The sequence below is a fragment of the Nocardia sp. NRRL WC-3656 genome (assembly GCF_000720265.1).
GTDB lineage: Bacteria > Actinomycetota > Actinomycetes > Mycobacteriales > Mycobacteriaceae > Nocardia > Nocardia nova.
Window position 1 is genome coordinate 115,343 of the sequence record NZ_JOJF01000012.1, and the last position, 57,671, is coordinate 173,013.

Genomic DNA, 57,671 nt, shown 5'->3' on the forward strand with positions numbered 1-57,671 from the left:
CTCGCCGAGCTGGCGCGCGAGGCCGTGGCCCACGGCTACACCCGGGTGGATTGGTCGGTGCTGGACTGGAATACGCCCTCGATCGAGTTCTACCGCGGGCTGGGCGCGGTGGCACAGGACGAGTGGACCGGCTTCCGGCTCGCCGGCGACGCGCTCGCGCGGCTCGCCGATTCCGGAAATTCCTGAGAATTTCTCGCGCCGGTGTCGATTCCGCGGCGGGGTGCGCGTCGAAGAGTTGAATGGCTCGAAAGGCGGGCCACCTACTCGGAGGACGAAACCATGTCGCAATATCTGATCCTCATCTACCAGGACGAGCGTGCCGCGGCCGAACCGGAGTCCGGCAGCGCGATGGCGGAGAGCCACCGGCAGTTCGGCGAGGACCACGCGGCGGCGCTGCGCGGCGGAAACGCCTTGCACCGCAGTCACACCGCCACCAGTGTGCGGCCGGACGGCGCCGGCGACTTCGTGATCACCGACGGCCCGTTCGCCGAGACCAAGGAGCAGCTCGGCGGCTACTACCTGGTCGAGGCCGAGGACCTCGACGCCGCGATCGCCATCGCCCGGCGGGTGCCGATGGAATTCGGGGGCGTGGAAGTGCGCCCGATCCTCGAATTGAGCTGAGCCGCACCGTGCTCGACAGCTGCTCCGACCACGGCTCGACCGATCGCGGCGGCCCCGACCGGGTCGCCGCGGCGGTGGCCGACGCGCATCGCCGGGAGTGGGCGTTCGTACTGGCGGCGACCGTGCGGGTGACCCACGACCTCGAACTCGCCGAGGAATGCGTTCAGGACGCGTACGCCCAGGCGTTGATGGTATGGGCCGCGGACGGAATTCCGTCCCGGCCCGCGGCCTGGCTGACCACGGTGGCGCGCAACCGCGCACTGGATCTGCTACGCCGCCGGTCCACCGCGCGCCGGGCGTTGCCGCTGCTTATCGCGGACGAAAAGGCCACCGAGACAGGCGTTTTCGATGCGATCGACCCGTACGACCCACAGTTTCCCGACGACCGTCTGCGACTGATCTGCACCTGCTGCCATCCGGCACTGGCCCCGCAGACCCAGGTCGCGCTGACCCTGCGCCTGGTCTGCGGACTCACGACGGCCGAGGTCGCGCGCGCCTTCCTGGTGGCCGAGCCGACGATGGCCGCGCGGATCACCCGCGCCAAGAAGAAGATCGCCGCCGCCCGGATCCCCTACCGCGTGCCGGGCCCGGCGGAATTGCCCGAGCGCATCGAGGCCGTGCTGGCGGTGGTGCATCTGCTGTTCACCACCGGGCACACCGCACCGTCGGGCGAGGACCTCATCCGCCGCGATCTCACCGAACGCGCCCTCGATCTGGCGCGGATGCTGCACGGTCTGCTGCCCGAGGATCCGGAGATCGCCGGCCTGCTCGCCCTCCTGCTGCTCACCGACGCCCGCCGCGCGGCGCGGGTGACCCCCGAGGGCGCCATGGTCGCGCTGGCCGATCAGGACCGCACGCGCTGGGACCGGGAGGAGATCGGACAGGGCATCGCGCTGGTCCGCTTCGCACTGGGACGGCGGCCGGGCCGCTACGCGCTGCAGGCCGCGATCGCCGCCGTTCACGCCGAGGCGCCCAGTTACGACGCCACCGACTGGCAGGAGATCCGCGGGCTCTACGACGTCCTGAGCCGGATCTGGCCCTCGCCGGTGGTGGCGCTCAACCGGGCCGTCGCGATCGGGATGGCCGGCGATCCCGCCGCCGGTTTCGCCGCGCTCGACGCACTCGCCACCGAACCGCAGCTGGCCGGGTACAGCTATCTCCCCGCCGCCCGCGCGCACTTCCTCGCCGAACTCGGACGGCTCGACGAGGCCCGGCTCGCCTACTCCGAGGCCCTGTTGCTGACCGAGAACGCGGCCGAGCGCGAATTTCTCGACCGCCGCCTGGCCGACCTCGACCGATAGGGTGGACCGATGGAGGTCACCGTTCGTCCCGTGACGGAATCCGAAGTGCCGGAACTGGCCCGGGTACTGGGTCTGGCGTTCGACGACGATCCGATCATGCAGTGGTGCATACCGGCCGGCCGCACCCGGCCCGCCCGCGCGGCGACCATGTTCGGCGCGCTGATCCGGCATCTGTACCTGGCGCACGGGGCGGTCGACGCGGCCTTCGACGAATCGGGCCGGATCGTCGGGGGCGCGGTGTGGTCGCCCCCCGGGCGGTGGGATTCGTCGGGTGGCGATCAGCTGCGGATGCTGCCCGCATTGGCACGTGCCTTCCGATTGCGACTGCTCGCCGTCGGGCGGATGTCGGACCGGATGAGCAAGGCGCATCCGCACGAACCGCACTGGTATCTCGCCATCGTCGGCACCGATCCCGCGGTCCGCGGCAAGGGGTACGGGCACGCCCTGCTGGCGCCGCGGCTGGCGCACTGTGACGAAACCGGCGCGCCCGCCTACCTGGAATCGAGCAAGTTCGCCAATATCGCCTATTACGAGCGCTACGGCTTCGATCTGCGCGGCGAACTCGACGCCACGGGCGGCGGACCGCTGCTGTGGCCGCTGTGGCGTCAGTCGGCGACGTCGTAGGCCTGGGCCATCCAGCGCACCGACGGCGGCGAGAAGATCAAGCCGAGGGTGACGAGGGCGACCAGCCCGACCGGGATGCCGAGTTCGAACCGATGCGAGCTGAGCATGTACCACGCGGCGGGCAGCAGCAGCACCTGCGCGATCACCACGATGGCCCGGCCCCAGCGCTTACCGCGCAACAGGCCGATACCGGCGGCCAGCACCGCGCCGGCCAGGATCACGAACCAGGCGGCGGTGCCGTAGGCCGCTTTCGCGGAGGTGTCCGCCGACGTGATGCCCTGCACCACGAGCACGATCGCGATGATCACCCCGATCAGGCCCTCGAGCGCGGCCAGCGCACCCGCGCCGCGCACCGTGCCGGGAGTCGGGTCGGCCGCGCCGCCGGTGGTGCCGCCGGTGCTCTCACTGTCCGCGTTCTGCTTCGCCACCCGCCCAGCGTAGAACCGCGCGAACCGGGCCTCGCACGCGTGGTCGCCTCCGCGGGCTCCGGTGGCGATCGCTCAGTAGGCTGCTGAGGGTGCGGACGCTGTTGATCGTGAATCCGAATGCCACCTCGACCACTCCGGCCACGCGGGATCTGCTCGCCCACGCGCTGGAGAGCCGCACCCAGCTCATCGTGGCCCACACCCAGCATCGCGGCCACGCCGCCGAATTGGCGCAGTGGGCGACCGATGCCGAGATGGACCTGATCGTGGTGCACGGCGGCGACGGCACGGTCAACGAGACCGTCAACGGATTCCTCCCCCTGCCGAAACAGGCCACGTCCGGGCCGGACTCGGCCGGCGCCGCGGAATCGGCCGCCGCGCAACGTTCGGGCACCTGGATCCCGCGACTGGGGGTGATCCCCGGCGGCTCGGCGAACGTGTTCGCGCGCTCGCTGGGTATCGAAGCGGATCCGGTGGCCGCGACCAATCAGCTCATCGATCTGCTGTCGCTCGACGACGGCGAGGCGCATGCCGGCGATCGCCGGATCGGCCTGATGGTCGCCGACGGCCGCTGGTGCGCGTTCAGCGCGGGCGTCGGGCTGGACGCCGACGTGTGCGAGGCGATCGATCGCAGCCGCGCCGCGGGCCACGCCGCGACCCCGGCCCGTTATCTGCGCACCACGGTCCGGCAATTCTTCCGGGCCAAGCGGCGCGAGCCCGCGATCACCGTGCGTGTTCCCGGACACGAACCGGTGCCGGGCGTGCATTACGCCTTCGTGACGAACACCAGCCCGTGGACGTATCTGGACAACACCCCGGTGCGCACCAATCCCGGAACGACGTTCGAACGCGGACTGGGTGTGTTTGCGATGCGGACGATGAGGGTATTGCCGACACTGTCGGTCGCCAGGCAACTCCTGGCTTCCGACGGAGATCCGAAGGCCCGCAATTTGTTTCGCGTCGACGATGTATCTTCGGTGCGAATCGAGGCCGACGACGAGGTCGGTCTGCAAATCGATGGCGACTTCATCGGCCGGCGCAACGTGGTGGATTTCACCTCGGTGCCGGAGGTGCTCGAAGTAGTCGCTCCCAAGCCGGAATCCAGCCGACACAACTGAGAAACATCGCAGTTGTGCTGCGGAAACCAGCACAAGCGAGTACAAAGGACTCCGCAGGCCCGGCTTTTCAGGGCTTTAGAGCGTGAGCTTCCCCACGGTGCACCCGAAGGCTATTGACATCTACGGTGTTCGTGAAAGCATTCACAAGCAACCGTGCGGAAACATTCGAGACGCACAAGTGAACGGACCACAAACCAGCGGCGCCTTGCGGCGCCCATGCAAAGGAGCAGAGGAATGGACTGGCGCCACAAGGCCATCTGTCGCGACGAGGACCCCGAGCTGTTCTTCCCGGTGGGTAACAGTGGTCCGGCGCTCGCGCAGATTGCCGATGCCAAGCTGGTCTGCGCCCGCTGCCCCGTGACCGCCGACTGCCTGTCCTGGGCCCTGTCCTCCGGACAGGATGCCGGCGTGTGGGGTGGTATGAGCGAAGACGAACGCCGGGCGCTGAAGCGGCGCAACGCCCGCACCCGCACTCGCAGCGTCGTCTGAGACGCGCGGCGTTACCGGCTCGTAGTAAACCGCACAGCCTCGACCGGTAACGCATTTCGGCCCGGCACCGGAAAGGTGCCGGGCTTCACTGTTTTTGTTGCCGGATTGTTTTCCCGCTCTATTTCACATAACCGTCCGACGGCGATTCGGACTTATCCGATTTCCGCGAGTGGCGGTGCTTGCGCGGGACGCTTTCAGCGTGAGTTGCGACGGCCCAGCGGCACCCGCAGCACCGCGTCGGTGCCGATATCGGCGCCCGGATGCAAACCGATCGAGCCCCCGAGTTCCGCGGTGACCAGAGTGCGCACGATCTGCAATCCCAGCCGATCGGAACCCTCCAGGCTGAATCCCTCCGGCAACCCGCGCCCGTCGTCGCTGATGATGACGTCCAGCCAGCGCGCCGAACGCTCGGAACGTATTGTGACAGTTCCGTTTTCGCCGGCATCGAAGGCGTGCTCGATGGCGTTCTGCACCAATTCCGTCAGCACCATCACCAACGGGGTCGCGCGTTCGGCCGAGAAAACTCCCAGCGAACCGTCGCGGCGGACCTTGATGCGGGCGGTGTGCACGGTCGCCACATCGGCCATGATCGGCAGCAGGCGATCCACCACCTCGTCGAGGTCGACCTCCTCGTCCACCGACATCGACAGCATTTCGTGCACGGAGGCGATGGAGGTGACGCGGCGCACCGATTCGGTGAGCGCCACCCGGGCCTCCTCGTTCTCGGTGCGGCGGGCCTGCAGGCGCAGCAGCGCGGCGACGGTCTGCAGGTTGTTCTTCACCCGGTGATGGATCTCGCGGATGGTGGCGTCCTTGGACAGCAGCGCCCGGTCGCGGCGCTTGACCTCCGTGACATCGCGGACCAGCACCGCGACACCCGCCAGTTCACCGTGCGGGCGCAGCACCAGCGTGCGCAGCAGCACCGTCGCACCGCGGGCCTCGACCTCCATCCGCCGCCCCGATTTGCCGGCCAACGCGGCCTGGATGTCGCTGACGACCTCCTGCGCGTCGAACGGATCGGTGATCAGGGAACGGGTCGACTGGGCCAGATCCTGTCCGGCCAATTCGCTCTGCAGGCCCATGCGGTGATACGCCGACAGCGCGTTCGGGCTGGCGTAGACGACCAGGCCGTCGGTGTCGAGACGGATGAAGCCGTCCCCGGCGCGCGGACTGGAATGTGAGCCGGTGCGGTCCTCCAGCGTGGGGAAGGTGCCGTCGGCGATCATCTGGCACAGATCATCGGCGCAGCTCATATAGGCGTGTTCGAGGCTGCCGCGGACCTTCGAGCGCTGCATATCGGTATCGCGGCCGAGCACGGCGATGACATCGGTGCCGCAGCGCACCGGAATACCCTCGCGGATGACTCGTGCGGGGGTCGGGTGGTAGACGCCGGTGGATTCGCCGTCGCCCTCCACGCGCACGATCTCCCCCGAACTCAGGGCCTGGAAGATCTGCGGATGATCCTGGCGGGAGGCCAGCGACCCGACCAGATCGTCGGGCTGAACCGTCGGGGCGGTCGTGGGCCGGCACTGTGCGACACACACCACATCGGCACCGTCGGTCACCGGGCCGATGCCGACCCACAGTTGCAGATCGGCGAACGACAGATCGGCCAGCAGCTGCCAATCCCCCACCACGCGCTGCAGATGATCCACCGCCGCACCGGGGAGATCGGTGTGTTCGGCGAGCAGATCACTAAGAGTGGACACGGAAACAAAGGCTACGGCACGCGCCCGCGGGCCGAAGTCGTGTCGCGGCCGAAGCTACGAGATGACGGCGATCAGATCGCCCTTCTGGAGGACATCGCCGGGTTTCACATTGATCGAGGCCACGGTTCCGTCCGATTCGGCCACCACCGGGATCTCCATCTTCATCGATTCCAGCAGGACCAGGGTGTCACCCTCTTGCACCGCCGCACCCTCCTGCGCGACGATCTGGAAGACGGTCGACACCATCTCCGCGAGCACTTCCTCAGCCATGACACCCTTCCGGTCGATCGGCCCGTATCCGCTGACGGTACAGCCAACCACATCCGTACCGAGAGCGTTCGATCGCTCGAAAGATACCGGGCCGTAGGCGCTGTCGCGCCGGCTATGCGGTGGCGCTCACCGTGACCCAGGTGTTGTTGACCGCGGCCGTGCCGGACAGCGGGTCGACCAGCGCCGGGTCGTGGAGGAGGTTGACATTGGCGCCCGGGAGGGAGGCGGCGACCCGCCAGCCCACGCCGGCTTCGCGGTGGCCCCAGCCGTGCGGGATCGCGACCGTGCCGGGGCGGATATCGTCGCCGACCTCGAGGGTCACCACGATCGAACCGCTCGGCGAGGAGACGGTGACCGGTTCGCCGTCGGTCAGCCCGCGCGCGCCGGCGTCGACGGGATGCATGAGCACGGTGCAGCGATCGCGGCCCTTCACCATGGCCGGGACGTTGTGCAACCAGGAGTTGTTGCTGCGCAGGTGGCGCCGGCCGATCAGGCGCAGATCGTATCCGTCGGCCGCGGTGCGCGGCGTGGCCGGCAGATCGGCGAGCAGCTTCGCGACCTCGGCACGGAAGTCCTGCGGCGCCAACCGGACCTTGCGGTCGCGAGTGCCGATCAGCGTGCGCAGGCGCGGGCGCAGCGGTCCGAGATCCACACCGCCCGCGGAAGCGCGCAGCTTGGTGATCGTCAGGCCCGCCCGGCCGCGGCGCAGCACGCCGTACGGACCGGCCGCGATGCCCAGGGCCGCCAACCGCAGGGGCGAGAGTCGTTCGAATACCGCGTTGAGCGCCTTGCCGGTGAGGCGTCGCGCGGGCAGCGGCACCACCTCGGTGACCAGCCGGGCCATGATCTGCCAGTCCTCGAGCCCGTCGGCCGGCGGCTCGAAAACCTTGGCGTCGTAGCGCAGGTTGTTGCGCACACTGAACACCGGGAACAGCAGATTGACGTCCTCGCGCTCGAGCTGGGACACCGGCGGCAGGATGATGTCGGCGTGCCGGGTGGTCTCGGTGACGTACATGTCCACGGCCACAAAGAAATCCAGCGATTCCAGCGCCGCGTCGAGGCGCCCGCGCTGCGGCGTCGACAGCACCGGATTGCCGGCGTAGGTGACCATCGCCCGGATCTGCCCGCGGCCCTCGGTGAGAATTTCGTCGGCCAGCGCCGCCACCGGCAGTTCGGATCGGAAGGACTTGTAGCGGCCCGACCGATCGGTCCACGCCCCGTGACCCATCGGCAGGTACTTGGCGTACCGGGCGGCGTCGACCGGCGCGGTCGCGAACATCTGGCCGCCCGCCCGGTCCAGATTGCCGGTCACCGCGTTGATCGTGTTCACCAGCCAGTGCGTGAGCGTGCCGGTCACCTGCTGACACACCCCGATCCGCGCGTAGAGCACGGCCGAGCGGGCCGCGGCATGGTCGCGCGCGAAACCGCGGATGGTCTCGGCGTCGACACCGGCGTGCGGGGCCGCGAGTTCGGGAGTGCACTGCGCGACGGTCTCGCGCAGCTCTTCCCAGCCCGAACAGCGCGCGCGCACCGCCCGCTCGTCGCACAGCTTCTCGTCGATCAGCACATGGAGCACGGCCAGCAGCAGATAGACGTCCCCACCGGGGACGACCGCGATGTGCTGGTCGGCCAGCCGCGCGGTCTCGGTGCGGCGTGGGTCGATCACCACGACCGTGCCGCCGCGCTCCCGCACCCGCTTGATGCGCTGTTTGGCGTTCGGCATGGTGGTCACCGACCCGTTCGACACGGCCGGATTGGCCCCCAGGATCACCAGCCGGTCGGTGCGATCGATATCGGCGACCGGCATCAGGACATTGGATCCGAACATCCGCCAGGCCGCGAACTCCTGCGGGAACTGATCGATCGACGAGGCGGAGAAGAAGTTGCGGGTCAGCAGCGCCACCCGCAGCAGCACGCCGTACAGCACCGAAGAACTATGTGCCGCAGGGTTTCCCAGATACATGCCGATCGCGCTCGGACCGTGTTCGGAGCGGATCCCGCGCAGCCGCTGCCCGATCTCCCGGAACGCCTCGTCCCATCCGATCGGCTCGAACCGATCGCCGACTCGGCGTACCGGCGTGCGGAGCCGGTCCGGGTCGTGGTGCAGTGCACCCATCGCCGTGGCCTTGGGACAGATATATCCCTGGGACAGCACATCGTCGGGATCTCCCTCGATCCGGACGACGCGGTCGTCCTCGACGGTGACCCGAATTCCGCAGTGCGCCTCACACAGGGTGCACTGCCGAGAAACAATGCGAGTATCCATGGCACATCCTCTCAGCGCGGCATCTCGCAGCGTACCGGCGCCCACGGCATCGGTACAGCCCCGCCGGATCGGCCGCTACCGCCCGCGGATCTCGTAGAGCAGGGTGCGGCCGTCGCGGACGACCGTGCGCACGGATTGCCGGTAGGTCGTGTGACCGCCGTCGGGCCGGTACTCCTCGATATCCACATCGAACAGCTCCGGCTCGCGTGTGGTGATGTGGACGCAGTACGTGGTCCCGACCGGGATCACGGTGTCGATCGCCTGCTGCAGCCCCACAGCGGGAGCGACGTTGACGGTATCCGGCGCGACGAAGGCCTGGGCGCGCTCGCCGCTGCGCTCGGTGTAGTACGAATATTCGAATCCCAGAATCGAATTCGGCCCGTCGGTGACGCCACCGGCGCCGTTGCCCACCACGATGCCGTCGTGCGCCTCCGCTGGGCAGGCCGACGTCTGCGGCCCAGAAGCGGGGGCGGACGTTTCGGCGGAGCCGGCCGGAGCGGAGGTCGTCGAGGTCACGATCGCGGCGGCGGTACCCGGTTCCTTTCGCGTGGCCGTGACGGCCAGCGCGATTCCGCCACCGGCCAGCGCGAGGACGACGACTGCAGCCGATGCGGCGATCCACCATTTACGGCCACGAGGCCGGCGCGGCGGACGAGTGGCCGGGCCCAGTGCGAGCTGGATGGCATCGGGATCGATCGCCCATTCCGGCGACTCGGGCGGGCGCCGGACGATCCGCGGCGGCGAGGACGCGGGACGCGAATCCCGCAGCGGAGGCGGCTGCGGCGGACGGGGCGGCGAATACCAATCGGCGGAGCCCACCGGCGGCCCGAACGGTTGCGGCGCGTGCCCGGGCGGCCGGTTGGATTCAGAACTCATCACATCCCTCACGCCCGCTGCTGTCCCGCGGGGAAGACGATGCCAGCACTTGCCCCGGCGCACAACCGGAAGCCACTCCCAGCAATGGGAGGCGCTACTTGCAATTCACGAGCGATCTTGGTTATCGAACCGACTCGGGCGCGTTCACGGCAATCATGCGGATAACGCATCGGCTATGACACTGCCGAACCGAAATAATGCGCAATAGCTATTACCGTACGGAAGGGTGCGGACGGCTCGGTGGCGCCGCCGGAATCTGCGCCGGCGGTCGCGGTCCCGGTTCGACGGAGTTCTCGCCATTCATCGCGGCGGTTGTGGCCATTGTTCGAAGCCCGCACATCACCGCGCCGGATATGCCGACCACCACCGCGCCGTATCCGTCGACGCGACGGTAGTATCCGCCGCAGAAAGAATTGTGCGGATCTATTCTCCATCGCCCGCACAATGTCCGGTCAGGAGTAATTCATGACGACGAAAACGAGCCGCGATACGAGCAGCGCTCCGCACGTCACCGCCGAACAGCTGAGTCCGCGCGATGCGGTATTCGTCTACGACGAGTTCGAACGGCATCCGTCGAATATCGTCGCCGCCTATGTTTTCGCCGGCGCGACGGACCCGGCCGGATCGGATGGGCGAGCGGTGAGCCGAGCACAGGTGCGGGCCTGGATGCGGGAGCGGCTCGGCTACGCACCGCTGTTCCACCGCCGGCTCGAACGCGTACCGGGCGATGTCGACCTGCCGTACTGGGTCCCCGACTCGGGCTTCGACATCGACCATCACGTGACGATCGAGGAACGCGCGTCGTGGCCCTGGGACGAGGTGCGCGGTCGCTTGGCCGAGATCGCCGCGGCCCGTATGGATCTCACCCGTCCGCCGTGGGAACTGCACCTGTTCGACCGCGTACACGGCTTTCCCGAGACCACCGAGCCGGTGACGATCGTGGTGCTGAAGTTCCATCACAGCGTCGGCGACGGTGTGGCCACCCGCGAACTCGAGCGGAAACTGTTCGGCACCGCGGACACTCATCCGCCACTCCCCACGATCGATCGCCGCTGGTCGCAGCCCTCCGCGCTGCTGCGCGCCGCCGCCGTCACGCCGTATCGGTTCGCACATTTCGTCTCCGGCGTGGCCCGCACGCGGGCGGCGGCCCGCACGGTCCAGGCGGAGGTCGCGGAAAACCTACTCCGCGAACCGATTCCGCTGCGCCCCGCCACCCGCTTCAATCGCCGCATCGGCGCGAGGCCCGCCTTCGATCTCGTCACCCTGCCGCTCGCACAGGTCAGGGCGGCTAAAGCGGCCTCCGCCGAGCGCATTACGGTCAACGACCTGCTGTTGGCCGTCGTCTCGGGCGCGCTCTCGGCCTATCTCACCGAGCAGGCCGAAACCCCGTCCGCGTCCCTGAGCGCGATGGTGCCGATCTCGATGCGTGGGCTGGCCCGGTGGAATTCGGCGAATCAGCTGTGCCAGATGTCGGTGGACCTGCACACCGATCTCACCGATCCGCTGGAACGCCTGCGCGCGATCCGGCAATCGGCCCAGGAGGAGAAGCGGCGCTGGGCCGACCCGGCGGTGATCGTGCGCGAGAGCCGGATGCAGACCTCACCCGCCTGGCTGTTGCGACTGGCCGGATGGGCTCGCGCGCAGCGGGTTTTCGACGACGTCGCCACAGTGCCGCTGTCCAACACCACCGTCAGCAATGTGCCGCCGGTCGCGGACCGGCTGGAATTTCTCGGCGCACCGGTGATCAGCGCCTTCGGCGTCCTCCCGGTCACGGACGGCGACGGCCTGCGGCATCTGATCACCTCCCAGGGCGATCAGGTGGTGATCGCGGTCAGCTCCGATACCGGCATGCTCCCGGATCCGGCGCGGTACGGGGAACTGCTGCTGCGCTCGTTCCGCGAACTGAGTGAACGGCTTACGGCACAGGGGTGATGGCCGCGCGGCGGCGCGGAGCGGCTCAGTTCGCGCCGATGGCCGCGGCCATCATCGGCCACGATTTGTGCAGGTCGTCCTGCCAATAGCCCCACGAGTGGGTTCCCGCCGGGTGGAAGTTGTAGGTGATGTCCGTGCGTCCGAGTTCCCGGGTGCGCTGGGCGAGTTTGGCCGTGCAGTAGTTCGCCGCCGATTCGATACCGCCGCCGAGGAGAACCTGATTCGCCAAAACCCCGGTGTCCGCCCGCACGCTCGGGTCGGCGAGACTGTCGTGGCGGCCGGGAAGTCCGCTGGCACTGGAGATGTACATCGGAATGCGCGGCAGCCGGTCGGCGTGCAGATAGGGGTCGTGCGCCTTCCAGCCCTCACCCCCGACCGGTCCCCACATATTCGTCGCATCGCCCTTGCCCAGGCTGATCACCAAGCTGATGAACGACTGGCCGATCGGATCGCTGGTCATCGCGCAACCGCTGTACGCGGACACGCTCCGATACAGCGCGGGCGCCTCGATCGCCAGATCCAGCACCGAGGTACCGGCCATCGAGATGCCGGCCAGCGCATTGGCACCGGTGGTGCCGAAGGCCGAATCGATCACGGGCGGAAGTTCTTCGGTGAGGAAGGTGGCCCACATGTTCCGGCCGTTGTTCTTCAACTTCTTCGCCAGGCCGGGGTCGTCGCGCTGCCAGTCGGTGTAGTAACTGAACGCGCCCTCCATCGGAATCACCACGTTGACGTGCTTGTCGGCGAAGAAGTCCGCGGCATCGGTCTGCGCCAGCCAGGTCGCGGCGTCCTCGCCACCGCCGGCGCCGTTGAGCAGATACAGCGTGGGCGCCGGGGTACCGGTGTCCTTCGCACGCAGCACTTGCAGCGGGATGTCGCGATCCATCGACGGTGAGTGGACGCTGATCTGGAGTACACCTCCAGGATCTGTGGTTTCGCTGACGATGTGCGCCGCCGGCGCGGCCGAGACGGTCGGTGCGACCGACGTCCACAGCAGGGCGGCCGCGCCGAGATATGCCACCAGACAGGCGATCGCGCGCACCACGCCGCTCCTCGTACCGCTCGACACCACTACCACCTCTACACACCACTGTGGGGGCGCACCCGGTTCGAGTGAGCCCCCACAATCGACAACTGGACTATTTTCCGGCGGCCGGGGTACCACCGCTGAGGGTGATGAGCGCGTTCACGATGGTGGTTCCGACGGAACCGGCGCTCTGTGAGCCCATTCCCAGAATGTCGATGAGCGATCCCATATTTTTCTCCTAAATATCCGTGCCTCGAGTCACCGCGCGCAACTCGATGAATACGAGCGGTTCCGCCGAATTACTTGACGATGCTCCCGAGCGAGCCGAGGAAGGTCTCCCACAGTCCGTCACCCGCAACTGCGGAGCCCAGGGCCGGAATCAACGCGATAAGCAAGTCTTCCATCGAACCCATCGATGAATCTCCTTTGTGAGCGTGTTCAATCGCCTCTCAGTCGCCGGAATCACGCCTGAGAGTTATCGGTCACGGCCGGTACCGGTTAGTGACCGAGGCAACATATCAAGCGTCCACTTTTCAAGCAAGCACCTCCTCTAAAACCAGAAGCCTCCTTCCTACTCGTTTATAGCTACTTTTCAGCAACTTCCGATCGGAATCGGTTACACCGAACCGGACCAGGGTCCGCGGCGCGAACCGCCCGCCGCCCGGCGAGTTACCTTGCTCGACAACACGTTTCACTTCCGGCCGGAAGTTTCGCCTCGCGCGGAACCGGGGTGCGGAGTTGTGCACGCACCACATCACCCGACGGGCTCGACAGCTCCTCGAGACCCTTCGTTTCGCTAGGAATTTTTTTTCGCACCCTCGCCGGAGACCCGACACACCCGGGAATCGGGCTCACACCGCTGCGCGAGACCGGTGATCCCGGCCGCGCGGATGGTGTGCGTGCGAACTGCTAGGAGTACCGGACGACGACAAGCACGACTTCCGCGCGTGGACGGCGGTGGTCGTCAACGATTCCGCGCCGATCGAGGAGCGCACCACCTGGCGTAGGAGTCTGCTGATTCGCGGGCTCGCGGCGCTGCCGGTGAGCATGGTGCCGGCGAACGAGCCGGAGTTGGAGTTCTCGGCGGTGTGATCGGCGGATGACGCCGGGCGGCCGGTCGGTCGCCCGGCGTGCGTCTCACCGCCGTCGCACCACGATCACCGGGCATTCGGACGACTGCAACAGGGCATGGCCGGTCGAACCGAGCAGCATTCCGGTGAATCCGCCGCGGCCGTGGCTGCCGACCACCACCAGCTGGGAATGTTCGGATTCGGCGAGCAGCGCCCGTGCCGGCCGATCGGCCCAGACCACCGGCCGCACATCGACATCCGGATACTGTTCCCGCCATCCGGCCAGACTCTCCGAGAGAGCAGCGCGCTCCGATTCGCGCACTGTGTCCCAACCGGCCACCGCGACCTCGGGCAGGCTGATATCGCTCCACGTATGCACGGCGATCAGCGGCACCTTCCGCCGCGACGCCTCGTCGAAGGCGACGCCGATCGCGGGTTCACTGTTCTCGGTGCCGTCGACGCCGACCACCACCGGCTTCGCCGCGGTCACCATGTCGGTCGCGGAATTTCCGGGAATCACCGCGACCGGGCAGTGTGCCCGCTGCACCACCGCCGAACTCACCGAACCGAGCAGCGCCCGCCGGACGGCGCCGCGCCCACGACTGCCGACGACCACGCGGTAGGCCCTTTCCGACCGTTTGATCAGGGTCGGGATGATCGGATCGAACACCAGCTCGGCGTTGATCTCCAGCGGCCCCTCGACCAATCCCGCGATCCGGCGCGCCTCGGCGACGATGCGCTCGCCATCCTCGCGCACCCAATCGGCCCCACCGGTCCATACTTCCGAGCCGAAACCGGTCGGCAGCGTGGCCGAGGTGACGATGTCCAGACGCCGCCCGTGCATTACGGCATCGACCGCGGCCCAGGCCACCGCCTGATAGGAGATCTCCGAGCCGTCGACGCCGACCACGATGGGCCGGTCGGGTTCGTCGGCGGTATGCGCGTCAGCTGATTCCGTCATAGTGGCTCCACTTCGTCTCGGCGAGCGGTATCCGCGCCGAGATTACCGGGGAGAGCGGGAGGCAGCATCGTTCGTTCCGAATGAACGACGGATTCGCGGGCGCACAGGCTAGTGGGATCACGCCGTCGCAGGCATCGACTACCGTCATGTCAGCAATTTTTCAGCGCATAGCGTCGCGCTTTCCGCCACGACCGCCGAACCGGCGAGTTGCGCGCAGGTATCGATATGCAGACAAGTTGAGCCACAATGATTCCGGCGCGGTGGTCGGTCGTCACACGGCCCGGATATGTTGGACTCATGTCTCGCGATTCGACACCGACCAAGATCGCCCGCAATCGCCGGGCACGTCACGGTCCGCTGGTGGTCGTCGCGGCATTGGCCTCGATCGCGGCCACGACCGCGGGCGCATCGGCGGACCCCACCGGCGCGACGGCCGTCCCGGAGGGGCAGGCGTTCTACAACGCACCCGCCGAGGCGATCGCCGGACCGCACGGCTCGGTGATCCGGGCCCGCAGTATCACCGGCGATCCGGGCCTGCCCGGGGCGCGGAATCTGCTCGTCCTCTATCGCTCGGTGGATCTGCAGGGCCATCCGGTCGCCGTCTCGGGAACGCTGGCGGTGCCCGGCGGCACACCACCACCGGACGGTTGGCCGCTCATCTCGTGGGCGCACGGCACCACCGGGGTGGCCGATATCTGCGCACCCTCGCGCGACACCGGTCCCGACTACCCCGACCACGACTACACCACGCAGGTGCGCGACGTACAGCAGCGCTGGCTCGCGGCCGGATACGCGGTGGCACAGACCGATTATCAGGGGCTCGGCACCCCGGGCCCGCACGGATACCTGATCGGCACCACCGAGGCCCGCGCCGTGGCCGATATGGCCCTGGCCGCCCGCGAACTCGACGCATCGATCGGCACGCGGTGGGCGGCGATCGGCCACTCGCAGGGCGGCCAGGCGGCCGTCTTCACCGATGCGCAGGCCCGCGCCTGGGCGCCCGGACTCGATCTGCGCGGTGTGGTGGCACTCGCCCCGGCATCGCAGGTGGAATTCGGCATCGGAGCGCAGCGGGTGGTGAGCACGGTCGGGGCGGGCGAAGTCCTGGCCGGCACGCTCGGCGACTCGAATGCGTTCCTGCCGTTGCTGATTCGCGGCGCGCAGACCGCCGAGAACATCGATCCGTCCCGCTTCCTGACCCCGCGCGCACTGAGCCTGCTGCCCGAGGCCGACACCGGATGCCTCGGCTCCTTGCGCGCACCGGACAGCTGGGGCGGCCTGCCCGCCGATGCGGCGTTCAGCCCGCTCGGCGACGCCGCACCCCTGCTCCGCGTACTGACCGACAATGACCCCAGCACACAGCGCGTCGACGTACCGCTGCTGGTGTTGCAGGGCAGCGCCGACACGACGGTGCCCCCGCGCGCGACGGATGCGATGGTCGCCCGCTTGCGCCTGGCCGATCAGCAGGTCACCTATCGGACCTACCCCGGCGTCGACCACCGCGGCATCCTGCAAGCCTCACTTCCCGACGCCCTCGCCTGGGTCGACGCGCGCTTCACATCCTGAACCCGCACGCGAATTCGGCTCGGCTCCACGTCGCTCGGACGCGCCGCCCGAGCCGTCGCCACCGTCTATTTCCCGGCGTACATCTCTCGCATGTTCTTGCCCATGAGGGCGACGGCTGTCCTGCGCGGCAGAATTCGGGACAGCAGTGTGCCGTTGAAGCGATTGGCCCGGCCGGGAATCACCGAGGGTTGTCTGCCGAGTGCGGCCAGGCCGGCGGCGACCACCGGGGCGACCGGCATCACCTTCGGGGAATTGCGGACCGTGCGCGGTTGGTCGGCGCGGTAGCCGGGGGTGTCGGTGGGGCCGGGAACGACCGCGACGACGTCGACACCGTGCGGACGCCATTCGTCCCACAGTGATTCGGCCAGATTCAGCGTCAACGCCTTGGTGCCCGCGTACGAGGCGTACATGGGGGTGCCGAGCAGGCCGGACATGGAGCTGAGCAGGATCACCCCGCCGCGACCCCGCTCGATCATCGGCGGCACGAATCGGTGCAGGACGGTCATCATCGCGGTCACGTTGATGTCGATCGTCTTCAGATGCCGTTCCAGCGGTGTGTCCAGCCACATGCCACAGACCGAGAGCCCGGCGTTGTAGACGACCAGGCCGAGTTCGACGTCGTCGACCAGCAGCGCCACCGATTCCAGCACCTCCGGCGCGGTGATGTCGCCGGTGACCGCGTGGGTGCGGATTCCGTAGCGGTCGGCCAGATCCGTTGCCAGCGTGTCCAGTTCGTCCTTCTCCAGCGCGACCATGACGAGATTCAGGCCGCGTTCGGCGAGCTGACGGCAGAATTCGGCCCCCAATCCCAGCGCGGCACCGACCACCAACGCCCACGGCCCGTACCGCTGCGGAAAGCTCATCTGCTGTCTCCTCGACCTCGATCAGAAACGGGTGCGAGTCCGATCATTGCATCCAGGAGACGAACTCGCCTCCGGCGCGGTCTCGAGGCGTCGGCCGGGCCTTCGCGATCCGCCTGCGCGACAACCGGTTCAGGTGCGAGCGGGCAGACTTTCCCAGCCGCGCACCGTCGAGGTCGGCGACAGCCGCGCCTGCGACATATCGACCTCCCACTCCGGGAACCTCTTCAGGATCTCCTCGAGTGCGATGCGACCCTCCAGGCGCGCCAGCGCCGAACCCAGGCAGAAGTGGGTGCCGACGCTGAACGCCAGATGCGGTTGCGGTGCGCGCCGGATGTCGAAAACGTCTCCGTCCGGGGCGAAGTGGCGGTGGTCGCGGTTCGCCGCGCCGATCAGGAACATCAGCACCGCCCCCTCGGGCACCTTCTGCCCGTAGTACTCGACCTCGCGGGTGACGTAGCGGCAGGTGTGCGGGGCGGGCGATTCGAAGCGCAGCAGTTCCTCGATCGCCTGCGGGACGAGCGCCGGATTCTCGACCAGCAGCCGGCGCTGGTCGGGATGATCGGCGAGAACCTTTCCGGCCCAGCCGATCAGGCGGGTGGTGGTCTCGTTCCCGGCGCCGGACACCACATTCACGTACATGAGCAGTTCGTCGCGGGTGAGACGGCGCTCGGTGCCCGTCTCGTCGACGAATTCGACGTTGAGCAGTTCGGTCATGATGTCGTCGGAAGGATGTTCGGCGCGCCAGTCGATATAGGGGCCGAAGATGTCGCCGGACACCATGCCCTCGGAGGCGGCCTTCATCGGCTTGCCCTCCTCCGTGCGCATCTGCTCGTTGGCGAAATCGCGGATGGCCTCCTGATCCTCTTCCGGGATGCCGAGCAGCATGCCGATGGTCCGCATCGGCATCCGGGCGCCGATATCGGCGATGAAGTCCAGGCGGCCGGTACCGATCAGCGGATCGAGACTTTCGGCACAGAAGTCCCGCACCTTCGATTCCAGCGCCTTGATCTTGCGCGGCGTGAACATCCTGGAGAGCAGTTTGCGGTGAATCGTATGCACCGGCGGATCCTCGAAAAGCAATACGCCGGACGGTATTTCGATATTCGCCTTGATGAGCTCCAGGATCGCGCCGCGGCCGGAGACGAAGGTGTCCTTGTCGATCAGGCCGGCGTTGACGTCCTCGAATCGGCTCAGCGCGTAGAAGTCGTGCTCGGCGTTGTAGTAGATCGGCAGTTCGTCGCGCAGGCGCTTGAACATGGGATAGGGATCGGCGTTGAGTTCGACGTCGTACGGGTCGTAGTGGACGTCGCCGGCCGCGCTGATGGTCACTGGTTCACCCCTTGCGGAAATCTCCGGAATGCGGCTCGGCCGCGGACAGGCACACGGGCAGGCGGCTGCGGACCTCGGGTCATGGCGCCTCCCTCCACCGTGAGAGAAGGATATTCTCTAAAACTGTTAATGACAATCCCGCAGGTTACATGCAGATCCCGCTATATCTAGGGTGTTCGCTGCGCGTCGAAGGTAGAGTAAGGTTCTCAATGCGTGGAAGTATTGTTCTCGCAGGTCTGCCAGCCACCGGCCCGACGAACGGAGCGCGCAGTGACGTCCGGAACACACCCCTCGCCGCCGGATACCGGTGATATCTCCGATCGCGATCTGCTGCTGGCTGCCGCCGAAGCCGAGGCCGAGGCCGAAGCCGCCGAGGCGGTGGCAGCCGCTGCCCGCGCCCGAGCTCGCGCGGCCACGCTGCGCCGCCGCGCCGGATCCGCCGTACAGGCGAGCGCACAGCCGAACGCTGACGACACGCCGGACAGCGACGACCCCGCCCCCGGCCCGGAAGACAATGGCTCGGAAGACAGGCAAGCCCGGCAGCCCGCGACAACCGCCGAGCGGACCCTCGACGATGACCATGCCGACGCGGCCTCCGACGCGGCTACCGATGCCGAGCCCGAGTCGGATCTCGAACCCGCCGCAACGAACGATCCCGGCTCGAAGCCCGAAGGAAGCAGACGCCACAAAAGACCACGGCTGGGGGCCGTTCGGCACATCCGGCGGCGCACGGCCGGTGTGGCGGTCGCGGCGATCGTCCTGTGCGCCGGACTGGGCAGCAGCGGATACATGATGTGGCGGCATCACGATGTGACCGCGAAGCAGCATCGCGAAGCGGAGTTCGTGGCGGCGGCGCGGCAGGGCGTGACCACGCTGACCTCACTGGATTTCAATCATGCCGCCGATGACGTGAAGCGCGTGCTCGACGATTCCACGGGTGCCTTCCGCAACGATTTCCAGTCGCGCGCAGACGATTTCGCCAAGGTGATCCAGCAGTCCAAGGTCGCCACCCAGGGCAGGGTCGACGCGGCCGCGGTGCAGTCGATGACCGACGACTCGGCGGTGGTCCTGGTCGCGGCGACCTCCGAGGTCACCAATTCCGCCGGCGCGAAACAGGAACCGCGCGCCTGGCGGTTGAGCGTCACCGTGGAACGCGTCGACGGCCAACTCAAGATGTCGAAAGTGGAGTTCGTCCCGTGAGCACATCCTCCGATTCCCGGCCCGAGCACATCGACGAGCGCGAGAGCGCGCACACCGAGAAGACCGGAGCGCCTGCGCCTTCCGAGAAGGGCGCGCGAAAGCTCCCGCGCCCGCGCGCGGCGCTGACCTGGGTGCGCGGCCATCGCGCCGGGGTGGGGGCCGGACTGCTCGGCGGACTCGCGGCAGCCTCCGTGGTGGCGGCGACCAGCCTGTACTTCACGCAGTACCGCCCCGATCAGCAGACCGACGACGCCGCCCAGCGCGCGGCGATCGCCGCCGCCTCGAACGGCTCGGTCGCGATTCTCTCCTATGCTCCCGACACCCTCGACCACGATCTCACCGCCGCGAGGTCCTTCCTGACCGGAGACTTCCTCACCTATTACGGTCAGTTCACTCAGCAGGTGGTCGCGCCGGCGGCCAAGCAGAAGGCGGTGAAAACCTCAGCGGCCGTGGTGCGTTCGGCGATCGAGCAGATCCGCCCGGATTCGGCCGTGGTGCTGGTGTTCATCAATCAGACCACCACCACCTCCGACAAGCCCGATCCGTCGATGACCTCGAGCAGTGTCAAGGTCTCGCTCACGCACGTCGACGGCAAGTGGTTGATCTCCTCCTTCGATCCGGTGTGAGTCCGCACCGCGAGCGAGCGAGGTAGGCGTCGAATTCAGTGCGCCACCATGTCTTTCCAGCTCGCCGGGCGGGTACCGGCCAGATCGTCCTGCCGATACATCCTTCCGTCCGGCGCCAGGTAGTTCCCGGTGCGCGGGTCGTAGTGGGCGAAGCCCACCGACGGTGCGGTGGTCGAGCGCGATGCCGCGGGCGCGTTCAACCCGGGAATCCTGGGCAGCTCGATCTGCGGCAATTGCGGCAGGGGAACTCCCGGTGCGGCCGGTGCGGGTGGCGGCGCGTTCCACCGCGAATCCGGCGGGATGCCTTGTGCTTCCAGATTCGGATCGCGCGGATACGGTCCCACCACCGGCTGGTCCGGCGCCACCGGTTCGTACTCCTGGTCGCCGTTGCAGATCTCCGCTGTCGGCGCTCGCTTTCCCGGTTTCCCGGCACACGGGAAATTGCGCGCGCCGCGGACCGCGACGGGCGAATCCTGTGGCAGCTTGCAGTACAAGCCGTCGGGGGTGTCGATGGTGGTGGTGTCCGACGGCGGCCGCCATGCCGACGGCGGCAGGAAGCCGACCGTACAGGCCGGCGGATCCGAGACCCCGCTGATCCGGAAGTCTCCGGGCCCCAAGCCCTGTGCGTTCTTCGTGGGTTGCACCGCCTCCACGATCGAGACCTCGGGCGGCAGCAACACCAGCACCTGCTCCAGCCCGGCGTGATAGGTCACGCCCAGCTGCGCGACCGAGGTCAGATTCGACAGGAGCACGGGCAGTGTGAGCTTCACCGAATCCAGAAGTTTCGTCGCCTCCTGCGCCGCACCCGGCCCGGTGTTCAGCAGCGTCCGCACCTGCTCGTCGTCGGTGGCGATCTGTCCCGACACCCCGGCCAGGCTGCGCGCCCAGATCCGGATCGCGTCGGCCGAGCGGTCCTGCGAGTCCATCAGCGGCTCGGCCTTCGCCAGCAGGTCGCGGGTGGTGTCACCGGTCCGGTTCGCATCGGCGGCCACGGTCGACGCGGAGCTCAGCAGCGACTGCAGGTCGTATCGGGCGCCGTTCACGCCGGTGAACACCTCGTCGAGCATGTCGTGCAGCCTGTCCTTGGGAATGCTGCCGACGAGAGTGTCGAGTTCGTCGAGCATCGGCCCCACCGGTTGCGGAACGGTGCTGTCGCGCACGTCGATCACGGATCCGTCGTGCAGATACGGCGGTGCGTCGGTGCGCGGTTGCAGATCGACGTACTGCTCGCCCACCGCCGACACGCTGCGCACCTGCGCCCGCAGATCGGCGGGGATCTTGTGCCCGCCGTCGATGGACAGGGTCGCCTTCACCCCGTCGTCGGTCAGATCGACGGAGGTGACCTTGCCGATCTGAACGCCGCGATAGGTGACATTGCCGAATCGATACAGCCCACCGGAGGTCGGAAGTTCCAGCGTCACCTTCATGGTGCCGATACCGGCGAGGGTCGGCAGCCGCATGTACTGCACGGCCATCGACACCATGCCGATCACGGCCAGGATCGAGAAGATCACCAGCTGCGCTCGGACGAATCGGGTGAGGATCATCGGCCGCCTCCGTTCGGGTCGGGCGGGTTCACCGGCGCACCCAGCGGGTCGTTGGTCTGGGTGCCGTAGCCGGGGTCGCCGACCATCGCCTGCAGCACGGCGTTCGGGTCACCCAGCGGGGTGCCGAGCAGCAGTTCGCGCCGCAACCGCGGCACGGTGAGGTCGATGGTGGCGAACAGATTGACGTAGTCGCCGCGGATACCGTGGTCGATGCCGTATTGCCCGTACGGGAACACGGTGAGGAAGGAGACCGCGCCGTCGATCTTCGACCCGACGTCGGCCAATTCCCGCAGGGTCGGTTCGAGGTTGTGCAGATTCGTGAGCAGATCCGACTGCACCTGCGAGATCACCCCGGTCGCGGTGTCGCTGAAGGTACGCAGTTTGTCGAGTGCGGTGGTGATCTTCGGCCGCTCGGTGAGCAGCACCTCGAGTGCGGGCCCGACCTCGCGCAAGGTATCGCTGACCGTATCCCGTTGCCGGGCGAAGGTTTCCGCCATCCGGTTCAGCCCGGTCACCGTGGCGAGCAGATTGTCGCGCTGCTGATCCAGCACGGTCATGAACGCGTCCAGGCGCGGGATCAGATCGTGGATGGCGCCCTCACGACCGGAGAACGCGGCATCGAGATTGTGGATGATGTCGTTGATCTGCCCCATCCCGCCGCCGTTGAGCACCACCGACAGCGACGCGAGGGTCTGTTCGGTCGACGGATAGGTCGAGGTCCGGTTCAGCGGTACCGTGGCCCCGGGCTGCAGGCGCCCGCTCGGCGCCTGTCCGGACGGCGGATTCAACGCCAGATGAGTCGAGCCGAGCAGACTGGTCTGGCCGATCGTCGCCGCCACATTCGCGGGCACGACCACATCCGGCTTCACCGAGACGTCCACGACGGCGTGCCAGCCGTGCACGGTGATCGACCCGACGCTGCCGACCACCACGTCGTCGATCATCACGGGCGAATTCGACACCAGCGTCCCGACATTCGCCATCTCGACGTGATAGATCGCGGCGTCCGCACCGCGACCGGGGGCGCCCGGCAGCGGCAGTGAATCCACGCCGTGCCAGCCACATCCGGTGACGGTGACCAGTGCGCACGCGCACAGGACGAGCAACCGCGCGATCATGACGGTGGCCTCCCCCAGGGCTGGAGCAGTTCGGTGACCGATGTCGGCGCCGACGGGCCGGGCTGCTGTCCGACGATCTTCGGCACCAGGTCGGGTTCGCTGTAGATCACGTTGTTCGGGTCCGGCGCCGGCCCGGTCACCGGGCTCACCGGGAACGGCAGATAGTTGAAACTGAGCAGGGGCAGAATCGGCCCCAGATACTGTCGGCACTTCTCCCCCGATTCGGCGGCCGTGGCGTTCTCGATACTCGCCACCCCGGCGCAGATGAACTGCATCGGGTTGGAGAAGTTGTTGAGCTCGAAAACCCCTGCCTCCGTGCCGGTGTCGGGGTTGTAGATGTGATAGAAGTTCGCGATGCTGTTCGGCGCGATATGCAGCAGGTTCTCCAGATCCGCGCGATGATCCACCAGATTCTGGGTGACATTCGCCAGCCGCTGCACCTGTTCGCCGGCCTTCGCGCGGTTCTCGGAGACGAACCGCTGGACCTCACCGACCGCGACCGACAGTTCGCGCAGGGCCGCGTCCAGATCGGATTTACTGTCGTCGACGACGCTGGACAGTGTCGCCAGCCGATTCTCGAACTCGACGATCTGGGTACTGCTGCCCTTCAGCGCGTCCACGAACGTCTGCAGATTCTGCAGGATGTCGACGATATTGCCGCTGCCGTCGGCCAGGATGCGCCCGACCGCGGACAGCTGGGCCAGCATCTGCCGCAGCTTCTCCCCGTTCCCGTCGCTCAGTGCGGCGGCGGTACTGTCGACGAACCGGCCCATCGAACTTCCCGCCGCGTCGCCGTTCGGGCCCAAACCCGTTGCCAGCTTGGTCAATTGCGTCTTGATCTCGTCCCATTCCACCGGCACCGCGGTGCGCTCGACCGGGATCACCGCACCGTCGGTGAGCGTGGGGCCGCTGGTTCGATAGGCGGGAGTCAATTGGACGTACCGGGCCGCGACCAGGCTCTGTGCCACGATCACCGCCTTCGCGCCGGCGGGCACCCGAACGTCGCGGTCGACGGCGAGCACCATCCGGGTCGTCGTGCCCTGCGGCCGGATCGATTCGATATGCCCCACCTTCACCCCCGCGACGCGCACGTCGTCGCCGGGATAGATCGCGGTCGCGGTGGTGAACATCGCGGCGAAGTGCTTGGGCCCGAACAGTTCTCGATAACCGATCACGCCTCCGGTCACCACGACCGCGACGATCACCACGGCACCGACGATCCGGACCATCCATCTCGTACTCATCGCGGCGGCTCCGGATGCGGTAGCGGGAACTGGGCCGGGGGGTTCACGCCGAACGCCCGGTCGATGAAGGGCTGAATATCCTGGCCGTCGATCAGATTGGCGACGTAGGCGTTGTAGAAGCGGCCGCCGGAGACTGCTTCACCCTGGGTCAGAGCGACTTTCGCGTATCCCGGGATGGCCTTGCCGATATTGTCGCGATTCTTCTCGAGCATCGCGGCGATCGAGTTCAGCCGATCCAGTGTCGGCCCGAGCGCGGCCTCGTTGTCGGCGACCAGGCCCGACAACTGCTTCGCCACCGCCGAGGTGTTGGCGAGCAGGTCGACGATTTCCTGGCGACGCTGCGCGAGCACGTCGACCAGCGCATTCGCGTTGAGAATCAGCGTATTCACCTGCTCGCTGCGCTGGGCGAGCACCGAGGTGACCGTGCCCGCGCCGGTCAGCAACTGCCGTAGCGATTCGTTGCGGCTGTTGATCGTCTTGGACAGCTGTGTCAGCCCGTCGAAGGCCGGGCCCACCTGCGGTGCGATCTGATTCAGCGTCGAGGACAGCATGTCGAGGGAGCGGTTGAGTGAATCGATGTCGATCGCCGAGGTCTTGGTGCTCAGATCACCGACGGCGTCGGTCAGGGAATACGGCGAGGAGGTTCGCGAGGACGGAATGGTGTCGAGTGAGCGCATCCGGCCGGTTCCCGCGGAGACGACCGTGAGATCGCGTTTCCCCAGCAGCGAACTGGTCTTGATGTGCGCCGAACTGTCGGCGCCGAGCCGGATGGTCGAGTTCACCGAGAACACCACCAGCGCATCCCCGTTGTGCAGCACCACCTTCTGCACGGTGCCGACCCGCACGCCCGAGACGATCACGTCGTCGCCGACCGCCAGTCCGGCGGCCTCGCCGAACAGCGCCTGGTAGCGCACGGTGGTCCCCCATGCCATGAACTTCTGCGACTGCAGGCCGATGAGGATGACGCAGACCATCACCACGATCCCGACCAGTCCGGGACGTAACAGATGAGCGCCGCGATAATGCAGCATCTACGGTGCACACCTCCCCGTCTCGGTTTTGATCCAGGGCAGCTGGACGACCTGCCCGGACGGATCGCTGACTCGGATGGTCAACGCGCACACGAAGTATTGGATGAAGTTGCCGTAGGAGCCGGTCCGCACCATCTTCCGGAAGTTCTCCGGCGCCCGCTGCAATGCGTGGTCCACCTTGTCCTTGCCGTCGTCCACGGCGGGAGCCAGCCGCGCGAGCTGTTCGACGCTGTCGGCCAGGGGAGCCCGGGTCTGCGTGAGAAGATCTGCGACGGAAGCGGTTCCGCGGTCCAGCGCGTCGATCGCGGAGCCGATCGGATCGCGGTCCTGCGACAGCTGGGTCACCAGTTGCTCGAGGCGGCCGATGGCATCGGAGAACTGAGTGCCGTTGCTCGCCAGAGTCTCCATCACCTGGTTCAGGTTGTCGATCAGCTTGCCCACCACATCGCTGGTGTCGGCGAGCCGGGAGGAGAAGGAGGCGGTCTTGGTCAGCAGCGAATCCACCGTGCCCTCCTGCCCCTGCACGATCTGCACCAGCGACCAGGTGAGCGAATTGACCTCCTGGGCGTTCAGTCCCTGCAGCACCGGTTTCAGGCCGCCGAGCAGAAGATCGAGATCCAGTGCGGGCGTGGTGCGTTCGAGCGGAATCCGCGCACCGGGCCGCAGGGTCGCGGTGGATCCCGGACCGTCGGTCAGTTCGAGATAGCGGTCGCCGACGAGGTTCAGATAGCGGATGGCGGCCTTGGTGCCCCCCGTGAGCACGATGTCGCGGTCGGCGTCGAAGGTCACCACCACCCGCTGATCCGGGCGCAGCGTCACTCCTTGCACCCGGCCCACCTCGACACCGGCCACCCGCACACTGTCTCCGGAACGCAGTCCCGACGAGTCGGTGAATTCCGCCGAATAGCCGTTGGTCGCACCGGTGCGGTACTGACCGAAGACCAGGACGAGGAATCCGGAGAGAACCACCATCACCACCGCGAAGGCGCCGAATTTCAGCAGCGGCGTATCCCGTTGTCTCATCGCGGACCTCCGGCGGCGGGATCGACGGCCCCGAACAGCACGCTCTGCAGCAGATCCGGATTCACGCGCAGGGTCCGGTTGGTATTCGGGAACGGGACGGCGCCGTCGTCGACCACCACGAACTTGGGCTTGCCGTTGTAGGGCACCGGCAGCACCGAACACTGCGGGCCACCGGATGCCGCGACCTTGGGCAGATCGCGCGGATATCGGTACGGTTCGGCGCCCCACAGGAAGTTGACCGTCAGTCCCATGCCCGGAACCTGCACCGGTTTCACATTGTCCATGTAGTCCAGGCCCTCGATCGAACATTTCAGCGCCGGTGCGTATTCGGCGGCCAGACCGGTGGTGGGTACCAGCAGGTGCAGCATCGAGGCCAGCGGCGCGCCGTTGTCACCGAGCACCTGATTGCCGACATCGGCCAGGCCGATCGCATTGACCAGCAGCGCATCCAGATTCGTTTGTTCATCCACCACGGTCCGGCTGATCGTGGCGGCATTGCGCGCGGTCGACAGTAGGTCCGGCGCGGCATCGCCGTAGGAGGCGGCCACATTCGGTCCGGCCGCGATCTCGTGACTCAGCGAGGGCTGAGCCGGCTCGATCTTGGCCAGGAACGAGTCGAGATCGGTCAGCATCTGCCCGACCTGTTCGCCGCGGCCGTTGGTCGCACCGGCGATCGCGCCCAGCGTCTCGTTCAGCTTCTCCGGTTCGATCTGCCCCAGGACCGCGGTCAATCGTTCGAAGATGGTGTTGATCTCGACCGTCACGTGCCGGGAGTCGAAGATCTGGCCGGCGTGGATCGAGGACGCGGATTTCTCCGCCGGCGGCAGGAATTCGACGAATTTGGCGCCGAACACGGTGGTGGAAGCGATGTCCACGGTCACATTCGACGGAATGCGTTTCACCTGATCGGCGTCGATCGCCAGCTGGATCGCGGCGAGCCCGTCGGGCCGCTCGTCCACCGCGGCCACCCGGCCCACGGTCACTCCGCGCATCTTCACCTTCGCATCGGGGTACATGACCAGGCCCGCACGCGGTGACAGGACGGTGACCCGCACGGTGTCGGCGAATCCGCCGCGGAACATGACCACCGCCAGAGCGACCACCCCGGCGATCGCGGCGATCGACAGCAGACCCACGATCGGACGTAAAATGCTGCGCAACACGGCTTCTCCCCTAGCCCGACAGGTTGAAGTTGCCGTTGGAACCGTAGATGGCCAACGAGACCAGCAAGGTCACCGAGACGACCGCGATCAGCGAGGTCCGCACCGCGTTGCCGACCGCGGTACCCACTCCGGACGGCCCGCCGGCGGCGAAGAAGCCGAAATAGCTGTGTATCAACAGAATTGTCAGCGCCATCAGGATCGCCTGCACGAACGACCACACCAGATCGAGCGGATTGAGGAAGGTGGTGAAGTAGTGGTCGTAGAGCCCCGAGGACTGGCCGAGCAGGAAGACGGTGGTGACCCGGCTGGCGAGGAAGGAGGCCACCACCGCGAGTGAGTACAGCGGCGTGATCGCGATCATCCCGGCCACGATGCGGGTGCCGACCAGATAGGCGATCGGCTCGATCGCGATGGATTCCAGCGCGTCGATCTCCTCGTTGATCCGCATGGCGCCCAACTGCGCGGTGGCTCCCGCGCCGAACGTGGCCGCCAGTCCGATGCCGGCCACCACCGGCGCCGAGATGCGCACGTTGATGAAGGCCGACAGGAATCCGGTCAACGCCTCGATGCCGATATTGCCCAGGGAGCTGTAGCCCTGCACGGCCAGGGTGCCACCGGTGGCGAGGGTGAGGAATCCGACGATCACCACGGTGCCGCCGAAAACCGCCAAAGTGCCGGAGCCCATGCTGAATTCGGCGATGAGCCGGATGGTCTCCTTCTTGTAGCGCCACGCGGCGAACGGAGCGCCGAACAGCGCCCGCACGTAGAAGAGCGTGTGATCGCCGATGCTGCCGAGGCTTTTCACCGGCCGGCGCGCCCGCCGCACGGCACGCGGATATCTCGCTTCCAGTACCACAGCCGTTCCCCCTCATCTGGCCGTCATCTGGATGCCGATCGCGGTCACGACGACATTGATCACGAACAGCGCCATGAAGGCGTAGACCACGGTTTCGTTCACCGCATTGCCCACGGCTTTCGCGCCACCGGAGACGATCAGCCCGCGATAGCAGGCGATGAGCCCGGCGACGAGACCGAACAACAGCGCCTTGACCGCCGAGATCACGACTTCGTTCAGCCCGGTCAGCAGGGTGATGCCGTTGGCGAAGGCACCGGGGTTGACGTTCTGCACATAGACGGAGAAGACGTAACCACCGGCGATACCGATGATGCAGACCAGACTGTTCAGCAGCAGCGCGACCAGTCCCGAAGCGAGCATGCGCGGAGTGACGAGGCGCTGCACCGGATTGATGCCGAGCACCTCCATGGCGTCGATCTCCTCGCGGATGGTCCGCGAGCCCAGATCCGCGCACATCGCGGTCGCACCGGATCCGGCGACGATCAGCACGGTCACCATGGGACCCACCTGGGTGACCGCGCCGAATGCCGCGCCCGCGCCACTGAGGTCGGCAGCACCCAGTTCGCGCAGCAGAATGTTGAGCGTGAAGCTCACCAGCACGGTGAACGGAATCGCCACGAGCAGGGTCGGAATCAGCGAGACCCGGGCCACGAACCAGGACTGCTCCAGGAATTCGCGGGTCTGAAAGGGACGGCGGAAGGCGAACTTCACCGCATCGGCCGACATGGCGAACAGTCCGCCGATGGTCTGCAGTCCGCCCGCCGAACGGCGGGACATACTCCGGGACCAGCCCGGCAGAGTTATCGCCATGCCGCCACCTCCCGGAACCCCGCTACGTCGCGACAACCTGGCGGAAATCGCATTCTCGGTTTCGATAATGCTACATCCGCGAGACAAGAACGCAATAGCTATTGCGAGTAGGTAGCGTTTCGGATCACCAGCGGTTGCGCGCCTCTTCCGCCCAGCCGGTGAGGCCGTCGAGCTCCACCCATTCCCCGTCGTCGGTGCGGGCTCGGCCGGTGAAGTGCCCGAAGCACTGATGAGTGTCGTTGGCCAGCACACCCAGCGCCGTCCGGGATTCGCGCACATGGAAGGGCGTGAACTCGACGGCGACGCGCGGGCCGCGAATCTGCCACGGCCGCAACCAATCCCGGCGGTCGTACGCCCATTCCAGCTCATCGTCGATCTTGTGCAGCCGGCCACGCACGAACAGCGCGTTCTCGGTCGAACCGGTGCCGTCGGTCCATTTGCCGCCGAGTTGGATCGCCGTCTCCGGGCCGCAGCCGGCGGCCCAGTTCCACGCGATCGAGTACGGCCACTTCCCGCGGCCGTGGTCGAGCACGGCGAACCCGTCGGCGACCACGTAGGCGACGCCGTCCACGGTGAGGGTGCCCGTCACCGGACGGCCGAGATCCTTGACGGTGTACTGGAAGCGCTTCGCACTCCACGGCACCACGACACCGAGCGATTCGTGTCCCGCCGGCAGTCCGGCCGTCAGATCGAAATCGATGCGCGGGGTGGCGGCGTGAATCCTGGTGCCGGCCGGATCGTTTCGCAATTCGATCACCAGATCGCCGGCATGTCCGGTCGCGGTGCCGGCACCGCTGCGATCGGGAAGGTGCACACCGCGGGCGAACGGCGTCACCACATCCTTGACGATCTCGGTGCCGCTAGCCCGATCGAGCAGGTAGATACCCTGCAGGCCGGCGTAATCCAGCGACGTCAGCACGATTCCGATGATGTGGTCCGGGGTGACGATGCCCCAGTACTCCCACCGCTTGGTGCGACCCCAGCCACGCAGATTCGCCCGGTGCAGCGGACGGCGCGTCCAGCCCACCGCGTCGGGATTCAGCCGGCCCCGCGACGTGCACAGATCGACACTCGCGGTGATCTCGCGCTCGGTTGTCACCCGTTCGGCCATCGTATGGCCCTCCTTCGCTGCCGCGGTCGCCGCGACCGCGGTCGGTCCATTGTCGCGGGCGGGCCGGTCATCACGAACGGGCCACGCCTGCGACGAGGCCGGCATCCGCGCACGCGGCCGACGTCATGCTGGACGTGTTGCACTTCCGATAGCTCTGAGTATGCTCATTAATGAGCGCACTCATTCTTATCGGCCGATAGGAGGCGTCGGGTGGCAAGTACACAGCAGAGCCGGCAGGTCGGGCGGCGGGTGCGCAATATGCGCGAGAAGCAGAGCCGGATCTTCGAGGTGGCCGCGCGGTTGTTTGCCGAACGCGGTTTCGCCGCGGTCACCACCCAGCAGATCTCCGATCGGGCCGATATCGCCGCGGGCACGCTGTTCCGCTACGCCTCGTCCAAGGGGCAGCTGCTGCTCATGGTCTACAACGAGGACTTCCGGTCGGCGCTCGAGGCCGGCGCCCGCCGCGCCCGCGACATCGCCGATCCGGTGGGCGCGATCACGGCATTGCTGCGGCCGATCCTGGTCGCGGCGGCGCGCAATACCGAGAACACCATCGCCTACCAGCGCGAATTGCTGTTCGGCCCGCCCGAGGAGACCTACCGGGAACAGGGGCTGGCGTTGGTGGCGCAGCTCGAGTCGGTCCTCGCCGAGATTCTGCTGACCGCGGTCGCGAACTCCGGCGAGCCCACGGCCGCGCAGCGGGAGGCGGCCCGCGTGGCGGGCCGCAGTCTCTTCGCGGTACTGCACATGGCGCTGGTGCGCCCGTCCACCGGCGTCCACCCCCACCACGATCCGATCGACGATCTGCACGCCCAGATCGCTCAGCTCGTCGCCGGTTTCCGCAGCGCCGCGGTCACCGGAGCCTGAAAAACCAACGTGGGCCACGGCCCGCAGAACGGAGTCGACATGTCCGGCACGATTCGCAAGGTGAGCGTCCTCGGGACCGGCGTCCTGGGATCCCAGATCGCCTTCCAGACCGCCTTCAACGGTTTCGAGGTGACCGCCTACGACATCAACGACGAGGCGCTGACCGCGGCGGGCGAGCGTTTCGACAAACTCGCGGCCACCTACCGTGAGCAGGTACCGGGCGCGGGTGACGGCAAGGCCGAGGCCACCGCCGCGGGCATCGCGCTCACCAGCGATCTCGCCGAGGCGGCCCGGGACGCGGATCTGATCATCGAAGCGGTGCCCGAGGTGCTGTCGATCAAACAGGACACCTATCGCCGGCTCGGTGAGCTCGCGCCCGAGCACACCATCTTCGCCACCAACTCCTCGACGCTGCTGCCCAGCGACATGAAGGACGCCACCGGCCGCCCGGACCGATTTCTCGCCCTGCACTTCGCGAATCAGGTGTGGCACTTCAACACCGCCGAGGTCATGGGCACCGAGGACACCGATCCGAAGGTGTATCAGGCGGTGGTGGAATTCGCCCGGGCCATCGGCATGGTGCCGATCGAACTGCACAAGGAGAAGGCGGGCTACGTCCTCAACTCGCTGCTCGTGCCGTTCCTCAACTCGGCGATGGCGCTGGCGGCGGGCGGCTACGCGGAGCCGAAGGCGGTCGACGAGACCTGGCGCATCGGCACCGGCGCGCCCGCGGGCCCCTTCCAGATCCTCGACATCGTCGGTCTGACCACGCCGTACAACATCCTGGTCAACAGCGGCGAGGACGGCCAGAAGCTGGCGCAGTGGCTGAAGTCGGAATACATCGACAAGGGCAGGCTCGGCCTGGCCAGCGGCGAGGGCTTCTACCGGTACAACGCGTAAGGCGTTACGGCACAGCCACATTCGACAGTCGGGGCGGACAACCTACAGGCAGGAGAGACCCGGATGTACTACAGCAGCGGCAACTACGAGGCGTTCGCCCGCCCGCGCAAACCCGAGGGCGTCGACGACAAGACGGCGTGGTTCGTCGGGGCGGGCCTGGCCTCGCTGTCGGGCGCGGCCTTCCTGATCCGCGACGGGCAGATGTCCGGTGACCGGATCACCATCCTGGAGCGATTGAAGCTGCCCGGTGGCGCGCTGGACGGAATCAAGGAGCCGGCAAAGGGTTTCGTCATCCGTGGTGGCCGCGAAATGGAGAACCACTTCGAGTGCCTGTGGGACCTGTTCCGCTCGGTGCCCTCGATCGAGATCGAGGGCGCGAGCGTCCTCGATGAGTTCTACTGGCTGAACAAGGACGATCCGAACTACTCGCTGCAGCGTGCCACGGTGGATCGCGGACAGGACGCGCACACCGACGGGCTCTTCGCGCTGAACGACAGGGCGCAGAAGGACATCGCGAAGATCTTCCTCGCCACCCGCGAGGAGATGGAGAACAAGCGCATCGACGAGGTGTTCGGAAAGGACTTCCTGCAGAGCAACTTCTGGCTGTACTGGCGCACGATGTTCGCCTTCGAGGAGTGGCACAGCGCGCTGGAGATGAAGCTGTACCTGCACCGGTTCATCCATCACATCGGCGGCCTGCCGGACTTCTCGGCACTGAAGTTCACCAAGTACAACCAGTACGAATCGCTGGTACTGCCGCTGTATCGGTGGCTGCTCGATCAGGGCGTGACGATCCGGTTCGACACCGAGGTCACCGATATCGACTTCGACATCACCGCGGATCGCAAGCAGGCCACCGGTATCCACTGGGTCTCGGACGGGGTCGAGGGCGGCGTCCGGCTGGGCCCGGACGATCTGTTGTTCACCACGATCGGTTCGCTGGTGGAGAACTCCGACGAGGGCGATCACCACACCCCGGCGACACTGAACGAGGGACCGGCGCCCGCATGGGAACTGTGGCGGCGGATCGCGGCCAAGGATCGCGCCTTCGGCCGTCCCGACGTCTTCGGATCCCATATTCCCCAGACCAAATGGGAATCGGCGACGGTCACCACACTCGATCAGCGCATACCGGAGTACATCCGCAAGATCTGCAAACGCGATCCCTTCAGCGGCAAGGTCGTCACCGGCGGCATCGTCACCGCCCGGGATTCCAGCTGGCTGCTGAGCTGGACGGTGAACCGGCAACCGCACTTCAAACAGCAACCGGCCGATCAGATCGTGGTGTGGGTGTACTCGCTGTTCGCCGACAAGCCGGGCGACTACGTGCACAAGACGATGCAGGAGTGCACCGGCGAGGAGATCACCCAGGAGTGGTTGTACCACTTGGGCGTTCCGCTCGACGACATCCCGGAGTTGGCGGCCGAGGCCGCGAAGTGCGTGCCGGTGATGATGCCCTACGTCACCTCGTTCTTCATGCCGCGCCAGGCCGGTGACCGGCCCGACGTGGTGCCCGAGGGCGTGGTGAACTTCGCCTTCATCGGCCAGTTCGCCGAAACGAGCCGGGACTGCATCTTCACCACCGAGTACTCGGTGCGCACCGGTATGGAGGCCGCTTATCGGCTGCTGGGCATCGAGCGTGGCGTGCCCGAAGTGTTCAACTCCACCTACGACGTGCGCAGCCTGCTCAATGCGGTCGGCCACATGCGCGACGGGGACGCGCTGAAGATTCCGGGCCCGGAGGCGTTGCGGCGCAGGCTTATCGGGAAGCTGGAGAGTTCGGAGGTCGGACTGCTGCTCGCCGAGTACGGGCTCATCGCCGACAAGTAACCGGCATTCAGTCGCGGGGATCGGCCGACGGCCGGTCCCCGCTTCGGCGCGCGAAGGTGGACAGCAGTTCTCGTGCCTGCTCACCCCCGTCGAGCAGACGGCCGGTGCGGCGGGCGATGCGCCACCCGTCGGATTCGCGGCGGAGTTCGAGCCGGTGCACACTCGCGCGCAGTACCTCGTATCCGTCCGATTCGCGGTGCACCAGCAGTGATTCGAAGACCGCGAGCGCCTCGTCACCGTCGATGTCGATGCGTGCCGGACCCTGGAAATGCGCCGACCCGGCGGCGATGAGCGTCCGATGTGCGGGCGATTCCACCATCGCGCGCACCTGGTCACGCCCCCGCATCCGCCAGCCCTCGACGTCGTATTCGCCGTCTGCACACCATAATTCGGCGGTCGCCTGCGCCTGCCCGGCATCGACCAGCGGTCCGTAGGACGCGATGATGCGCAGGATCGCGAGTTCGTCCTCGACCCGTCGCAGCCGGCGGAGAATATCCGCGAGTTCGACCTCGGTCATCTCGTCCTCCTCTGGTCCGCCCGTGGCGATATCGGGCTCACCGGTTCGCCAGCTCGGCCAATGCGGCCAATTGGTCGCAGTAGTGTTCGGCCGAGTTCGCGGTGACGGCGCATCCGGCCAGTGTCGCACCCGCATCCGCCAGGGCCGCGAGCCGCCGGGTCACCCGGTCCGGCTCACCGAGCGGATCCAGCGGGCCGGTGGGCAGGACCACCTCGAATCCGGGTGGCGAATCGACCTGCGAGAGCATCGTTTTCAGCTCCGCCATCGGCAAACCGAACGGCATCCACCCGTCGCCGAAGCGGACCGCGCGGCGCAGCGAGCGCATCGTTCGCCCGCCCACCCAGATGGGCACCCGGGCTTGCACTCCGGCGGGCTCGACGATCATCCCGGAGAAGCTGTAATGCGTTCCGGCGTAATCGGGTTCGCGCACGCCGAATGCGGCGCGCACGGCGGCTATCGCATCGTCGGCGCGCTCTCCGCGCCCCTCCCAGGTCGCCCCGAGCAGATCGAATTCCGCCCGCAGAGATCCCACCCCGACACCGAGCACGACCCGGCCGCCACTGATCCGGTCCAGTGTGCCGTAGCGCTTGGCGATCTCGAGCGGGTGGTGATACGGCAGCACCAGCACCGAGGTGGCGAGCCGGATCCGGGTGGTGCGGGCGGCCAGATATGCGAGCGTGGCCAGCGGATCCCAGTAGGTCGCACCCCGGGAAGCGGCCACCGACGCCGGTACCGCGGTGTGTTCACTGCAGGTGAGATGGTCGAAGCCCAGGCGGTCGGCGGTCTCGGCGATGCGGGCGAGTTCCGCCATGCCGGCATCGGCCTCCCACGGCGAGTACTGCCCGGGAAACCGCACCACGATCGGCGACGACAGGGCCAGGCGCACCGGGCCGGTCATCGCTGATCCGGTTCGGCGCCGATCAACTTCTGCATCCGGCGATGCCCGCCCAGCACGATCGCCGCCCGATCCGGACCGCTGCTGCGCGCCGCCGTCTCGGCATTGCCGCCCGCGACGAACACCGGTCCGTTGGCCAGCTGCTCGAGCCCTTCGCGCGCCACATCGGCCGGTTCGGCCACGAGCATGCCGGGGATGTCGAAATTCAATCCCGCACGTGCCATCGCCGGTGTCCGGGTGACACCCAGCACCAGATGCAGCACGTCGACGTTGTAATCCCGCAGTTCCAGCCACAGGCTCTCGGCGAAGATCCGCAGATACGCCTTGGAACCGCCGTAGACGGTGTGGCGGGCCGAGCCGCAGTAACCGGTGAGCGAGCCGACCAGCACGATGCCGCCGCGGCCCCGCTCGCGCATGCCGCGCCCGAAATGGTGCACGAGCGCCAGCGGCGCGGTGACATTGAGCGCGTTCATGGCGGCGAACGCGTCGAGGTCGCCGTCGAGGAATTCGGCGCTGTGGGTGTTGGCGCCCGCGTTGTAGACGAGCAGGCCGACCTCCACGTCGGCGGTCGCGGACGCGACGCGCGCCGGTGCGTCGGGCGCGGTCAGATCGACCGCCAGTGTCCGAACCTGGACCCCGCGCGCGGCGACACGTTCGGCGGTCTCGGCCAGCGGGCCCTCCCGCCGCGCCAGCAGGACGATATTGATTCCCGCGGCGGCGAGCCGGTCGGCGAACTCCGCGCCGACCCCCTCCGAACCGCCGGCGATGACGGCCCACGGCCCGTAGCGGTGCGGATCGATGATGTCGTTCGGTTCTGCGGCCATGCCCGGACGGTAACTGAAACAGGTTTCGGTCCGGCGCGCACTCCCGCTCACCGGACACTCGTGTCGCGAAGAAAAGCACTGCTCAGGGTGAAATGAGCGCTGTTCACTAAATTGCCGAAAGATAGTGCGCCGCAACGTTTTCAGTTCGTGATCGTGCCGATCGCGCGTACGACACATTCGCCAGTATTTTCGAACATGGTTGCTGAGCAGTGTTTTCGCGGAAACGGGGCACTCGGCATCACATTCCTTCATTTCGAAAACTCGCCGTGAAACTTCCATTTCGAAGCCGCCGGACGGCACGAACACTTCGGGTAGCGCACCCTCGGGGTCGGGGTTATGCTCGTGCGCGAATTTCGAAATCGTCTGGCGGTCCGCGCATTCGAGTCAGCCGTGCACAGCGGAAGGTGGGGGAACTGTGCCATCTCCGCACACGTGGATGTGGATCCGGAAGTATCGATAGTGACCTATTCAGTCAATTCGCAGCAGGCGCCCGGGGGCGCCGCCACATCCCGGCCACCGCGACGAGTACCGGCCTTTCTCCTTCCCGCGACGATCTGCGTCTTCGTCGGCGCCGCGGCGTGCCTTGCCATGCTCCGGTTCGCGCCCGAGACCGAACGAGTGGTCCTGGCCATCGCCGCCGGGGTCGTGGGGCTGGCCTTGGCCGTGACGTCGGGATTCGCCGGTCACTACCGTGACCAGGCGATTCGCTATCGCGAGGCCAACGATCGCGCCGAGCGTGCGGCGGCACACTACGTCGCCGAGAGCGAGGCGCGCCTGGCCGCCGCCCACGACACCGCGGTCGCGGCGGGGCGGGAGGCGGGCGGCAGCGAGAACCGCCGGGTGGCCGCGATGGCGGCGTTCGCCGGCGCCGCCGGGCGGATGCAGGCGATGACCACCTCGATGCTGGCCGAACTGCGCGAAATGGAACATCGGCACGCCGATCCGTCGGTGCTGGCCGATCTGCTGATCCTCGACCATCGCACCGCACAGGCCGGACGCCTGGCCGACAGCATCGCGGTGCTCAGCGGCGCCCGCTCGGGCCGGCGGTGGGCGAAACCCATTGCGATGGAATCGATTCTGCGCGGCGCCATGGGTCGCGTCGCGGGCTACCGCCGGGTGCGCCTGCGCGCGGTCGCCGAAATCGCGATCGCCGGTCATGCCGCCGAGGGCGTCATGCACGCGCTGGCCGAGCTGATCGACAACGCCTGCAATTTCTCCCCGCCCACCACCGAGGTCCACGTCTACGCCGCCGAAGTGCCGGCCGGCGTCGTCGTCACCATCGAGGACAGCGGACTGGTGATGAGCGAATCCGCCCTGCGCCGCGCCGAACAGGCGGTGTCCGGCACCCGGACGGCACGCGGAGCGGATACCGATCTGTCCTCGCTGACCGGCACCCGGCTCGGGCTCGCGGTGGTCGGCAATCTGGCGCGCAAACATGCGCTCACGGTGTCGTATCGCCCGTCGGCGATCGGCGGCACGGCGGTCGTCGTGGTGGTTCCGCGCGATCTGACCACGCGCCTGGACCGCTCCCCCGGCTCCACCGCGACGATCGAACTGCCGCCCGCGGCGCGGGTCGCGACCCCGGCCGCCCTTCCGGCGAGTCCGTTCGGACCGCCCGTCACCGACGACCGGGACGCCGACGCCCCCACCCCGGCCGCGAAATACTCTGCCACGCAAGCAGTTCCGGACCCCGATCGGTCGGCCGAACCCTTACCGAAGCGCCGCCGCGGCAGCACTCTCGCCGCGGTCCATCCCGACGGCCTGCGCACCGCCGCCGTCGAGGATTCGGCCTACCCGCGGACGCGGCCGTCGGCCCTCGGCGCCTTCCAGCGCGCGGTCTCGGCCCCGGATTCCCCCTCCCCTTCGATTGCCCTGGAGAACGATCGATGACCACTTCGGTACCGGCGCACCTGGATTGGCTCCTGGACCAGCTGCTGGCCCGCACCCCGCACAGCCGGCACGCCTTGCTGCTGTCCAGCGACGGTCTCAAGATCTGCCACACCCCGGAACTGTCGGTGGACAAGGCCGATCAGCTGGCCGCGATCGCGGCCGGAATCCAGAGCCTCTCGCACGGCGCCTCGGTGGAATTCGGCGACGGGCGCAGTGGCGTGCGGCAGTCGATGACGGAGTTCTACGGCGGCATCCTGTTCATCGTCGAGGCCGGATCGGGCGCCCACATCGCGGTCGTCGCCGATGCCGAGGCAGATGCCGGACTGGTCGGCCACAACATGAGCGAACTGGTCGAACAGCTCGGCGAACACCTCTCCGCCGCGCCGCGCGGCCCGCGGCCGTGAGGCGGGCGCGATGACCAGGCCGGGCCGCGACGACACCCCGGACCGGCTCTACACCCTCACCGGCGGCCGCAGCCACCCCGATACCGACGCCTTCGATCTGGTGACACTCGTGGTGGCCGAATCGGAGCCGGCCCCGGGGATGCAGTCCGAGCAGGTCGCGATCCTCGAGATCTGCCGGGCGCCGACGGCCGTGGTCGAGATCGCCGCGGAATTACGGCTGCCGGTCGGCATCACGATGGTGTTGCTGGCCGACCTGCTCGACGCCGGAAAGATCACCGTGCGCCACCCGCATTCCGCGCCCGCGTGGGAGCCGTGGAATGCCTTGCCCGACACCGAAATACTGGAGAAGGTGCTCGTTGGACTCCGCAACCTCTGATCCCCTCCGCACCGGATTCGGCGACCGTCCCGCCCGGGCCCAGGCGCCGCTGGCCGACACCGCCCGGCACGGGCTCAAGGTCGTCATCGTCGGCGGTTTCGGCGTCGGTAAAACCACTATGGTCCGCGCGGTCAGCGAGATCCGCCCGCTCGACACCGAGGCGACGATGACCTCGCTGGGCATCGGCATCGACGATCCCACCGGCGCACCGGCCAAATCCACTACCACGGTCGCCTTCGACTTCGGCCGCATCACCATCGACGCGGAACACGTCCTGTATCTGTTCGGCGCACCGGGGCAGGAGCGCTTCTGGTTCCTGTGGGACCGGTTGTTCACCGGCGCGCTGGGCGCGATCGTGCTCGTCGACCCGCGCCGGATCACCGACTCCTGGTACGCCATCGACCGGCTCGAACATCAGCAGACCCCCTTCGTGGTGGCGTGCAACATCTTCGGGCCCACCGGCCACGACGACACCCAACTGCGTGCCGCCCTGGATCTGGATCCGCACGTGCCACTGGTGGAATGCGATGCGCGCTCGCGGGATTCGGGCAAGCGGGTGCTGATCGCCCTGGTCGAACATCTGCACGCCGCCGGCCTTCGGGCCACCGCCCGGGGATCGGCCCGATGAACGCGCCGCAGGCCGGTCTCAGCGCCGGTGGTTGCCCGGTCTCGCCCGCGGATCCGATGCCGTTGAGCGGCCCGCGTTTCCACACCGACCCGCACGAGTTGTACCGGGAGATGCGGCGGGCCCACGGCCCGGTGGTCTCGGTGGAACTGCCCGGCGGAATTCCGGCCTGGCTGGTGATCGGTTATCGCGAAGTTCACCAGGTCACCAGCGATGCGGAACTGTTCCCGCGCGATGTGGCGCGCTGGAACCAGTGGCCGAACATCCCCGAGGACTGGCCGCTGCTGCCGATGGTCGGCCGCCCGATGCCGTCGATCTACTTCACCGCGGGAGCCGAGCATCTGCGGCATCTAGCCATGGTCGAGCCCGCGCTCGAACAGGTCGACCCGTTCGGATTGCGCAGAGCATGTGAGGATCTGGCCGATCAGCTGATCGACCGCTTCTGCGGGCGCGGCACCGCCGACCTGATCGCGGAATTCGCCGAACCGCTGCCGGTGCTGGCGTTGGCCTGGGTGATCGGATTCCCCGACGATCAGGGTGCGGATCTGGCCTGGACCATGAAGACCCTGGCCGACGGTGGCGCCGAGGCGCAGGCGGCCTACGGCCGATTCGCCGAACATATGCAGCGACTCGTCGCCATGAAGAAGTCGCGCCCGGGCAACGATCTCACCTCGCGGATGCTGCACTCGCCCGAACGGTTCAGCGACGAGGAATACGCGCTCGACCTGATGGCCGTCACCGCCGCGGGCCAGCTGCCGACCAGCGACTGGCTCGGAAATTCGGTGCGGCTGATGCTCACCGACGATCGCTTCGCGGCCGCCCTCGGCGGTGGCCGCCACAGCATCGGGCAGGCGATGAACGAGGTGCTGTGGGAGGACACCCCCACCCAGATCCTGGCCGGGCGTTGGGCCTCGCGCGACACCCGGCTGGCCGACAAGACCATCCGGCGCGGCGATATGCTGCTGCTCGGCCTGGCCGGAGCGAACGCCGATCCGCATGTGCGCCAAGACCTTTCCGATTCCCTCGCGCCCGCGCACAGCGGCAACAGCGCGCATTTCGCGTTCAGTTACGGCGAATACCGCTGCCCCTTCCCGGCCCAGCAGATCGCGGAGATCATCGCGCGCACCGGGATCGAAGTCCTGCTGGATCGGCTGCCGGATCTCGACCTCGCCGTCGCCGCCACCGAACTGACTCGCCGGCCGTCGCCGTTCCTGCGCGGAATGACGTCGCTGCCGGTCACCTTCACACCCGTTCGTACCGTGGGAGGTACCCCGTGAATGCCAGTTGCCCGCATGCCGCACCGCTCGTGATCGATCCGATGGTCGGCGACCTCGGCGGTGAGACCGCCCGATTACGCGATGCCGGACAGCTGACCCGGATCGAACTGCTGGGGGTGCCGGCCTGGACCGTCACCGGCCACACCCTGGCCCGGCAGTTGCTCATCGACCCGCGGCTGGTCAAGGACATCAACTCCTGGTCGCTGTGGCGCGACGGCGTGGTCACCCGGCAGTGGCCGCTGATCGGCATGATCGACGTCGGGGTCTCGATGTTCACCGTCGACGGCCCCGAACACCGCCGCCTGCGCATCAAGACCACCCAGGCGCTGACCGCGCGCCGCCTGACCTCCCTGCGCCCGTTCATCGAATCGACCGTCGCCGCACTGCTGGACGATCTGGCCGCCGCCGGCGACGGCACGGCCGACCTGAAATCGGTCTTCGCCTATCCGCTGCCGATGCGCGTGATCAGCGAGCTCATGGGCGTCGACCACGCCGATCATCCGATGCTGCTCGACTGGTACAAGGCGTTCTTCTCCCTGCTCACCCCGCAGGACGAGCGGCTCGCGGTGATCGAGCGAATGGGCGAGTACTTCACCGAGATGGTGCGCAAGAAGTCCGCCGACCCGGCCGACGACCTGACCAGCGCGCTGATTCTGGCCACCGACGGTGGCGAACCGCTCAGCGAGGCCGAGGTGGTCGGCAATCTGCAGGCGCTGGTCGCCGCCGGGCACGAGACCACGGTGTCGCTGATCCTCACCACCGTGCGCGCCCTGCTCACCCATCCGGAGCAGTTCGAGCTGGTGCGCTCGGGGCAGATCGATTGGGAGACAGCGATCGAGGAGACGCTGCGCTGGGACGGGCCGGTGACACATCTGCTCATGCGGTTCGCGACCGAGGACATCACCGTCGGTGACACCGTTATCGAACGCGGCGAGGGGGTGGTCATGTCGTATCGGGCCATCGGCCGCGACACCACGGTGCACGGCGCCGACGCCGACGCATTCGACATCACCCGGCCGACGGCCAAGCGGCACATCAGTTTCGGTCACGGACCACACATCTGCCCGGGCGCCGCCCTCGCCCGGCTGGAAGCCTCGATCGCACTGCCCGCGCTGTTCGAACGGTTCCCGCAGCTGTCGTTGGCCGTACCGGTGGAGGAGATTCACAACCTTCCCGTGCTGACGCAGAACGATCTGGCCCAGTTCCCGGTCCGGCTCGGCGACTGAGTTCCGCGCGCGACACCAGGGCCGCGCTACCAGGATTTTCGGTAGCGGATTGCTATCGTCGATGACCGGCCCAGTCGTGCGCGAAAACTCAACCGAGAAGGGGCGTGATGTTCGGGCAGCTGCGATCGCGCAAACCCGTCGTGCCCGTCCGAACCCTGATTGCCGTTGCGGCAGTGGGGTTTTCCGCGACCGCCACCGCCCTCTTCGGTGGCCTACCGCACTCCGCCGCCCCCGGTCTCGCCGGCCGCGAGGACCAGTGGACCGCCGTGCACGACGGCCCTCAGCAATATTCGGACGTCCACCTGGACTCCGATGTGCCGATCCGGATGAGCGACGGGATCGTGCTGAAGGCCGACGTGTACCGGCCGGTCGACGCCTCCGGCGCGGTTGTCGCCCAGCCGCTGCCGACCATCGTCAATCTCACGCCCTACACCAAGCTGATGACCGATCTGGTCGGCTCGGCGGTGGAGAATCCCGCACTGCAGCCCCTGGTCATGTCCCTGGTGCGGCAGATCAACCTCTCCGGCACCCCGATCAGCAGCTTCGGCGATCTGCTGCACGCCCTCGACGGCGGCACCGTGCCGACCGTCCTCGGCCTGGACCGCAATCTGATTCGCAGCGGCTACACGCTGGTGGTCGCCGATGTGCGCGGCACCGGACAGTCCCAGGGCAATTGGGAGACCCTTGGCGCGCGGGAACAGCTCGATACCCGCGAGGTGATCGATTGGGCTGCGGCACAACCGTTCTCGAACGGCAAGGTGGCGATGAGCGGCGGCTCGTACGCGGCCATCAATCAGCTGCGAGCGGCGGAGGACGCCCCGGCGGCGCTGCGCGCCATCTTCCCGGTGGTGCCCGGCAGCGATCTCATGCGTGACGTGGTGGCGCCGGGCGGCGGTGTCGGCACCACCTTCCTGCCGATGTGGCTCCAAACGGTCAATCAGCTCAAGCTGATCCCCGATCTGAAGTCGATCCTCAACGGAACCTTCGACTGGAAATGGCTCAGCGCCCGGGTGGCGGATCCGGCCACCAATGTGGACCTGCTCGCCCAGGCCCTGTTGACGCCGTCGATGGACGATATGCCGCCCGCCCTCTCGGACGCACTGGACTCCGGTAGCGATTTCCGCCAGGCCCTGACGGGACATCCGGAACGAGTCACCGTGCCCACCTTCGTCTACGGCGGCTGGCACGACATCTTCGCCAACAGCGCCACCAAGATCTATCAGGCAATCCCGCTGTCGGCCGGGCGGAAACAACTCGTGGTCGGCGACACCTATCACGCCAATCCCGGTGCCGGCACCGGCGTACCCGGCGCCCCGCCGCGGCTCGAGGTGTTGCAGCGAGCGTGGTTCGACAAGTGGCTCAAGGACATCGACAACGGTATCGACAGCTACGGCCCCATCGTGCTGAAGGAGCAGGGCGGCGGCTGGGTGACGCTGCCGCAGTATCCGCAGCCGGGAGCCGACCACCGCCGGGTCTACCTGACCGCCGGGCCCAGCGGCACCACCGATGCGGCGGTGCACGACGGGTCGTTGAGCGCACAGCCGCCGGCCGAGGTCGCCACACTCACCGTGGCGCCGGGACTGGCGACCCTCTGCTCCCGGGACGCGGCCCAGGGTTCGGCCGGTTCCGCGGCGATGCTCGATGCCTGCGCCAAGGACTCCCGGGTAGCCGAACACGATGCGCTGACCTTCACCAGCGCCCCGGTTTCCGCGCCGACCGCCATCTCCGGGCCCATCGACATCCACCTCGAGACCGTGCAGGACGCCACCGACGGATTCTGGAGCGCCACCGTCAACGACGTCGCACCCGACGGCACCTCCACCGCACTGACCACCGGCCAGCTCACCGTCTCCATGCGCGCCGTCGACGATGCCCGCAGCAGCCGATCCGCCAACGGCGACTATACGATTCCGTTCCATCTCCTCACCGCCACGGCGCGGCAGCCGGTGACACCCGGCGAACCCGTGGGCCTCGACATCGCGGTGATCCCGACCCAGGCTCGGCTGCAGATCGGGCATCGGCTGCGGATCGACCTGTTCGCGGCCAATGCGCCCAAGGCCATGCCGTTCCGTCCGATGCTCAACGATTCCGAGCTCAAGCCCCAGCATCTGCGCCTGGATCCGAACGCACCGAGTTACGTCAATCTGCCCACCGATCGGCCCATCGGCTGAATCGCCCAGTGGTCGAACAGTTTTCGAGCCGCACCTGAGGTTCGGTACCGCCCGCCGGTTAACGTCGTGCAGTCGACGGTCGATAATGACCGCGAGAAGCCGGTGCGCACCGACGTCGCACCGCTCGGCGGGGAGGTGCGGCTGATGTCCGGAGAACAACCACAGGGCGCTGCTGGTCCGGTGGAATTCGCGACCGTGGGCCTGGGATGGGACCCCGCCCGCGGCCGGCGCTGGTTCGGCGCCCGCCGCACCGCGATCGACCTCAACGCGGCCGCCGTGCTGCTGGCCGGCGACGACCCGGTGGAGGTGGTCTATCACCAGCACCTGATCTCCGCCGACGGTGCGGTGCGACTGCTCGGCGACAGCGTCAACGGCGAGGACGAGGGCGACGACGAGATCATCACCCTCGACCTGACCCGGGTGCGCCCCGAGATCACCGGCGTCGTCGTGGTCGTCACCTGCTACAGCGGCCAGACCTTCGCCGAGGTCGAGAACGCGCGCTGCCGCGTCACCGCCGACGACGGCACCGTGCTCGCCGATCGCGACCTCGGCGCGGGCGGCGATACCGGCATGGTGGTGGGAGTTTTCCGCCGCGGGCGCCACGGCTGGGAATTCCGCGAGATCGCCGCCGGAATCGCCGCCGCACATCCCGTCGAGGCGCTACCCCACCTCGCCGGCCTGCTGCGCTGACGCGCTCAGTGGATCTGTCGCTCCGAATCGCCCCAATACTGTTTGCGCAGTTCGCGTTTGAGAATCTTGCCCGCACCGGAGACCGGCAGGGCGTCGACCAGCTCGATGGTGCGCGGGGTCTTGTAGCCGGCGATCGATTGCTTGGCGTGGTCGCGGATCTCCTCGACCGTGACCGTGGCGCCGGGATGGCACACGATCACCGCGTGCACCCGCTCGCCCCACTCCTCGTCCGGGACACCGATCACCGCACACGCCGCCACCGACGGATGTCCGGAGACGGCGTTCTCCACCTCGGCGGAGTACACGTTCTCGCCACCGCTGACGATCATGTCCTTCATCCGGTCGACGATGTAGACGTAACCCTCGTCGTCCATGTAGCCGCCGTCGCCGGTGTGCATCCAGCCGCCCCGCAGCGCCGCCGCGGTCTCCTCGGGCCGGTTCCAGTAACCGAGCATCACATGCCCGCCGCGGACCAGGATCTCGCCGACCGTGCCGCGCGGCACCTCGTTGTCCTCGGCATCGGCGATGCGCACCTCGGCGTGCGGGGCCGCGCGGCCCGCCGAACGCAACCGGCCGGCCAGGTGGTCCTCGGGGCCGAGAAGTGTTGCCACGGGCGACAATTCGGTCATTCCGTAGGCCTGGGCGAAGCGGGCCTGCGGGAACGCCCGCATAGCACGCTCGAGGACGGCCTGCGCGATCGGCGAGGCCCCGTAGACGATGCCGCGCACACTGGACAGATCGAAGTCGCGCACCCGCGGGTGGTCGACGATCATCTGGATCATCACCGGCACCAGCAGCGTATCCGTAACCTGATGATCGGCAATCGCTTTCATCACCGCGACCGGATCGAAGGCCGGAACCATCACCTGCGCGCCACCCATCATGATCTGGGTGACACAGCCGGCCAGATCGGCGAGGTGGAACATCGGGGCGGCGTGCAGATAGCGAGCGCCGGGTTGCGCCAGATATCCGGTGGACAGACTGCCCAGCCCCGAGATCTGTAGTCCTGCATGGCTGAGCACCACCCCCTTGGGGTGACCGGTGGTCCCGCCGGTATAGAAGATTCCGGCCGGTGCGTCACCGCCGCGGCGAGCATCCTCGACGGGGTCCGCGCCCGCGATCAGTTCCTCGTACGACAGCATGCCGTCGGGCGCGGGACCGTCACCGCAGTGGATCACGGTGCGCAGCACCGGCGCGGCCGCCCGCAGCGCGGGCACCATCGCGGCGAAGGTGTCGTCGACCAGCAGGACCGCCGTCTCGGAATCCTCCAGCGAATAAGCGATTTCCGCCGGACTCCAGCGAATGTTGACCGGATTGAGCGCTGCCCCGGCCCACGGCACGGCCAGCACGTACTCCAGATACCGATCACTGTTGAGCGCCAGAATCGCGACCCGATCACCCTCGCCCACACCCAGCTGCCGCAACGCCGCGGCGAGCCGCGCGACCCGGTCGGCGCCCTCGGCGAAGGTGCGAACACGATCGCCGCAGATCGACATGACCCCGTCGGGGTTCTGCTGAACGGCCCGGTGCAGGCCCTGAGTGAGATACATGCGCGTCCTTAATATCGGCCTTCGCTTCGCTCCGGCGGGGTCTCGGCCGGACGAATACCGTCGAGTGTCGTACACCACATCGCGAGCGACCATGGATTCCGTGTCGAAGTTCGGGGGCGGCGATTTGTTGGTTTCTCCAAATTCGCGTCGTATTCTCGGGCCTGTCATGAATGAGTCGTCCGAGTCCTCGAGTGCCCCGCGGCAACGCTTGCTGGCGCGGATGCGGGCCGAGCGCGACGCCCTCGCCGCCCGCATCGTCGACCGGGCCCGCGCCGAGATTCCGGATTACCGCACGATCGATGCGGCCGATCTGCTGCCGACGACGATGGCGATCATGGACCGGCTGTTCGCCTCCCTCGCCGGTACGGCCGATGTCGAATCGTCCGAAGGCACCCGGCTGACCGATTACGGCCGGATCCGCGCCACGCAGGCGGTGTCCATGGAGGCGCTGCTACGCGCCTGGCGCCTGGCCGAACGCCTGCATCTCGAGACGCTGAGCGCGGTGGCGGCCGAATGCGGCGCCGACGACGCGGTGCTGCTCGAGATCACCCGTGCTCTGCTCGAATTGGTCGACGATGCGACGGCCTCGTTCTCCGACGCCCACCACGAGGTCGAGCGCACCCGGGCCGGGCACGACCGCATCCAGCGCGCGGAATTCACGCGGGCCGTGCTGGCGGGCACGATTTCTGCCACCGAGCTGACATTGGGCATTCAGCGCTACGGCCTGCGCCCCGACGCCGACTATCGCGCCTTCCGCGCCCGCGCCGACGCGGCGCCGCCGACCGAATTCGACCGTCTGCTGCGACCCCAGGGCGCGGATTACGCCTTCCGCACCGTGATCGACGGCGACTATGCCGGGTTCACCGATCGCACGATCCACATTCCGGGTGCGGCACTGCTGGCGTTCGGACCACCGCGCCCGCTCGCCGAGGCCCCGCGGTCGTTTCGGCTGGCGGGCCGCGCCCTGGCCACGGCGGCGGCGCTCGGCCATACCGGGACCTGTGAATTCGACAGTCTCGGGCTGCTTCCGGGCGTCGCCGCCGATCCCGAACTCGGCGCCGAACTCGTGCGTCGCTATCTCGCGCCGCTGGGCAGCAGCGGATCGGCCGCGACGCTGATCGACACCGTGACGGCGTATCTCGATACCGGCATGCGCATCGAGGCGACCGCACAGCGACTGATCGTGCATCCCAACACGGTCCGCTATCGCATCGGCCGTTTCGAGGAGCTGACCGGGTGCGATCTGCGCCGGGCGCACACGGGTGCGCAGGTGTGGTGGGCGATTCAATACGACCGTCTGGTACGGCCTGGCGCAACGAATTTCGCGTCTGCGAATTAGTGAAGTTTCCCCCGAAATGCCGTGCGGTTGCTCCGGGGTGGCTTAGGCTCTGACTGCCTCGATAGCTCGGGGCTTGCAGAGCGGGTTGCCATGCCCACAGCGTCCCGCTGTCGCAACATCAGGTCAGGTGGGGGCTGCGTCCCCGACAGCCCCCATCGCCCCTGAACAACACCGTAGTGTGAAACATCGATAAGTCGAGGGACAGTATGCGCGGATTCCACGCCCCGTCGCCCGCCGAACGATTGCTGGCCGAGATCTACGAGGCCGGATACACCTCCGTCGATGACTTCATCGATCGGCTACGGTTTCGCCCGCGCCACGCCGCGCCGGAACCGGCCCGTCACGCCGCGGCGATCGACCCGTTCACCGACACCATCGAGCTGCAACTGGACATCCCCGATGCGGCGGATTCCCTTGCGGGCATGACACATTGGTATCCGGAGTTCGATGCGGACGTCGAGGTCGACCCCAGCGCCGACACCACGGAATTCCCCGTGGTGCAGCACATCTGGGTCGCCCCGGAACGCCACGCGAGCTGACCGGTCGCACCGGCCCAGCCCGCCGCTACATCTGCGGCAGCGAATCTCCCTGCACCAGTTCGATATCCAGCTCGATCTTCACCGTGGTGCCCACCGCGGCCACACCGGCGCGCACGACGGCGTTGTAGTCGATCGCGAAATCGTTGCGGTGCAAATGGGTCTCGGCATGGAATGCGGCGCGGACCCCGCCCCACGGATCGGGTCCCGACCCGCCGTAGGTCAGGTCCAGCTCCACCGGGCGGCGCTGACCGTGCAACTCCAGTTCACCGGGCATCACCCAGGTGTCGGCGCCGGTGCGCCGCAATCCGGTTCCGGTGAATCCGATCAGCGGGTAGCTCTCGACATCGAGGAAGTCGGCCGAGCGCAGATGGTCGTCGCGCATCCCGATTCCGGTGTCGATGCTGGCCGCCTTGATCTCGGCGAAACCCGTTGTCTGCTCGAAGTTCCGGGCCACGTCCAGCCGGCCGCCGACCTCGGCGAACCGCGCCTTGATACTCGCGATACCGAGGTGGCGGGCGGTGGCCACGACCGTGGAATGCACCGGGTCGATGGTCCACGGGCCGGGTGCCGGCGTGCCGAGGGAGTTCGCCTCCGACTGCAACGCCACCGCACCCAATTGCCCGCTGCCGGAAGCCGATATCCGCGCGATCTGCGCCACCGGCTGATAACCGGGGGCGGTCACCACCGCGGTGTGCATACCGGCGGGCAGCGGCTCGGTCGCCGCGGCCCCGGTTTCGTCGGCCACCGCACGGGCGAGCTGACGACCGTTCAGATCGGTCACGGTCAGCAGCGCACCCGGCACCGGCCAGCCATCGGAATTGCGAACCTGTGCGGTCAAACCGCTCATGACAGCTCCGTGTTCTGATCGACACCACTGGGCTCGACACCATTGTGCCGGACCCCGTTCCGTTCTCCGTTCGTCGCGGCACCGTTGGTGCCGGCGACTCCGGTGGGCCCGGCGACCGGGCGCTCGCCCTCGTCACCGTCGTCGTAACCCAGCCGGACATCGTGCTCGACCTCGCCGCCGCCGACGGCGACCCGGCTGGTCACCGGCGGATATCCGCGCGCGACCACCGTGTACTCACCCTCGCTGAGGTCGGTCAGTACATACTGCCCGTTCTCGTCGGTGCGAGTGGTCCCGATCGGGGTTCCGGAGCGATCCAGCACCGTGACCTCCGCGTCCGGCACCGCACCGCCATCGGCGAGCACGGTTCCGGTCAGCACCGCCATCGGCGAGAGCTCGATGTCGTGGTGCAGCAGGCCACTGTCGGGCACGACCAGCGCGGTCGCGCTCGGGCGCATGTGTTCGGCCACCGCGACCAGGGTGTAGGTCCCCGAGACCACACCGTGGCAGAGGTAGTTGCCGGACTCGTCGGTGACGGCCGCGCCCACCACTTCACCACGCAGATCGGTGAGGGTGACGGTCGCACCGGCCAGCGGCTGACCCGTCGCAGTGGTCCGGACCGTGCCCGACAGCTCGCCCGAACCCTGCAGGGTCAGGTCGAGGCGCTGAGTGCGGCCGTCGGCGGTGACATTGACCGCGGCGGGCTGGTGACCGTTCGCGGAGACGATCAGCACGTAGTTGCCCGCGCCGGGCGGCTCGATCGAGTAGCGCCCGCCGCTGTCGCCGGTCGAACGCGAAACCTGGTGTCCGCGTTGGTCGATCAGTGTCAGCGCGGCGCCCGCGACCGGTCGGCCGTCGGCCCGCTGCACCTGCCCGCCGATGGCGTGGCCGCTGCCGTGGGAGTTGACGACAGGAGTGTTTGTCATCGCCGAAACCTCCGCAATTCGATGTGATTCGTGCCCGTTGGCCGCGGCGTGCCGACCCGCCGCCGCGGCGGCGAGAACCGGTTCGGGCTCGGAGAGCGCCTGGGCGGCACCCTCCCACACCTGGTTCTCGGCCCATTCGGCTTCGGCCGCCTCGACCGGATCCTTCGGCGCCGGGGCGGGCGCCGAAGCATCCTGCAGCGGAATCTCTTTCATGAACATCATGACGATGCAGGCCAGCAGGGCCACGCCCGCCGCGGCGTAGAAGACGCCGTGCATCGAGTTGGTGAATCCGATCAGGATCGGATCCTTGATCTGCTGCGGCAGCGCGCCGATTCCGGCGGTGTTGGCCTGCAACTGGTTCAGCTTGCCGGCGTCCAGTCCGGGCGGCAGGTGACCGCCGAAGGCATCGGTGATCTTGTGCGGCAACAGATTGAACAGAATCGTCAGGAACACCGCGACGCCCAGCGTGCCGCCGACTTGCCGGAAGAAGGTCGCCGACGCCGTCGACACACCCATATCCGACCGCGGACCGGCATTCTGCGCCGCGATGATCAACGTCTGCATACAGCAGCCCAGGCCCAGACCGACCAGCGCGCCGATCGCGAGCACCTGCCACATCGCGCTGTCGAAGTGCAACTGGGCGTAGAGCAGCGCGCCCACGGTCACCAGGAAGGTGCCGACCACCGGCAGGATCTTGTAGCGGCCGGTGCGCTTGACGACCTGGCCGGAGATCATCGAGCCGATCATGATGCCCAGCACCAGGGGCAGCATCAGCAGACCCGCCTCGGTCGGTGAATAGCCGCGTACCACCTGGAGATACAGCGGAACCATGCTGATCGCGCCGAACATCGCGATACCGACGATGAAACCGCCGATCATCACCACCGAGAAAGTGGAGTTCTTGAACAGCCGCAGCGGAATCAGCGCGGAGTCCTTCATCAGGTACTCCACCCCGATGAACAGCACCAGGCCCACCGCGCCGACGGCGTAGCAGATCACCGAATCGCCGGAGCCCCAGCCCCAGGTGCGGCCCTGTTCGGCCACGATCAGCAACGGCACCACACAGATCGCCAGCGCGATCGCACCCCACCAGTCGACATTCAACTTCTGCCGCTGATGCGGGACGTTGAGCACCTTGGCCACGACCGCGAGCGCGACCACGCCGATCGGCACGTTCACCAGGAACACCCAGCGCCAGCCGTCGATACCCCACAACGTGTCGTAATCGGAGAACAGACCCCCGAGCACCGGGCCGAGCACGGTCGAAGTGCCGAAGACCATCATGAAATAGCCCTGGTAGCGGGCCCGTTCACGCGGCGGGACGATATCGCCCACGATGGTCATGGCCAGCGACATCAGGCCACCGGCGCCCAGACCCTGAAACGCCCGGAACGCAGCCAACTCGTACATCGACGTCGCGAACGTACACGCCGCCGACCCCACCACGAAAATACCGATCGCCAGCAAATAAAACGGCTTAATGTGTATATAAGCCCTAATTCGAATCGGCTGTTGCAGTGGATTTTTCGGCTGTGGATTCCTCGATGCCGCTGACGAGCAGCTCGAGGAGATCGGTCAATCTGGCCCGTTCGTCGGCGGGCCACTCGGCCATCACCTCGGCCAGCCAGCGGTTGCGGTTTCGACGGTTCTCCTCGAAAACCCGCACCCCCTCGGCGGTGGGCGCCAGCACGCAGGCCCGGCCGTCCACGGGGTCGGCCCGGCGTTCCACCAGGCCGTGTGCCACCAGCGATCGAGTCTGCCTGCTGATGGTCGATGTTTCGGTATGCAGGGTGTCCGCCAGCTTCCCCGTCCGCTGCGGACCGTCGTGGACCAGGCAGAACAGTACAGAATAGGCCGATCGCTCCAGACCGTCCGGACCGTACTTGGCTATGTGCGATTTGGTTCTGCCGATCGCCCGCATCAACCGGATCAGCTGGCCGCCGAGTCGATCGGCCACATCCTGTTCGGTGACGCCGGCGCTGTGTTCGATGCCGTGTTCGCCAGGGCCTACATGGTTACGCAAGCTACCGCCTTCGGCCCGCGTGCTCACACGGGGATCACGGGCATCGACGACCATGACCGAGCTTCCTTCTCCCCACGACGCATTTGATTAGCATGTACAACTAGTTGCTGAGGCCAACTATACATACGTTCGGAACCCACTCGCACGTACCCCGGCCCACACCCGGGAACGCCGGACCGGACACGCCGAGCGCAATCCGGACATCCCGGGATTACCGATGGTTTGCTCGAACTGTCGCATTTCCGACTCTGATCGATCGGCAAGTCGACGCGGAAGGACCGAGCTGACCATGTCTGCGCCAATCGAGCCCGCCCGAATTCCGGCCCAGCCGACAAATCAGACCCCGAACACCGCGGATTCCGCAACGCATTTTCCGGCCGCCTTCGCAGCGCCGATCGACTCGGCAACCTCGCCGCCATCTTTCGACCCCACTCGGACCGCAGGCCAAATTGTGACCGAGACGACACCGGCGCCTCAGCTTCGCCGCGCCGCTCTCGCCGCATTCTGCGCGCTGTGGCTGGTCGGCGCCCCGGTGGCCCTCGCCGCGACGGCCGGCGCCGACTGCGGGCCCGCGTGCGCCGACACCTCCGGATCGGCATCCGGTTCGGCCTCGGGTTCGGCGGGATCCTCCGGTTCCGCCACCGCGGGTCTGCTGCTGGGCCTGCCGATGAAGACGGTCGCCCTGACGATCGTCCCGGCTCCGCAGTTCCCGTCGTTCGACAACGTGATCACGCACGAGAGCAGCTGGAATCCGTTCGCGGTCAATCCGGAATCGGGCGCCTACGGTCTCGGGCAGGCGTTGCCGCCGGAGCGGATGGCCTCGCACGGGGTGGACTGGATGATCAACCCGGTGACCCAGATCCGCTGGACCTACGACTACATGGTCGAGCGGTACGGCAGCCCCGACGGAGCCTGGGCGTTCTGGCAGTCCCACCACTGGTACTAGCTCTCGATTGTCGCCGGACCACTTCAACTGTCACAATCGAAGGCAGGGTTGCGAGCACTCTGAATGCTGTAACCCGCGAGGTCATACCCCCCGCGGGTGTCGAATTGACGAAAGGCATCGGCATGTTCGTGCGAGTTTTCGCCCTGTCGTTCCTGGTTGCCGCGGCGTCTCTAGTCGTCGCGCTGCTGTACGGCGGGCCGGAGGCCGTGGTGCTGGTCGCGGCCCTCGGCGTTCTCGAGGTATCACTGTCGTTCGACAACGCGGTGGTCAATGCCAGTGTCCTGCAGCGGATGAGCGCGTTCTGGCAGCGCATCTTCCTGACCGTGGGCATGGTGATCGCGGTCTTCGGTATGCGCCTGGTGTTCCCACTGGTGGTGGTCGCGATCGGGGCGCATCTGGACCCGATCGAGGCGCTGCGGCTGGCGATGAACCCTCCCGCCGGCGGCGCGCCGTTCTTCCCGGACGGCCGGCCCAGTTACGAGACGCTGCTCAACGACGCCAATCCGAAGATCGCCGCCTTCGGCGGCATGTTCCTGCTGCTGCTGTTCCTGAACTACATCTGCACCCAGCGTGAGGTCACCTGGCTGAGCTGGCTGGAGCGACCGCTGGCGCGGATCGGGCGGTTCTCGATGTTCACGGTGGTGATCGCGCTGATCGCGTTGGTGCTCACCGCCGGTGTGCTCGCCCCCAACAACAAGGCCGACGTCGTCATGGTCTCCGGCGCTCTGGGCATGGCCACCTACTTCCTCGTCGACGGTCTCGGCGCGCATTTCGAGAACGAGCAGCCCGGCCAGGGCCCCTCGCGCGCCGCCGTTCTGACCGGGCGCGCCGCCTTCTTCGGCTTCATCTATCTGGAAGTGCTGGACGCCTCGTTCTCCTTCGACGGCGTGATCGGCGCCTTCGCCATCAGTGCGGATCCGATCGTCATCGCCTTGGGACTGGGTCTGATCGGCGCCATGTTCGTCCGTTCGATCACCGTCTACCTGGTCCGGCGCGGCACCTTGGCCGAGTACATCTACCTCGAACACGGTGCGCACTGGGCGATCGGCGCGCTCGCGGCGATCCTGCTGGTCTCCACCGGCCACCATCTGAACGAGGTGGTCACCGGCCTGCTGGGAGTGGGGATCATCGCCGCGGCCTACCTCAGCAGCATCGTCCACAACCGGCGCCACCCGGCGCCCGCCGCCACCGAGACCGAGCTGGAGCATCTGTCCCTCGGCGGGGACGAACTGACGCTGCGCGGCGACACCGGCAAGCTGTCCAGCCTCGACGCCGGGTTCCCCATCGATCGGGTCACGCTGCCCGGCGACGCGCTGCCGCCGCGGGACAAGCTGAATACCGAAGCGTTCTGACGACTACTGCGCGAGTTCGCTGTCGACCCCGGTCGTATTCTCGGAGCATGAGGTCGCGGCCGCTGACACTGATCCAGGACGAACTCGTCGACTACGACAAGGCCATGGAGCGCATGGCCGAACTGGTGGAACAGCGCCAGCGCGATGAACGACCGGATACGTTGTGGCTGCTGAGCCACCCGCAGGTCTATACGATCGGGCGCCGGACGCCGAGTGCGCATCTCCCTGACCCCGACCACGGGATTCCGGTGGTCGAGACCACCCGCGGCGGGCAGCTCACCTATCACGGCCCGGGACAGCTGGTCGGATATCTCGTGGTGAAACTCGGGGACGGCGAGGGCGTGGTGGACTACATCCGCGAGGTCGAGCACCGCCTGGTCGCCGCACTCGACCGGCTGGGCATCCGGGCGCAACGCCGCGACACCCCGCCGGGTTCGGAGCTGCTCACCGGCGTGTGGACCGTCGAGACCGGCCGCAAGATCGTCTCCATCGGCATGCGGCAGAGCCGCGGCGTCACCAGTCACGGATTCGCGCTGAACGTCGACGGCGATCTGGAGCCATGGCAGTGGGCCGTCGCCTGCGGACTGCCCGATGTGGATATGACGTCGGTGCGGCGCGAACAGCCGGGCGCGCGAATGGATCAGGTCCGGCCGATCGTGGCGGAGGCGTTCGAGGCCGTCTGAGCCTCCGGCAGCCCGGAGTCCGCCAGTCGCAGTATCGACGCGGTTACCGCCGCGCTGTAGGCCCGGCTGGCCGGGGCCGGTCGGCGCGCCGGATAGTTCGAGCGGTGGGTCACCACGACGCCGTTGCCCAGCACCACGGTCGCGTCGGTGACGGTCGCCGCGCAGTTGCCACCGGCCTTGGCGGTCAGGTCGACCACGACCGCACCGTCCCCGAGCGCGTCGAGTGCGGTCCGGTCGACCAGCAGCGGCGCCCGTTGTCCACGGCGCACCGCGGCGCAGAAGACCAGATCCGGTTTGTCCGCGCGGATCCGCTCCAGGACCCAGGCGGCGTCGACCTCACCGGACCAGTGAAAAACATTGGGGCCCTGCGCATCCAGGGCCTGCCGCAGTTCGGGCCGGCGCCCCAGCACCACCGGCGGTTCGGCCCCGCAGGCGGCTGCCGCCGCGACGGCGGACAGTCCCGCCTGGCCGCACCCCAGGATCAGTGAGCGGATCGGCCGGTGCACGGTGCGCGGCACCAGCCGCCGGCCCGCGAGATAGGCCACGCTGCCGGCGATCCGGCTCATCGCCGAGAGCGCGTCCAGATCACCGGACTCGTGCGAAAAGAGTTCGAACGCAATCGATTCCACGCCCAATTCACGCAGCTCGGCGATCTGCGGGGCTCGCCGCAGCGGGTCCTGGAAGCCGATCAGCGTGAGGTGCGGCCGTCGCGACATCGTGCGCAGGTCGTGGGTCGTCGGCTTCACCCACGCCAGCACATCGCAGGCCGCGACCACGGTGACCGGATCCACCGCGACGGCAGCCCCCGCGGACCGGTAGGCCGCGTCGCCGAAGCCCGCCGCCCGCCCGGCATTCGCCTCCACGACGACTCGCATCCCCGCCGCGGTCAGGCATCGCACACCGTCCGGTGTCAGCGCCACCCGCCGTTCCCGGGCGGCGGTTTCGCGCAGCACGCCGACGATCACGCCGGTGGCTCCGCGATACCGCGCCGACGCAGGATGTCGCGGTAGGTGGCACCACCAGCGAGGTCGGCGACGAGCCCGCCGAGCCGATCGAACAGTTCGTCGATCAACTCCCGGGACTCGGTGCCGGGGCCGTGCCGGGGCGCGAGGACGTTGAGCCGCACACCCCGCCGCGGTGATCCGGTGCGGCCCAGCGCGACGCTGTCGATTCCCGCGCCGGCCAGCAGCAGATCCTCCAATGCGGCGCTGTCGCCCACCCCGGCCGCGTCCAAGAGGGCGGAATCGGCGACCACGGACAGGAACATGCTGGCCCCGGACCCCAACGGCCGCAGTGTGTTCGATCCGAATTCGGCGTTGATCGCCGCGATCCGCTCCAAGGCGGTGTCGAACTGTTCGCGCACCAGCTTGCGGTTGTGCTCGAAATACGCGTCGGGCGTATGGTCCAGCACCGCACGCACCAGATGCGTACTCTCACGCTGAAAAGCGATCGTGAGTCGCGCCCGGATACGCTCCAGCCACCGCGAGTCCCCGGAGCAGGCCGCGCCGAGCTTGCACGGGCCGAAGGCGTTGTAGCCCTTGGAATTACCGGTGACGGTCACCATCCGGTCGTACAGCCGGACCGGGCCCTGCGCGGTCGGCACCTCCAGCGCGGCGAGCGGAATGTGCCCGCCGACGATCCGGTCGAAGGCCATATCGCAGACCACCGGAACATCGGCGGCGACCAGAACCGCCGCCAGTTCGCGCAATTCGTCCGAGGAGTACCGCGTGACGACGGGATTGCCCGGCAGCGTGAGCAGCACCGCACAGACGGCGTCACCGTGCCGTTCCAGTTCGCGGGACAGTGCCATCGGATCGATCCGGAACGAGTCGTCCGGCGTCGCCTCCGGAACCACCACTCGTACATCGAATTTCGCGATGTGGGTGGCGAAGTTCTTGTAGAAGCCCTCGGGACAGACGATCACGCCGCCGGGCCGCACCACCGTGGCGATCACCTCCTCGAGCATCAGCATGCTCGAATACGGGCAGACGACAACCTCTTCGGGACGGACCCGGACGCCGGCCACTCCGTCGGCGGGGCGGTGCAGCCGGTCGAACAGGTGGGCGGCGGCCGACTCCCGCAACTCCAGCGGTTGCCGCTTGTCGTAGTCCGGCAGGCCCCGGCGCCGGATCCGATGGGGCGCCAGATCGTTCCACGCCCGCCGCAGGGCGCGCGCCGCCGCCGGATCGATCTCGAATCCGGTCTCGCCGTGATACGCGTCCAGCACACCGTGGTACCGGCGACCGGATCGGCCGAGAAACGGCACGGTCTCCGGCAGCTGCCGGCGCAGTTCCTTCTTGCGCTCCTCCGAACGCAGAATCAGCGCGGCGGCGGCGCGCTCGGCATGCCCGGGGCCGGTCGTCACAGCCGCCCTGTTTCCAGCGGCGCCTGGCCCGGCGTCGGGATTTCGTTCCACGCTCGAACGAGCGTCTCGCGGAACAGCTCCCGTCCCTCGCCGTCACCCAGACGCTCGAATCGGGCCAGTCGGGGATCGGCCAGCAGATCGTTGACCACGATCGCCGAACCGATGCGCCGCAGGTCGTAGAGCTTCTCGAAGCGCCGGACCGCGAATGCCACATCATGTTTGAGCACCGAGAAACGCGTCGCGACCCGGGTCTGCCGCGAATAGTCATATTCCCCTACGCAGACGTATCGGTCGTCGACGACGAGCATGCTCTGCGCGTTGCGCGCGTGCTCACGCTTGACCAGCACACTCTCGACACCGGAGCGCGCCTGCCACCACAACTTGTCGTCGTAGGGCCACACATCTTCGATGCGATCCAGAACGTACATGCGCCGCA

The 57,671-nt window shown here is 67.7% G+C and carries 55 protein-coding genes (2 of these 55 running past the window's edge); 27 read left to right on the top strand and 28 right to left on the bottom strand.

The genetic code is table 11. The features are described 5' to 3' along the window. The 4 genes from IG65_RS0117520 to IG65_RS0117535 all read left to right on the top strand — a co-directional run. Positions 1-186: the final stretch of a GNAT family N-acetyltransferase gene (locus IG65_RS0117520; protein WP_030515999.1), read on the top strand. Its footprint begins 294 nt before the window's first position; only the last 186 of its 480 coding nucleotides appear in the window; its start codon lies beyond the left edge, outside the window; it ends in the stop codon at positions 184-186. Between the two features lie 93 nt (positions 187-279). After that, a complete protein-coding gene (locus IG65_RS0117525) occupies positions 280-621 on the top strand; it encodes a YciI family protein (RefSeq protein WP_030516000.1) in 342 nt (113 codons plus the stop codon). 8 nt (positions 622-629) lie between these two features. Next, positions 630-1,922: an RNA polymerase sigma factor gene (locus IG65_RS0117530; RefSeq protein ID WP_051756339.1), complete on the top strand. Its 1,293-nt coding sequence runs from the start codon at positions 630-632 to the stop codon at positions 1,920-1,922. A gap of 30 nt (positions 1,923-1,952) precedes the next feature. Beyond that, a complete protein-coding gene (locus IG65_RS0117535; protein ID WP_231509261.1) occupies positions 1,953-2,546 on the top strand; it encodes an N-acetyltransferase in 594 nt (197 codons plus the stop codon). Here the strand turns inward: IG65_RS0117535 and IG65_RS0117540 are convergent. Continuing rightward, entirely contained in the window at positions 2,528-2,974 is a 447-nt protein-coding gene (locus tag IG65_RS0117540; protein WP_369801557.1) for a hypothetical protein, read from the bottom strand. The two genes, IG65_RS0117535 and IG65_RS0117540, sit on opposite strands and share 19 nt — an antisense overlap. Before the next feature lie 89 nt (positions 2,975-3,063). Between IG65_RS0117540 and IG65_RS0117545 the strand changes: the two genes are divergently transcribed. Together IG65_RS0117545 and IG65_RS0117550 are read left to right on the top strand one after the other, a co-directional pair. After that, complete coding sequence (locus IG65_RS0117545; RefSeq protein ID WP_030516004.1) at positions 3,064-4,089, top strand: diacylglycerol kinase family protein; 1,026 nt, start codon at positions 3,064-3,066, stop codon at positions 4,087-4,089. Positions 4,090-4,323: 234 nt separating this feature from the next. After that, positions 4,324-4,578, top strand: coding sequence for a WhiB family transcriptional regulator (locus IG65_RS0117550; RefSeq protein WP_030516005.1), 255 nt, complete (start codon positions 4,324-4,326; stop codon positions 4,576-4,578). A gap of 194 nt (positions 4,579-4,772) precedes the next feature. On the opposite strand, the gene IG65_RS0117555 is transcribed toward IG65_RS0117550, so the two are convergent. The 4 genes from IG65_RS0117555 to IG65_RS0117570 all read right to left on the bottom strand — a co-directional run bounded on the left by IG65_RS0117555 (position 4,773) and on the right by IG65_RS0117570 (position 9,699). After that, on the bottom strand, positions 4,773-6,287 hold the full coding sequence (locus tag IG65_RS0117555) for a sensor histidine kinase (RefSeq protein WP_030516006.1): 1,515 nt from the start codon (positions 6,285-6,287) through the stop codon (positions 4,773-4,775). Between the two features lie 54 nt (positions 6,288-6,341). Next, entirely contained in the window at positions 6,342-6,557 is a 216-nt protein-coding gene (locus IG65_RS0117560; RefSeq protein WP_030516007.1) for a biotin/lipoyl-binding carrier protein, read from the bottom strand. Positions 6,558-6,669: 112 nt separating this feature from the next. After that, entirely contained in the window at positions 6,670-8,823 is a 2,154-nt protein-coding gene (locus tag IG65_RS0117565) for a molybdopterin oxidoreductase family protein (RefSeq protein WP_030516008.1), read from the bottom strand. 75 nt (positions 8,824-8,898) lie between these two features. Beyond that, the gene (locus IG65_RS0117570) at positions 8,899-9,699 is read right to left on the bottom strand and encodes a hypothetical protein (protein WP_156055665.1); all 801 of its coding nucleotides are present in this window, start codon (positions 9,697-9,699) and stop codon (positions 8,899-8,901) included. Between the two features lie 465 nt (positions 9,700-10,164). On the opposite strand from IG65_RS0117570, the gene IG65_RS0117580 reads away from it, so the two are divergent. Beyond that, positions 10,165-11,631, top strand: a complete 1,467-nt coding sequence (locus IG65_RS0117580) for a wax ester/triacylglycerol synthase family O-acyltransferase (protein WP_030516011.1) — start codon at positions 10,165-10,167, stop codon at positions 11,629-11,631. A 25-nt stretch (positions 11,632-11,656) separates the two neighbouring features. Here IG65_RS0117580 and IG65_RS0117585 read toward each other — a convergent pair whose 3' ends face one another. Then, complete coding sequence (locus IG65_RS0117585) at positions 11,657-12,676, bottom strand: alpha/beta hydrolase (protein ID WP_369801558.1); 1,020 nt, start codon at positions 12,674-12,676, stop codon at positions 11,657-11,659. Between the two features lie 939 nt (positions 12,677-13,615). On the opposite strand from IG65_RS0117585, the gene IG65_RS39595 reads away from it, so the two are divergent. Next, positions 13,616-13,750 (top strand): hypothetical protein, encoded by a 135-nt coding sequence (locus IG65_RS39595; protein ID WP_255359464.1) that lies wholly within the window; start codon positions 13,616-13,618, stop codon positions 13,748-13,750. Between the two features lie 45 nt (positions 13,751-13,795). On the opposite strand, the gene IG65_RS0117605 is transcribed toward IG65_RS39595, so the two are convergent. Next, positions 13,796-14,689 carry a universal stress protein gene (locus tag IG65_RS0117605; protein ID WP_030516013.1) on the bottom strand — a complete coding sequence of 298 codons (894 nt, stop codon included), beginning with the start codon at positions 14,687-14,689 and terminating at the stop codon, positions 13,796-13,798. A gap of 297 nt (positions 14,690-14,986) precedes the next feature. Between IG65_RS0117605 and IG65_RS0117610 the strand changes: the two genes are divergently transcribed. Further along, positions 14,987-16,255, top strand: coding sequence for a S9 family peptidase (locus IG65_RS0117610; RefSeq protein ID WP_197039864.1), 1,269 nt, complete (start codon positions 14,987-14,989; stop codon positions 16,253-16,255). A gap of 65 nt (positions 16,256-16,320) precedes the next feature. Here IG65_RS0117610 and IG65_RS0117615 read toward each other — a convergent pair whose 3' ends face one another. Beyond that, positions 16,321-17,118: an SDR family oxidoreductase gene (locus tag IG65_RS0117615; protein ID WP_030516015.1), complete on the bottom strand. Its 798-nt coding sequence runs from the start codon at positions 17,116-17,118 to the stop codon at positions 16,321-16,323. Between the two features lie 129 nt (positions 17,119-17,247). Beyond that, complete coding sequence (locus IG65_RS0117620) at positions 17,248-18,447, bottom strand: cytochrome P450 (protein WP_030516016.1); 1,200 nt, start codon at positions 18,445-18,447, stop codon at positions 17,248-17,250. Positions 18,448-18,717: 270 nt separating this feature from the next. On the opposite strand from IG65_RS0117620, the gene IG65_RS0117625 reads away from it, so the two are divergent. Then, positions 18,718-19,647: a hypothetical protein gene (locus tag IG65_RS0117625; RefSeq protein ID WP_051756346.1), complete on the top strand. Its 930-nt coding sequence runs from the start codon at positions 18,718-18,720 to the stop codon at positions 19,645-19,647. Next, positions 19,644-20,273, top strand: coding sequence for a hypothetical protein (locus tag IG65_RS0117630; RefSeq protein WP_030516018.1), 630 nt, complete (start codon positions 19,644-19,646; stop codon positions 20,271-20,273). The genes IG65_RS0117625 and IG65_RS0117630 overlap by 4 nt, the downstream gene beginning before the upstream one ends. Positions 20,274-20,308: 35 nt before the next feature. Here IG65_RS0117630 and IG65_RS0117635 read toward each other — a convergent pair whose 3' ends face one another. From IG65_RS0117635 to IG65_RS0117675, 9 genes are all read right to left on the bottom strand, one after another. After that, complete coding sequence (locus tag IG65_RS0117635) at positions 20,309-21,817, bottom strand: MCE family protein (protein ID WP_030516019.1); 1,509 nt, start codon at positions 21,815-21,817, stop codon at positions 20,309-20,311. Next, the gene (locus IG65_RS0117640; protein WP_036524952.1) at positions 21,817-22,938 is read right to left on the bottom strand and encodes an MCE family protein; all 1,122 of its coding nucleotides are present in this window, start codon (positions 22,936-22,938) and stop codon (positions 21,817-21,819) included. The genes IG65_RS0117635 and IG65_RS0117640 overlap by 1 nt, the downstream gene beginning before the upstream one ends. Further along, a complete protein-coding gene (locus IG65_RS0117645) occupies positions 22,935-24,182 on the bottom strand; it encodes an MCE family protein (protein WP_081879552.1) in 1,248 nt (415 codons plus the stop codon). Before IG65_RS0117645 ends, IG65_RS0117640 begins: the two co-directional genes overlap by 4 nt. Next, positions 24,179-25,213, bottom strand: coding sequence for an MCE family protein (locus IG65_RS0117650; protein ID WP_030516022.1), 1,035 nt, complete (start codon positions 25,211-25,213; stop codon positions 24,179-24,181). The genes IG65_RS0117645 and IG65_RS0117650 overlap by 4 nt, the downstream gene beginning before the upstream one ends. Further along, entirely contained in the window at positions 25,214-26,236 is a 1,023-nt protein-coding gene (locus IG65_RS0117655; protein WP_030516023.1) for an MCE family protein, read from the bottom strand. It lies immediately after the preceding gene. Further along, positions 26,233-27,399, bottom strand: a complete 1,167-nt coding sequence (locus IG65_RS0117660; protein WP_231509262.1) for an MCE family protein — start codon at positions 27,397-27,399, stop codon at positions 26,233-26,235. Before IG65_RS0117660 ends, IG65_RS0117655 begins: the two co-directional genes overlap by 4 nt. Before the next feature lie 10 nt (positions 27,400-27,409). Further along, the gene (locus IG65_RS0117665) at positions 27,410-28,255 is read right to left on the bottom strand and encodes an ABC transporter permease (RefSeq protein WP_030516025.1); all 846 of its coding nucleotides are present in this window, start codon (positions 28,253-28,255) and stop codon (positions 27,410-27,412) included. 12 nt (positions 28,256-28,267) lie between these two features. Beyond that, the gene (locus IG65_RS0117670) at positions 28,268-29,065 is read right to left on the bottom strand and encodes an ABC transporter permease (protein WP_030516026.1); all 798 of its coding nucleotides are present in this window, start codon (positions 29,063-29,065) and stop codon (positions 28,268-28,270) included. A 124-nt stretch (positions 29,066-29,189) separates the two neighbouring features. Next, on the bottom strand, positions 29,190-30,176 hold the full coding sequence (locus IG65_RS0117675; protein WP_197039865.1) for a DUF2804 domain-containing protein: 987 nt from the start codon (positions 30,174-30,176) through the stop codon (positions 29,190-29,192). A 210-nt stretch (positions 30,177-30,386) separates the two neighbouring features. Between IG65_RS0117675 and IG65_RS0117680 the strand changes: the two genes are divergently transcribed. From IG65_RS0117680 to IG65_RS0117690, 3 genes are all read left to right on the top strand, one after another. Further along, positions 30,387-31,043 (top strand): TetR family transcriptional regulator, encoded by a 657-nt coding sequence (locus IG65_RS0117680; RefSeq protein WP_030516028.1) that lies wholly within the window; start codon positions 30,387-30,389, stop codon positions 31,041-31,043. Between the two features lie 39 nt (positions 31,044-31,082). Further along, the gene (locus IG65_RS0117685) at positions 31,083-31,943 is read left to right on the top strand and encodes a 3-hydroxyacyl-CoA dehydrogenase (protein ID WP_030516029.1); all 861 of its coding nucleotides are present in this window, start codon (positions 31,083-31,085) and stop codon (positions 31,941-31,943) included. 63 nt (positions 31,944-32,006) lie between these two features. Beyond that, positions 32,007-33,773 carry an oleate hydratase gene (locus IG65_RS0117690; protein WP_030516030.1) on the top strand — a complete coding sequence of 589 codons (1,767 nt, stop codon included), beginning with the start codon at positions 32,007-32,009 and terminating at the stop codon, positions 33,771-33,773. Positions 33,774-33,780: 7 nt separating this feature from the next. On the opposite strand, the gene IG65_RS0117695 is transcribed toward IG65_RS0117690, so the two are convergent. Genes IG65_RS0117695 through IG65_RS0117705 form a run of 3 tightly spaced genes read right to left on the bottom strand, consistent with a single transcriptional unit; the run spans position 33,781 to position 35,988 of the window. Next, a complete protein-coding gene (locus IG65_RS0117695; RefSeq protein WP_051756348.1) occupies positions 33,781-34,290 on the bottom strand; it encodes a nuclear transport factor 2 family protein in 510 nt (169 codons plus the stop codon). Between the two features lie 37 nt (positions 34,291-34,327). Continuing rightward, the gene (locus IG65_RS0117700; protein WP_030516032.1) at positions 34,328-35,176 is read right to left on the bottom strand and encodes a TIGR03619 family F420-dependent LLM class oxidoreductase; all 849 of its coding nucleotides are present in this window, start codon (positions 35,174-35,176) and stop codon (positions 34,328-34,330) included. Between the two features lie 8 nt (positions 35,177-35,184). Continuing rightward, positions 35,185-35,988, bottom strand: coding sequence for an SDR family oxidoreductase (locus tag IG65_RS0117705; RefSeq protein WP_030516033.1), 804 nt, complete (start codon positions 35,986-35,988; stop codon positions 35,185-35,187). A 480-nt stretch (positions 35,989-36,468) separates the two neighbouring features. On the opposite strand from IG65_RS0117705, the gene IG65_RS0117710 reads away from it, so the two are divergent. The 8 genes from IG65_RS0117710 (at position 36,469) to IG65_RS0117745 (ending at position 44,668) form a co-directional block, all read left to right on the top strand. Continuing rightward, a complete protein-coding gene (locus tag IG65_RS0117710; protein ID WP_051756351.1) occupies positions 36,469-37,899 on the top strand; it encodes a sensor histidine kinase KdpD in 1,431 nt (476 codons plus the stop codon). Further along, entirely contained in the window at positions 37,896-38,303 is a 408-nt protein-coding gene (locus IG65_RS0117715) for a roadblock/LC7 domain-containing protein (protein ID WP_030516035.1), read from the top strand. The genes IG65_RS0117710 and IG65_RS0117715 overlap by 4 nt, the downstream gene beginning before the upstream one ends. Before the next feature lie 10 nt (positions 38,304-38,313). Next, complete coding sequence (locus IG65_RS0117720) at positions 38,314-38,679, top strand: DUF742 domain-containing protein (RefSeq protein WP_030516036.1); 366 nt, start codon at positions 38,314-38,316, stop codon at positions 38,677-38,679. After that, entirely contained in the window at positions 38,660-39,307 is a 648-nt protein-coding gene (locus IG65_RS0117725; protein WP_030516037.1) for an ATP/GTP-binding protein, read from the top strand. Before IG65_RS0117720 ends, IG65_RS0117725 begins: the two co-directional genes overlap by 20 nt. Beyond that, positions 39,304-40,581: a cytochrome P450 gene (locus IG65_RS0117730; RefSeq protein WP_030516038.1), complete on the top strand. Its 1,278-nt coding sequence runs from the start codon at positions 39,304-39,306 to the stop codon at positions 40,579-40,581. Before IG65_RS0117725 ends, IG65_RS0117730 begins: the two co-directional genes overlap by 4 nt. Beyond that, positions 40,578-41,807, top strand: a complete 1,230-nt coding sequence (locus IG65_RS0117735; protein WP_030516039.1) for a cytochrome P450 — start codon at positions 40,578-40,580, stop codon at positions 41,805-41,807. The genes IG65_RS0117730 and IG65_RS0117735 overlap by 4 nt, the downstream gene beginning before the upstream one ends. 107 nt (positions 41,808-41,914) lie before the next feature. Next, positions 41,915-43,978: a CocE/NonD family hydrolase gene (locus tag IG65_RS0117740; RefSeq protein WP_030516040.1), complete on the top strand. Its 2,064-nt coding sequence runs from the start codon at positions 41,915-41,917 to the stop codon at positions 43,976-43,978. 144 nt (positions 43,979-44,122) lie between these two features. Then, a complete protein-coding gene (locus tag IG65_RS0117745) occupies positions 44,123-44,668 on the top strand; it encodes a TerD family protein (protein WP_030516041.1) in 546 nt (181 codons plus the stop codon). 5 nt (positions 44,669-44,673) lie between these two features. On the opposite strand, the gene IG65_RS0117750 is transcribed toward IG65_RS0117745, so the two are convergent. After that, positions 44,674-46,218, bottom strand: a complete 1,545-nt coding sequence (locus IG65_RS0117750; RefSeq protein ID WP_030516042.1) for a long-chain-fatty-acid--CoA ligase — start codon at positions 46,216-46,218, stop codon at positions 44,674-44,676. A gap of 166 nt (positions 46,219-46,384) precedes the next feature. Here IG65_RS0117750 and IG65_RS0117755 point away from each other — a divergent pair, with 166 nt between their 5' ends. Next, positions 46,385-47,557, top strand: coding sequence for a CdaR family transcriptional regulator (locus IG65_RS0117755; RefSeq protein ID WP_051756354.1), 1,173 nt, complete (start codon positions 46,385-46,387; stop codon positions 47,555-47,557). 206 nt (positions 47,558-47,763) lie between these two features. Continuing rightward, entirely contained in the window at positions 47,764-48,096 is a 333-nt protein-coding gene (locus IG65_RS0117760) for a hypothetical protein (protein ID WP_030516044.1), read from the top strand. Between the two features lie 25 nt (positions 48,097-48,121). Here IG65_RS0117760 and IG65_RS0117765 read toward each other — a convergent pair whose 3' ends face one another. From IG65_RS0117765 to IG65_RS0117775, 3 genes are read right to left on the bottom strand one after another with little or no spacing between them, the layout of a single operon-like run. Further along, positions 48,122-48,943, bottom strand: a complete 822-nt coding sequence (locus IG65_RS0117765; RefSeq protein WP_030516045.1) for a YceI family protein — start codon at positions 48,941-48,943, stop codon at positions 48,122-48,124. After that, on the bottom strand, positions 48,940-51,333 hold the full coding sequence (locus IG65_RS0117770) for an MFS transporter (RefSeq protein WP_255359465.1): 2,394 nt from the start codon (positions 51,331-51,333) through the stop codon (positions 48,940-48,942). The genes IG65_RS0117765 and IG65_RS0117770 overlap by 4 nt, the downstream gene beginning before the upstream one ends. 28 nt (positions 51,334-51,361) lie before the next feature. Beyond that, positions 51,362-51,889 carry a MarR family winged helix-turn-helix transcriptional regulator gene (locus IG65_RS0117775; protein ID WP_227462665.1) on the bottom strand — a complete coding sequence of 176 codons (528 nt, stop codon included), beginning with the start codon at positions 51,887-51,889 and terminating at the stop codon, positions 51,362-51,364. Between the two features lie 451 nt (positions 51,890-52,340). On the opposite strand from IG65_RS0117775, the gene IG65_RS39135 reads away from it, so the two are divergent. The 3 genes from IG65_RS39135 (at position 52,341) to lipB (ending at position 54,870) form a co-directional block, all read left to right on the top strand. Then, positions 52,341-52,835 (top strand): transglycosylase SLT domain-containing protein, encoded by a 495-nt coding sequence (locus tag IG65_RS39135; protein ID WP_051756357.1) that lies wholly within the window; start codon positions 52,341-52,343, stop codon positions 52,833-52,835. Between the two features lie 122 nt (positions 52,836-52,957). Beyond that, entirely contained in the window at positions 52,958-54,187 is a 1,230-nt protein-coding gene (locus IG65_RS0117785; protein ID WP_081879556.1) for a DUF475 domain-containing protein, read from the top strand. A gap of 47 nt (positions 54,188-54,234) precedes the next feature. Next, complete coding sequence (lipB, locus tag IG65_RS0117790) at positions 54,235-54,870, top strand: lipoyl(octanoyl) transferase LipB (RefSeq protein WP_030516050.1); 636 nt, start codon at positions 54,235-54,237, stop codon at positions 54,868-54,870. On the opposite strand, the gene IG65_RS0117795 is transcribed toward lipB, so the two are convergent. The 3 genes in view from IG65_RS0117795 to IG65_RS34815 are tightly spaced (each overlapping or abutting the next) and all read right to left on the bottom strand, a layout consistent with a single transcriptional unit that may run on beyond the window. Next, the gene (locus IG65_RS0117795; protein WP_030516051.1) at positions 54,828-55,835 is read right to left on the bottom strand and encodes a hypothetical protein; all 1,008 of its coding nucleotides are present in this window, start codon (positions 55,833-55,835) and stop codon (positions 54,828-54,830) included. The genes lipB and IG65_RS0117795 overlap by 43 nt on opposite strands. Beyond that, positions 55,832-57,235: an aminotransferase class I/II-fold pyridoxal phosphate-dependent enzyme gene (locus IG65_RS0117800; protein ID WP_030516052.1), complete on the bottom strand. Its 1,404-nt coding sequence runs from the start codon at positions 57,233-57,235 to the stop codon at positions 55,832-55,834. Before IG65_RS0117800 ends, IG65_RS0117795 begins: the two co-directional genes overlap by 4 nt. Then, positions 57,232-57,671, bottom strand: partial view of a helix-turn-helix transcriptional regulator gene (locus IG65_RS34815; RefSeq protein ID WP_036524955.1) — the 3' portion only. 610 nt of this gene lie beyond the right edge of the window; 440 of the gene's 1,050 nt are visible here — the last part of the coding sequence; the start codon falls outside the window, past its right edge — the gene reads right to left on this strand; its stop codon occupies positions 57,232-57,234. The genes IG65_RS0117800 and IG65_RS34815 overlap by 4 nt, the downstream gene beginning before the upstream one ends.

Coding starts and splice junctions, on each gene's coding strand:
- IG65_RS0117640 (WP_036524952.1), bottom strand. CDS start 22,938: ATGATCGCGCGGTTGCTCGTCCTGTGCGCGTGCGCACTGGTCACCGTC.
- IG65_RS0117615 (WP_030516015.1), bottom strand. CDS start 17,118: ATGAGCTTTCCGCAGCGGTACGGGCCGTGGGCGTTGGTGGTCGGTGCC.
- IG65_RS0117645 (WP_081879552.1), bottom strand. CDS start 24,182: ATGAGTACGAGATGGATGGTCCGGATCGTCGGTGCCGTGGTGATCGTC.
- IG65_RS0117760 (WP_030516044.1), top strand. CDS start 47,764: ATGCGCGGATTCCACGCCCCGTCGCCCGCCGAACGATTGCTGGCCGAG.
- IG65_RS0117690 (WP_030516030.1), top strand. CDS start 32,007: ATGTACTACAGCAGCGGCAACTACGAGGCGTTCGCCCGCCCGCGCAAA.
- IG65_RS0117565 (WP_030516008.1), bottom strand. CDS start 8,823: ATGGATACTCGCATTGTTTCTCGGCAGTGCACCCTGTGTGAGGCGCAC.
- IG65_RS0117785 (WP_081879556.1), top strand. CDS start 52,958: ATGTTCGTGCGAGTTTTCGCCCTGTCGTTCCTGGTTGCCGCGGCGTCT.
- IG65_RS0117560 (WP_030516007.1), bottom strand. CDS start 6,557: ATGGCTGAGGAAGTGCTCGCGGAGATGGTGTCGACCGTCTTCCAGATC.
- IG65_RS0117650 (WP_030516022.1), bottom strand. CDS start 25,213: ATGCTGCATTATCGCGGCGCTCATCTGTTACGTCCCGGACTGGTCGGG.
- IG65_RS0117730 (WP_030516038.1), top strand. CDS start 39,304: ATGAACGCGCCGCAGGCCGGTCTCAGCGCCGGTGGTTGCCCGGTCTCG.
- IG65_RS0117720 (WP_030516036.1), top strand. CDS start 38,314: ATGACCAGGCCGGGCCGCGACGACACCCCGGACCGGCTCTACACCCTC.
- IG65_RS0117675 (WP_197039865.1), bottom strand. CDS start 30,176: ATGGCCGAACGGGTGACAACCGAGCGCGAGATCACCGCGAGTGTCGAT.
- IG65_RS0117570 (WP_156055665.1), bottom strand. CDS start 9,699: ATGAGTTCTGAATCCAACCGGCCGCCCGGGCACGCGCCGCAACCGTTC.
- IG65_RS0117745 (WP_030516041.1), top strand. CDS start 44,123: ATGTCCGGAGAACAACCACAGGGCGCTGCTGGTCCGGTGGAATTCGCG.
- IG65_RS0117610 (WP_197039864.1), top strand. CDS start 14,987: ATGTCTCGCGATTCGACACCGACCAAGATCGCCCGCAATCGCCGGGCA.
- IG65_RS0117525 (WP_030516000.1), top strand. CDS start 280: ATGTCGCAATATCTGATCCTCATCTACCAGGACGAGCGTGCCGCGGCC.
- IG65_RS0117695 (WP_051756348.1), bottom strand. CDS start 34,290: ATGACCGAGGTCGAACTCGCGGATATTCTCCGCCGGCTGCGACGGGTC.
- IG65_RS0117685 (WP_030516029.1), top strand. CDS start 31,083: ATGTCCGGCACGATTCGCAAGGTGAGCGTCCTCGGGACCGGCGTCCTG.
- IG65_RS0117765 (WP_030516045.1), bottom strand. CDS start 48,943: ATGAGCGGTTTGACCGCACAGGTTCGCAATTCCGATGGCTGGCCGGTG.
- IG65_RS0117580 (WP_030516011.1), top strand. CDS start 10,165: ATGACGACGAAAACGAGCCGCGATACGAGCAGCGCTCCGCACGTCACC.
- IG65_RS0117605 (WP_030516013.1), bottom strand. CDS start 14,689: ATGACGGAATCAGCTGACGCGCATACCGCCGACGAACCCGACCGGCCC.
- IG65_RS0117655 (WP_030516023.1), bottom strand. CDS start 26,236: ATGAGACAACGGGATACGCCGCTGCTGAAATTCGGCGCCTTCGCGGTG.
- IG65_RS0117715 (WP_030516035.1), top strand. CDS start 37,896: ATGACCACTTCGGTACCGGCGCACCTGGATTGGCTCCTGGACCAGCTG.
- IG65_RS0117550 (WP_030516005.1), top strand. CDS start 4,324: ATGGACTGGCGCCACAAGGCCATCTGTCGCGACGAGGACCCCGAGCTG.
- IG65_RS0117750 (WP_030516042.1), bottom strand. CDS start 46,218: ATGTATCTCACTCAGGGCCTGCACCGGGCCGTTCAGCAGAACCCCGAC.
- IG65_RS0117670 (WP_030516026.1), bottom strand. CDS start 29,065: ATGGCGATAACTCTGCCGGGCTGGTCCCGGAGTATGTCCCGCCGTTCG.
- IG65_RS0117755 (WP_051756354.1), top strand. CDS start 46,385: ATGAATGAGTCGTCCGAGTCCTCGAGTGCCCCGCGGCAACGCTTGCTG.
- IG65_RS0117740 (WP_030516040.1), top strand. CDS start 41,915: ATGTTCGGGCAGCTGCGATCGCGCAAACCCGTCGTGCCCGTCCGAACC.
- lipB (WP_030516050.1), top strand. CDS start 54,235: ATGAGGTCGCGGCCGCTGACACTGATCCAGGACGAACTCGTCGACTAC.